At 44.9% G+C, this 57337-nt stretch carries 58 protein-coding genes, 1 tRNA gene, 1 other RNA gene, 1 pseudogene and 1 riboswitch (2 of these 62 only partly in view); of the genes and pseudogenes, 38 read left to right on the top strand and 23 right to left on the bottom strand.

Going from position 1 to position 57337, the window contains the following annotated elements:
* Positions 1-764, top strand: the final stretch of a protein-coding gene (msbA, locus tag ICN41_RS05010; RefSeq protein WP_216291709.1) for a lipid A export permease/ATP-binding protein MsbA. The gene continues 1000 nt to the left of window position 1, outside the view; 764 of the gene's 1764 nt are visible here — the last part of the coding sequence; the start codon falls outside the window, past its left edge; it ends in the stop codon at positions 762-764.
* Here the strand turns inward: msbA and rng are convergent.
* The 8 genes from rng to ICN41_RS04970 all read right to left on the bottom strand — a co-directional run bounded on the left by rng (position 761) and on the right by ICN41_RS04970 (position 7478).
* Entirely contained in the window at positions 761-2224 is a 1464-nt protein-coding gene (gene rng / locus ICN41_RS05005) for a ribonuclease G (protein ID WP_216291708.1), read from the bottom strand. The two genes, msbA and rng, sit on opposite strands and share 4 nt — an antisense overlap.
* The gene (locus ICN41_RS05000) at positions 2221-2847 is read right to left on the bottom strand and encodes a Maf family nucleotide pyrophosphatase (protein ID WP_216291707.1); all 627 of its coding nucleotides are present in this window, start codon (positions 2845-2847) and stop codon (positions 2221-2223) included. The genes rng and ICN41_RS05000 overlap by 4 nt, the downstream gene beginning before the upstream one ends.
* Positions 2840-3283: a 23S rRNA (pseudouridine(1915)-N(3))-methyltransferase RlmH gene (gene rlmH, locus ICN41_RS04995; protein ID WP_216291706.1), complete on the bottom strand. Its 444-nt coding sequence runs from the start codon at positions 3281-3283 to the stop codon at positions 2840-2842. Before rlmH ends, ICN41_RS05000 begins: the two co-directional genes overlap by 8 nt.
* A 26-nt stretch (positions 3284-3309) precedes the next feature.
* Positions 3310-3699, bottom strand: coding sequence for a ribosome silencing factor (gene rsfS, locus ICN41_RS04990; RefSeq protein WP_216291705.1), 390 nt, complete (start codon positions 3697-3699; stop codon positions 3310-3312).
* A gap of 45 nt (positions 3700-3744) precedes the next feature.
* On the bottom strand, positions 3745-4434 hold the full coding sequence (nadD, locus tag ICN41_RS04985; RefSeq protein WP_216291704.1) for a nicotinate (nicotinamide) nucleotide adenylyltransferase: 690 nt from the start codon (positions 4432-4434) through the stop codon (positions 3745-3747).
* Positions 4431-5342 (bottom strand): oxygen-dependent coproporphyrinogen oxidase, encoded by a 912-nt coding sequence (hemF, locus tag ICN41_RS04980; protein WP_216291756.1) that lies wholly within the window; start codon positions 5340-5342, stop codon positions 4431-4433. The genes nadD and hemF overlap by 4 nt, the downstream gene beginning before the upstream one ends.
* A gap of 66 nt (positions 5343-5408) precedes the next feature.
* Positions 5409-6686 (bottom strand): phosphoribosylamine--glycine ligase, encoded by a 1278-nt coding sequence (gene purD, locus ICN41_RS04975; RefSeq protein WP_216291703.1) that lies wholly within the window; start codon positions 6684-6686, stop codon positions 5409-5411.
* Between the two features lie 72 nt (positions 6687-6758).
* Positions 6759-7478 (bottom strand): YebC/PmpR family DNA-binding transcriptional regulator, encoded by a 720-nt coding sequence (locus ICN41_RS04970; protein ID WP_216291702.1) that lies wholly within the window; start codon positions 7476-7478, stop codon positions 6759-6761.
* 152 nt (positions 7479-7630) lie between these two features.
* Here ICN41_RS04970 and ICN41_RS04965 point away from each other — a divergent pair.
* The 4 genes from ICN41_RS04965 (at position 7631) to ICN41_RS04950 (ending at position 10686) form a co-directional block, all read left to right on the top strand.
* Positions 7631-7715 (top strand) — tRNA-Leu (locus tag ICN41_RS04965).
* A 60-nt stretch (positions 7716-7775) separates the two neighbouring features.
* Entirely contained in the window at positions 7776-8729 is a 954-nt protein-coding gene (gene ltnD, locus ICN41_RS04960) for an L-threonate dehydrogenase (RefSeq protein WP_255537900.1), read from the top strand.
* On the top strand, positions 8720-9988 hold the full coding sequence (gene otnK, locus ICN41_RS04955; protein ID WP_216291755.1) for a 3-oxo-tetronate kinase: 1269 nt from the start codon (positions 8720-8722) through the stop codon (positions 9986-9988). Before ltnD ends, otnK begins: the two co-directional genes overlap by 10 nt.
* Positions 9989-9996: 8 nt before the next feature.
* Positions 9997-10686 carry an aldolase gene (locus ICN41_RS04950; RefSeq protein ID WP_216291701.1) on the top strand — a complete coding sequence of 230 codons (690 nt, stop codon included), beginning with the start codon at positions 9997-9999 and terminating at the stop codon, positions 10684-10686.
* Between the two features lie 13 nt (positions 10687-10699).
* Here the strand turns inward: ICN41_RS04950 and ICN41_RS04945 are convergent, their stop codons facing one another.
* From ICN41_RS04945 to lptF, 4 genes are all read right to left on the bottom strand, one after another.
* Positions 10700-11677, bottom strand: coding sequence for a tripartite tricarboxylate transporter substrate binding protein (locus ICN41_RS04945; protein WP_216291700.1), 978 nt, complete (start codon positions 11675-11677; stop codon positions 10700-10702).
* A gap of 83 nt (positions 11678-11760) precedes the next feature.
* On the bottom strand, positions 11761-12702 hold the full coding sequence (locus tag ICN41_RS04940) for a CysB family HTH-type transcriptional regulator (RefSeq protein WP_216291699.1): 942 nt from the start codon (positions 12700-12702) through the stop codon (positions 11761-11763).
* A 62-nt stretch (positions 12703-12764) separates the two neighbouring features.
* On the bottom strand, positions 12765-13922 hold the full coding sequence (gene lptG, locus ICN41_RS04935) for an LPS export ABC transporter permease LptG (protein WP_216291698.1): 1158 nt from the start codon (positions 13920-13922) through the stop codon (positions 12765-12767).
* Positions 13919-15043 (bottom strand): LPS export ABC transporter permease LptF, encoded by a 1125-nt coding sequence (gene lptF, locus ICN41_RS04930; protein WP_216291697.1) that lies wholly within the window; start codon positions 15041-15043, stop codon positions 13919-13921. The genes lptG and lptF overlap by 4 nt, the downstream gene beginning before the upstream one ends.
* Positions 15044-15197: 154 nt before the next feature.
* On the opposite strand from lptF, the gene ICN41_RS04925 reads away from it, so the two are divergent.
* The 6 genes from ICN41_RS04925 (at position 15198) to ICN41_RS04900 (ending at position 22220) form a co-directional block, all read left to right on the top strand.
* Entirely contained in the window at positions 15198-16802 is a 1605-nt protein-coding gene (locus ICN41_RS04925) for a leucyl aminopeptidase (RefSeq protein ID WP_370629096.1), read from the top strand.
* A gap of 30 nt (positions 16803-16832) precedes the next feature.
* Positions 16833-17300, top strand: coding sequence for a DNA polymerase III subunit chi (locus ICN41_RS04920; RefSeq protein WP_216291695.1), 468 nt, complete (start codon positions 16833-16835; stop codon positions 17298-17300).
* A complete protein-coding gene (lgt, locus tag ICN41_RS04915; protein WP_216291694.1) occupies positions 17300-18088 on the top strand; it encodes a prolipoprotein diacylglyceryl transferase in 789 nt (262 codons plus the stop codon). Before ICN41_RS04920 ends, lgt begins: the two co-directional genes overlap by 1 nt.
* A 146-nt stretch (positions 18089-18234) precedes the next feature.
* Positions 18235-19539 (top strand): malonyl-CoA decarboxylase, encoded by a 1305-nt coding sequence (locus ICN41_RS04910; protein ID WP_216291693.1) that lies wholly within the window; start codon positions 18235-18237, stop codon positions 19537-19539.
* A 127-nt stretch (positions 19540-19666) separates the two neighbouring features.
* A complete protein-coding gene (locus ICN41_RS04905; RefSeq protein ID WP_216291692.1) occupies positions 19667-20650 on the top strand; it encodes a tripartite tricarboxylate transporter substrate binding protein in 984 nt (327 codons plus the stop codon).
* 46 nt (positions 20651-20696) lie between these two features.
* Positions 20697-22220 carry a malonyl-CoA synthase gene (locus ICN41_RS04900; RefSeq protein WP_216291691.1) on the top strand — a complete coding sequence of 508 codons (1524 nt, stop codon included), beginning with the start codon at positions 20697-20699 and terminating at the stop codon, positions 22218-22220.
* 6 nt (positions 22221-22226) lie between these two features.
* On the opposite strand, the gene ICN41_RS04895 is transcribed toward ICN41_RS04900, so the two are convergent.
* From ICN41_RS04895 to ICN41_RS04880, 4 genes and pseudogenes are all read right to left on the bottom strand, one after another.
* Positions 22227-23045, bottom strand: coding sequence for a sulfite exporter TauE/SafE family protein (locus tag ICN41_RS04895; RefSeq protein ID WP_216291690.1), 819 nt, complete (start codon positions 23043-23045; stop codon positions 22227-22229).
* A non-coding RNA gene (ssrS, locus tag ICN41_RS04890) (6S RNA) lies at positions 23046-23264 on the bottom strand.
* A gap of 99 nt (positions 23265-23363) precedes the next feature.
* Positions 23364-23639: pseudogene (locus tag ICN41_RS11455) on the bottom strand (cell division protein ZapA); the annotation flags it as partial.
* Positions 23560-23847 (bottom strand): hypothetical protein, encoded by a 288-nt coding sequence (locus ICN41_RS04880; RefSeq protein ID WP_216291689.1) that lies wholly within the window; start codon positions 23845-23847, stop codon positions 23560-23562. The pseudogene ICN41_RS11455 and the gene ICN41_RS04880, both read right to left, overlap by 80 nt.
* Positions 23848-23955: 108 nt before the next feature.
* Here ICN41_RS04880 and ICN41_RS11450 point away from each other — a divergent pair, with 108 nt between their 5' ends.
* The 21 genes from ICN41_RS11450 (at position 23956) to ICN41_RS04775 (ending at position 45260) form a co-directional block, all read left to right on the top strand.
* Complete coding sequence (locus ICN41_RS11450; protein ID WP_216291688.1) at positions 23956-24216, top strand: CDGSH iron-sulfur domain-containing protein; 261 nt, start codon at positions 23956-23958, stop codon at positions 24214-24216.
* 30 nt (positions 24217-24246) lie between these two features.
* Positions 24247-24458, top strand: a riboswitch (cobalamin riboswitch).
* A gap of 137 nt (positions 24459-24595) precedes the next feature.
* On the top strand, positions 24596-26503 hold the full coding sequence (locus tag ICN41_RS04870) for a TonB-dependent receptor domain-containing protein (protein ID WP_216291687.1): 1908 nt from the start codon (positions 24596-24598) through the stop codon (positions 26501-26503).
* 6 nt (positions 26504-26509) lie between these two features.
* Positions 26510-27841, top strand: coding sequence for a cobyrinate a,c-diamide synthase (locus ICN41_RS04865; RefSeq protein WP_216291686.1), 1332 nt, complete (start codon positions 26510-26512; stop codon positions 27839-27841).
* Positions 27838-28416, top strand: coding sequence for a bifunctional adenosylcobinamide kinase/adenosylcobinamide-phosphate guanylyltransferase (locus ICN41_RS04860; protein WP_216291685.1), 579 nt, complete (start codon positions 27838-27840; stop codon positions 28414-28416). Before ICN41_RS04865 ends, ICN41_RS04860 begins: the two co-directional genes overlap by 4 nt.
* Positions 28416-29288 (top strand): ABC transporter substrate-binding protein, encoded by an 873-nt coding sequence (locus tag ICN41_RS04855; protein WP_216291684.1) that lies wholly within the window; start codon positions 28416-28418, stop codon positions 29286-29288. The genes ICN41_RS04860 and ICN41_RS04855 overlap by 1 nt, the downstream gene beginning before the upstream one ends.
* A gap of 10 nt (positions 29289-29298) precedes the next feature.
* Positions 29299-30315 carry an iron ABC transporter permease gene (locus ICN41_RS04850; RefSeq protein ID WP_216291683.1) on the top strand — a complete coding sequence of 339 codons (1017 nt, stop codon included), beginning with the start codon at positions 29299-29301 and terminating at the stop codon, positions 30313-30315.
* Positions 30312-31091: an ABC transporter ATP-binding protein gene (locus ICN41_RS04845; RefSeq protein WP_216291682.1), complete on the top strand. Its 780-nt coding sequence runs from the start codon at positions 30312-30314 to the stop codon at positions 31089-31091. The genes ICN41_RS04850 and ICN41_RS04845 overlap by 4 nt, the downstream gene beginning before the upstream one ends.
* Positions 31092-31124: 33 nt before the next feature.
* Entirely contained in the window at positions 31125-31694 is a 570-nt protein-coding gene (gene cobO / locus ICN41_RS04840; RefSeq protein WP_216291681.1) for a cob(I)yrinic acid a,c-diamide adenosyltransferase, read from the top strand.
* A 33-nt stretch (positions 31695-31727) separates the two neighbouring features.
* Positions 31728-32687: an adenosylcobinamide-phosphate synthase CbiB gene (gene cbiB, locus ICN41_RS04835; protein WP_216291680.1), complete on the top strand. Its 960-nt coding sequence runs from the start codon at positions 31728-31730 to the stop codon at positions 32685-32687.
* Entirely contained in the window at positions 32680-33717 is a 1038-nt protein-coding gene (locus ICN41_RS04830) for an aminotransferase class I/II-fold pyridoxal phosphate-dependent enzyme (protein WP_216291679.1), read from the top strand. Before cbiB ends, ICN41_RS04830 begins: the two co-directional genes overlap by 8 nt.
* Positions 33714-35174, top strand: coding sequence for a cobyric acid synthase (locus tag ICN41_RS04825; RefSeq protein WP_216291678.1), 1461 nt, complete (start codon positions 33714-33716; stop codon positions 35172-35174). Before ICN41_RS04830 ends, ICN41_RS04825 begins: the two co-directional genes overlap by 4 nt.
* 6 nt (positions 35175-35180) lie before the next feature.
* Positions 35181-36218, top strand: a complete 1038-nt coding sequence (gene cobT, locus ICN41_RS04820; RefSeq protein WP_216291677.1) for a nicotinate-nucleotide--dimethylbenzimidazole phosphoribosyltransferase — start codon at positions 35181-35183, stop codon at positions 36216-36218.
* Positions 36187-37041, top strand: a complete 855-nt coding sequence (locus ICN41_RS04815) for an adenosylcobinamide-GDP ribazoletransferase (RefSeq protein ID WP_255537899.1) — start codon at positions 36187-36189, stop codon at positions 37039-37041. Before cobT ends, ICN41_RS04815 begins: the two co-directional genes overlap by 32 nt.
* On the top strand, positions 37038-37604 hold the full coding sequence (locus tag ICN41_RS04810) for a histidine phosphatase family protein (RefSeq protein WP_216291675.1): 567 nt from the start codon (positions 37038-37040) through the stop codon (positions 37602-37604). Before ICN41_RS04815 ends, ICN41_RS04810 begins: the two co-directional genes overlap by 4 nt.
* Positions 37605-37698: 94 nt before the next feature.
* The gene (locus ICN41_RS04805; protein ID WP_216291674.1) at positions 37699-38316 is read left to right on the top strand and encodes a Crp/Fnr family transcriptional regulator; all 618 of its coding nucleotides are present in this window, start codon (positions 37699-37701) and stop codon (positions 38314-38316) included.
* Positions 38317-38520: 204 nt separating this feature from the next.
* Entirely contained in the window at positions 38521-40230 is a 1710-nt protein-coding gene (gene oxc, locus ICN41_RS04800; protein WP_216291673.1) for an oxalyl-CoA decarboxylase, read from the top strand.
* Positions 40231-40306: 76 nt separating this feature from the next.
* The gene (gene frc / locus ICN41_RS04795) at positions 40307-41557 is read left to right on the top strand and encodes a formyl-CoA transferase (RefSeq protein WP_216291672.1); all 1251 of its coding nucleotides are present in this window, start codon (positions 40307-40309) and stop codon (positions 41555-41557) included.
* 84 nt (positions 41558-41641) lie between these two features.
* A complete protein-coding gene (locus ICN41_RS04790; protein ID WP_216291671.1) occupies positions 41642-42070 on the top strand; it encodes a PAS domain-containing protein in 429 nt (142 codons plus the stop codon).
* Between the two features lie 128 nt (positions 42071-42198).
* Positions 42199-43446: a formyl-CoA transferase gene (gene frc, locus ICN41_RS04785; protein WP_216291670.1), complete on the top strand. Its 1248-nt coding sequence runs from the start codon at positions 42199-42201 to the stop codon at positions 43444-43446.
* Between the two features lies 1 nt (position 43447).
* A complete protein-coding gene (locus ICN41_RS04780) occupies positions 43448-44380 on the top strand; it encodes a methionyl-tRNA formyltransferase (RefSeq protein ID WP_216291669.1) in 933 nt (310 codons plus the stop codon).
* Between the two features lie 76 nt (positions 44381-44456).
* Positions 44457-45260, top strand: coding sequence for a hypothetical protein (locus ICN41_RS04775; protein WP_216291668.1), 804 nt, complete (start codon positions 44457-44459; stop codon positions 45258-45260).
* Between the two features lie 32 nt (positions 45261-45292).
* Here ICN41_RS04775 and panC read toward each other — a convergent pair whose 3' ends face one another.
* The 4 genes from panC to metG all read right to left on the bottom strand — a co-directional run bounded on the left by panC (position 45293) and on the right by metG (position 48960).
* Positions 45293-46144, bottom strand: a complete 852-nt coding sequence (panC, locus tag ICN41_RS04770) for a pantoate--beta-alanine ligase (RefSeq protein ID WP_216291667.1) — start codon at positions 46142-46144, stop codon at positions 45293-45295.
* Positions 46141-47004: a ScpA family protein gene (locus ICN41_RS04765; RefSeq protein WP_216291666.1), complete on the bottom strand. Its 864-nt coding sequence runs from the start codon at positions 47002-47004 to the stop codon at positions 46141-46143. Before ICN41_RS04765 ends, panC begins: the two co-directional genes overlap by 4 nt.
* Positions 46997-47185 carry a DUF3460 family protein gene (locus ICN41_RS04760; protein WP_216291665.1) on the bottom strand — a complete coding sequence of 63 codons (189 nt, stop codon included), beginning with the start codon at positions 47183-47185 and terminating at the stop codon, positions 46997-46999. The genes ICN41_RS04765 and ICN41_RS04760 overlap by 8 nt, the downstream gene beginning before the upstream one ends.
* A 104-nt stretch (positions 47186-47289) precedes the next feature.
* On the bottom strand, positions 47290-48960 hold the full coding sequence (gene metG, locus ICN41_RS04755; RefSeq protein ID WP_216291664.1) for a methionine--tRNA ligase: 1671 nt from the start codon (positions 48958-48960) through the stop codon (positions 47290-47292).
* Between the two features lie 165 nt (positions 48961-49125).
* Here metG and ICN41_RS04750 point away from each other — a divergent pair, with 165 nt between their 5' ends.
* The 6 genes from ICN41_RS04750 (at position 49126) to ICN41_RS04725 (ending at position 54414) form a co-directional block, all read left to right on the top strand.
* On the top strand, positions 49126-49980 hold the full coding sequence (locus tag ICN41_RS04750; protein ID WP_216291663.1) for a formate dehydrogenase accessory sulfurtransferase FdhD: 855 nt from the start codon (positions 49126-49128) through the stop codon (positions 49978-49980).
* 48 nt (positions 49981-50028) lie between these two features.
* Positions 50029-50595: a dCTP deaminase gene (gene dcd, locus ICN41_RS04745; protein WP_068948880.1), complete on the top strand. Its 567-nt coding sequence runs from the start codon at positions 50029-50031 to the stop codon at positions 50593-50595.
* A gap of 12 nt (positions 50596-50607) precedes the next feature.
* Complete coding sequence (locus ICN41_RS04740; RefSeq protein WP_216291662.1) at positions 50608-51522, top strand: ion channel; 915 nt, start codon at positions 50608-50610, stop codon at positions 51520-51522.
* The gene (locus tag ICN41_RS04735) at positions 51519-53786 is read left to right on the top strand and encodes an arginine/lysine/ornithine decarboxylase (RefSeq protein ID WP_216291661.1); all 2268 of its coding nucleotides are present in this window, start codon (positions 51519-51521) and stop codon (positions 53784-53786) included. Before ICN41_RS04740 ends, ICN41_RS04735 begins: the two co-directional genes overlap by 4 nt.
* Before the next feature lie 117 nt (positions 53787-53903).
* The gene (locus ICN41_RS04730; RefSeq protein ID WP_216291660.1) at positions 53904-54161 is read left to right on the top strand and encodes a type II toxin-antitoxin system Phd/YefM family antitoxin; all 258 of its coding nucleotides are present in this window, start codon (positions 53904-53906) and stop codon (positions 54159-54161) included.
* On the top strand, positions 54151-54414 hold the full coding sequence (locus ICN41_RS04725; RefSeq protein ID WP_216291659.1) for a Txe/YoeB family addiction module toxin: 264 nt from the start codon (positions 54151-54153) through the stop codon (positions 54412-54414). The genes ICN41_RS04730 and ICN41_RS04725 overlap by 11 nt, the downstream gene beginning before the upstream one ends.
* Positions 54415-54427: 13 nt before the next feature.
* On the opposite strand, the gene ICN41_RS04720 is transcribed toward ICN41_RS04725, so the two are convergent.
* The 3 genes in view from ICN41_RS04720 to argH are tightly spaced (at most 5 nt apart) and all read right to left on the bottom strand, a layout consistent with a single transcriptional unit that may run on beyond the window.
* The gene (locus tag ICN41_RS04720; protein WP_216291658.1) at positions 54428-55960 is read right to left on the bottom strand and encodes a TRAP transporter large permease subunit; all 1533 of its coding nucleotides are present in this window, start codon (positions 55958-55960) and stop codon (positions 54428-54430) included.
* Positions 55957-56508, bottom strand: coding sequence for a TRAP transporter small permease subunit (locus ICN41_RS04715; protein ID WP_216291657.1), 552 nt, complete (start codon positions 56506-56508; stop codon positions 55957-55959). Before ICN41_RS04715 ends, ICN41_RS04720 begins: the two co-directional genes overlap by 4 nt.
* 5 nt (positions 56509-56513) lie before the next feature.
* On the bottom strand, positions 56514-57337 hold the 3' portion of the coding sequence (gene argH / locus ICN41_RS04710; protein WP_216291656.1) for an argininosuccinate lyase. The gene runs 595 nt beyond the window's last position; the window shows 824 of its 1419 coding nt (coding positions 596-1419); its start codon lies off the right edge, out of view; the stop codon is at positions 56514-56516.

The following is a 57337-nucleotide window of genomic DNA, read 5'->3' as shown; positions in this document are numbered from 1 at the left end:
CCCTAGATAAAGCGAAGGGTGGCATTCGGTTTGAAGATGTGGGATTTTCATATCAGCAAGAAGCGGGACGCCAAGATGCTTTACGTCATATCAATTTAAGTATTGCCCCAGGTGAAGTGGTCGCATTTGTTGGGCCATCAGGTGGGGGTAAATCGACCTTAGTCAATTTATTGCCCCGTTTCTTTAAGCCCAGCTCAGGCCATATTTATTTGGACGATATTCCCTTGGAAGATATTGTGCTGGCTGACGTGCGTAAACAAATCGCCTTTGTGAGCCAAGATGTCGTTTTATTTAATGACACGATTGCTGCCAACGTGGCTTATGGTGCATTTGATGAGGCTGGTATTGATCGGGCGCGGGTGTTGCAGGCATTAGAGGCAGCCAATCTGACTGCTCTCGTTAAAGAGTTGCCTGACGGCATTGATTCCTTGGTGGGTGATAACGGTAACCGCTTATCTGGGGGTCAACGTCAACGCTTAGCGATTGCGCGAGCTATTTATAAGAATGCCCCAATCTTGATTTTGGATGAGGCTACTTCTGCGCTCGATTCTGAGTCAGAGCGTCAGGTCCAAGATGCTTTAGACAGATTGATGGCAGGTAGAACCACTTTAGTGATTGCGCACCGCTTATCGACTATTGAGCATGCCAACCGAATCGTTGTTTTAGAGCATGGCCAAATTATTGAGAATGGCTCACACGAAGATCTGATTAAGCAAGATGGTATCTATGCCAGCTTGCACCGCATTCAGTTCTCTAATGGCTAACTCAGTACGATGTCGTACTGCTCCTGGCGGAAGCTGCCTTCTGCTTGGAGTGTGATGGGCTTGCCAATAAAGTCACCTAGCTGGGCTAAGAATTGATTTTCTTCTTCGAGGAAGAGGTCAATCACATCGGGTGCCGCTACGATACGGAACTCGCGAGGATTAAATTGGCGATGCTCACGAACGATCTCTCGCAAGATTTCATAGCAGACTGTTTGGGCTGTTTTCACTTCCCCTTTGCCCATGCAGATAGCACATGGCTCACAAGTAATGTGGGCTAAGGATTCGCGGGTACGCTTACGTGTCATTTCTACTAGACCTAAGGCCGAGAAATCGCTCACAGAAGTACGCGCATGATCACGCTCTAAATTGCGCTTGAGTTCATGTAATACTGATTCTTGATGGTCTTTGCCAATCATGTCGATGAAATCAATAATGATGATGCCGCCTAGATTACGTAGGCGCAATTGACGTGCAATGGCTTGCGCTGCTTCTAGATTGGTTTTAAAGACAGTGTCATCTAAATTACGGGCACCAACATAACTTCCCGTATTCACATCAATCGTTGTCATTGATTCAGTTTGGTCAATCATAAGATAACCACCAGACTTAAGGTCTACTCTACGACCTAAAGCTTTATTGATTTCTGCATCGACATCAAATAAATCAAAGAGCGCGCGCTCGCCGCGGTGCAGGGTGAGTTTGGAAAGTAAATTGGGCATATACAGATTGGCAAAGCCTTTGAGTTTCTCAAAGTTCTCTGCAGAATCTACCCGTATCTGGGTAGTTTCTTCGCCTGCCACATCTCTTAATACCCGCTCCGCTAAGCTGAGGTCTTGGTAAAGTAGGCTAGGGGCGGCATGGTGTTTCATGCCTTCACGAATATTTTCCCAGGTGGTTCTGAGGTAATGCATATCGTGTTGTAGTTCAGAGTCAGTTGCATCTTGAGCGCTGGTTCGGACGATGATGCCGCCTTTTTCATCGACTGCCATTAATCCTGCCAGACGGGTTTTGATTGCTTCACGTTCTTCTGGCTGATCAATGCGTTGGGATACGCCAATGTATTTCTCGGTTGCAACATCACTGCCGGCTGGAGGTAAATAAACCAAATTACGTCCAGCAATGCTGAGTTGAGTAGTTAAGCGTGCGCCCTTGGTTCCTAGGGGATCTTTTAGGACTTGCACTAAGACTGTCTGGCCTTCAAAGAGTAGTTTCTCAATTTGGGCATTCGGATTATTTTGGGTAATGTCGGCCACATGCATAAATGCCGTACGCTCAAGACCAATTTCAATAAAGGCGGATTGCATCCCGGGTAAGACACGAACTACTTTTGCTAAATAGATGTTGCCAACAATACCGCGTTGACGGGTACGTTCAATTTGCAGTTCTTGAACAGCGCCTTGCTGAATTAAGGCTACTCGCGTTTCTTGCGGTGTAATGTTGATGAGGATTTCTTCATTCATATACGGATGACTTGGGCGCGATCAAGAAGTTGGCTAGTTTCAAAAAGAGGTAATCCCATGATACCGCTATAACTGCCACGGATCGAGGGTATCAAGCTGCCTCCTAAGCCTTGAATGCCATAGGCGCCTGCTTTTCCAAAGGGTTCCTTACTGGCGATGTAGGCTGCAATCTGTTCTGAAGATAAAGAGGCAAATTCCACCTCAGACACTTGCACTAAGCAAATCGGCTCATCACTTGGTTTAATGGTGAGGGCGACCGCAGTGAGTACTTCATGGGTCTTGCCGCTCAGCATCGATAAAATGCGGGTGGCATCTGCTACATCCCTTGGCTTTCCCAAAATTTGACCATCTTGACTGTAGGGTAGGCTGACCGTAGTGTCAGCACACAAAATAGGAGCCCAAGGTAATCCCATTTTTTGCCAGCGAGCTAATGCAGCTTTGCACTTCGCAATCGTGACGCGCTCGACATAGGCACGTGCTTTTTCATGGGGAAAAGGAATCTCGATACTTTCGCTATCTTCGCTTGGATCTGGAGCTAACATTTCAAACCGAACACCAATCTGTTTTAAGAGTTCTTGGCGTCGCGGACTTTGAGAGGCTAAATAGATATAAGAATTACTCACGATGGTAGGGGTGACCTTGTAAGATAGTCCATGCACGATAGAGCTGCTCTACCAGCAATACTCTGGCCATAGCGTGAGGTAGAGTTAGGCTAGATAGCCTCCATAAGGCTTGCGCATTTTCTTTAAGACTGGCATCCAAGCCATCAGCCCCACCAATTAAAAAGGCAATATCAATGCCTTCCTGACGCCAGTTAGCTAATTGCGTAGCGAGTTGTTGGGTGGTTTGATCTTTGCCGCGCTCATCTAAGGCGATAACACGTGCACCTTTCGGAATGGCTGCTGCAATCTTGACGGCTTCTTTTGCAGGCGAGAGATCAGGTTTGATTTCTTTAATGTCGATGCTGCAATCAGCCGGCATGCGCTTGATGTAATCCTGAGTTGCCATAGCAACCCAATCAGGCATCTTATGACCAACTGAAATAATCGTTAAGCGCATGGCAACATGCAGTGATGTGACGGGACTTATTCGTCGTCGTCAGGTTCGCTAGCCTTAGCAAGGCCTTTATCACCAGCTAATTTCACGCGTACGGGTTTAGCACCCCACATGCCCTCGAGCTGATAGTAAGAGCGGAGCATCGGTTGCAGAATATGCACTACGATATCTCCACAGTCGACTAGTACCCATTCACCGGTTTCTAATCCCTCGATGGAAATCACTTCACCACCTTTAGCATTGACATCTTCTTTAACGGACATTGCTAATGAGCGGGTTTGGCGATTGCTCGAGCCAGTGGCAATAATGACGCGATCAAATAGTTCACTTAATTTGGAGGTGTCATAGACACGAATATCTTGCGCCTTCACATCCTCTAGAGCATCAATAATGACGCGTTGTAATTTTCGTAAGTCCATGGTTTCTCAGTAATCTAATTTGTATTTAGGGTGATCTTAGCTTGATTATTGATACAAGCCTAGCTTTGTAATAATTTGCAAGGTATGCGATGGGATCTGGTCTGACTCAATTAAATTCCGATCAGATGTCTTAAGGCGATTTCTGAGATCGGTTGATGATAAGTCGACTGATAGGCTCTCATCAATATATATGAGGCCATATGGTGTAATCTCAAGCGCGCGGAGATCTAGCGTTTGATGTTTTTCTAAGGTCTTGCTGATTTCAGGGCTCATTTCAGTCGCGAGATCATAATTTGGTCTGCTAGCAACCGCAAAGTTCATGTAACTAAATAAATTCTGCCAAGTATTCCATGAGGGTAGATGAATGAGGGAATCTACCCCAGTTAGCCAAATCAGATTGGTTTCAGGGCCATAGCGCTCACGTAAAGATTTTGCGGTGTCAATGCTATAGCTAGGTCCAGCACGTTCTATTTCAATACGATCAATACCAACTTGAGTTGGTATCTTGAGGTATTGAAGTGCTTTTGTTAAATCGATACCGGCAGCCTCAGTTAACTGAAAACGAATTTCTGCAGGAGTAATACCGGAACCCTTCTGCCATGGTTCGCCGCTTGGTATGAGAAGCAATTCATCCAAGTGCAATAGCCTCGCAAAATGAATGGCTAGCTTTAAGTGGCCATTATGAGGAGGATCAAAGGTTCCTCCTAGGATGCCAATTTTCTGAATGGTGCTCAAGCTAACCAATCACGCGGTTTAAGATAGTAGTCATACAGCTTAGCTTCTGGTGTGTCTGGAGTAGGCTGGTAGTTGTACCACCACTGCACGACTGGAGGCATAGACATCAAAATCGATTCAGTGCGACCCCCTGAGTGCAGGCCAAAGATAGTCCCCCGATCAAATAGGAGGTTGTATTCGACATAACGTCCCCTTCGATATTCCTGAAAGGCTTTTTGCTCAGGGGTAAAAGGGTCTTGATAGCGTCTTTGCACAATGGGTAGGTAGGCCTTGATAAAGGCATCTCCTACTGCTCTAGTCATAGCAAAGCTTTGCTCAAAGCCCAGTTCATTAAAGTCATCAAAAAAGACCCCGCCAATCCCCCTAGGCTCTTCTCGATGCTTTAAGTAAAAGTATTCATCACACCACTTTTTAAAGCGGGGATACAAGGTATCCCCAAAAGGATCTAGAGCATCCTTGGCACTTTGATGAAAGTGTCTGCAGTCTTCATCTACCCCATAGTAGGGAGTTAAATCAAAACCCCCTCCAAACCACCAGATGGGCTCTTTACCTTCTGCCTGAGCTATAAAGCAGCGTACATTCATATGGGTAGTAGGCACATTGGGATTGTTGGGATGAAAAACTAAAGAGACTCCCATGGCTTCAAAATGACGACCAGCCACTTCAGGGCGGTGATGGGATGCTGAAGGCGGCATTTGATCACCCCTCACATGCGAAAAGCCTACTCCACCTTTTTCTAGGATCTTGCCACCACCCACAATGCAGGTACGACCATAACCTTTGAGTTTGCTGTCTTCTGGTTTATGCCATTCATCAGCAACAAAGGCTTTGCCATCGAGTGCACTCATCGCGCTAGTAATCCGATCTTGAAGACCCCAAAAGTAATCTTTGAGGGCTGCGATATTGATGGGGGCTTGGGGGGTGTGGGGGGTGTGTTGTTCAGTCAAGTGATTTCACTTTTTAAAATACTTTGATTACTTAATGGCGCGATAGCCAATATCTTTGCGATATTGCATGCCATCAAACTGAATTTTGTTAATCGCTTCGTACGCTTTTTGTTGTGCGCCACGAACAGTGTCTGCTAAACCAACCACACACATCACGCGACCTCCGGAGGTGACTAACTTACCATCTTGAAGTTTGGTACCCGCGTGAAATGTGATTTGATCTTCAGTATCAGCAGGAATGCCAGTAATTTCATCGCCATTGCGAGGGGTGTCTGGGTAGTTGTGCGCTGCCAATACCACTCCCAATGCAGTGCGGCGATCCCAATCTAATTCAACTTCATTCAATGTGCCATCTACTGCATGATCTAGAGCGTTGACTAAGTCACTGCGCAGGCGTGCCATGATCGGTTGTGTCTCTGGGTCACCCATACGGCAATTAAATTCTAAAGTCTTGATTTTTCCATCGGGTGCAATCATCAATCCCGCATATAAAAAGCCTGTGTAGGGAATGCCATCAGATTCCATACCCTTAACAGTAGGCATGATGACTTCACGTAATGCACGTGCATGAATTTCTGGGGTGACGACAGGAGCGGGGGAGTAGGCACCCATACCGCCAGTGTTTGGTCCTTGATCTGCATCGAGTAAACGTTTGTGGTCTTGGCTGGTCGCTAAAGCAAGAACATGCTTTCCATCAACCAACACAATGAAACTAGCTTCTTCACCGCTTAGGAATTCTTCAATCACCACACGCGCGCCAGCGTTACCTAATTTATTGTCGGCAAGCATCATATCGACTGCGGCATGTGCCTCTTCTAGGCTCATTGCAACAACTACACCTTTACCTGCTGCTAAGCCATCAGCCTTAATCACAATCGGCGCACCTTTGGCATCAATATAGGCGTGTGCTTCTAGTGCATTTGAAAAGGTTTGGTAATCCGCTGTAGGGATGCCATGACGCTTCATGAAGGCTTTAGAAAAATCTTTTGAAGATTCCAGTTGCGCGGCCAATTGGGTTGGTCCAAAAATTCTGAGGCCATTATTGCGGAACACGTCAACGATACCGGCAGCAAGCGGGGCTTCTGGGCCAACAACAGTTAAATGAATTTTTTCACGCTTCGCAAAATCAGCGAGTTCTTGTAGGCCAGAAATGGGTAGGTTTTCAATGCCTGCAGCTGCTTGCTTGGCTGTAGCTGTACCACCATTACCTGGTGCTACATATACAGTTTGTACCTGAGGAGATTGGGCAAGCTTCCATGCCAGTGCGTGTTCACGTCCGCCAGATCCGATCAGTAGAATTTTCATAACAAGCTGTCTATATTAATTATGGGTAAGTGTTAAAAGGGCGCGTATTAAAAGTTTCGATATACAGAGGATTTACAGCGCTGCATTGGTGAAGACTTCTTGGACATCATCCAAGTTCTCTAGCGCATCCAATAGTTTTTGCATACTCTCCGCTTGATCACCTTCTAAGGCAATTTCAGTTTCGGGGCGCATCGCAACCGTAGCAAGCTCAGCCTTCAATCCTGCATTGGCAATGGCATCCTGTACTTTGGCAAAATCCGGCACAGGGGTTAAGACTTCAAGAGAGCCATCATCATGAGTAATGACGTCTTCAGCGCCTGCATCTAAAGCGACTTCCATTAATTGATCTTCATTCGCGCCAGGTGCAAATAACATTTGACCGCAATGTTTAAATAAAAATGCAACTGAACCTTCGGTTCCCATGTTGCCGCCATTTTTATTAAATGCATGACGCACTTCAGCAACAGTACGAGTGCGGTTATCGGTTAAACAATCCACAATTACTGCAGCGCCGTTAATGCCATAACCCTCATAACGAATCTCTTCGTAATTCACGCCTTCAAGCGAACCAGTTCCTCTTTGAATCGCTCTTTGCACATTGTCATTGGGCATATTGGCGTCTTTGGCTTTATCAATTGCCAGACGTAAACGGGGGTTGGTTGCGATATCGCCACCACCAAGTTTGGCTGCAACGGTAATTTCTTTAATGAGTTTGGTCCAAATCTTGCCGCGTTTCTCGTCTTGACGACCTTTGCGGTGCTGAATATTGGCCCATTTTGAGTGGCCGGCCATGCGGATAAGTCCTTTTAATAATTTGGCTAGAAGACCTCATTTTAAGGGGTTCTAGGGCAAAGGGAGGAGATAGGTACCCATTTTTTGTTACACTCTCATGTCTTAGTAGGATCTAAGCACTAAAGTACGCAGAATTTCCACTGCAAACACCTGCCTCGGTGATGGAATTGGTAGACGTGCCGGACTCAAAATCCGGTGCCGCAAGGCGTGGCGGTTCGAGTCCGCCCCGAGGCACCATATTTGGCTATCTTGATGAATCAGATGGCCTACCCCCAAAGCCTCCTTTTGCTATGATTGTTGCCACTCTGTGCTTCGCACAATAACAAGCAGCAATCTCCAAAAGATCACATCATGAAAAAAGTTGGTTTAATTGGTCTCGGTGCCATGGGTTCAGGAATGGCTGGATCTCTGCGACGAGCGAAATTTGATTTATATGTTCTTGATGTTCGACCTGAGGTATCTCAGCAATTTGTAAAAGATGGCGGTACAGCCTGTTCATCACTAAAGGAACTTGGTTCACTTTGTGATGTGGTTGTTTCGGTAGTGGTGAATGCTGCTCAAACAGAGGCAGTGCTCTTTGGATCTCCAGATGCACCTGGCCTGGTGGACAGTTTAAAACCCGGTAGTGTTTTCATCATGTGTTCTACCGTTGATCCCAATATTTCTATTGCGTTTGAGTCACGCTTGGCTGAAAAAGGGATTTTGTACGTAGATGCTCCTATTTCAGGTGGTGCAGCTAAGGCCGCTAGTGGTGAAATGACGATGATGACTTCAGCGAGCGCGCAAGCCTATGACAAGGTCAACGATATTCTTAATGCAATGTCTGGAACCGTATACCGCCTGGGGGATCGTGCTGGTATTGGTAGCAAGGTTAAGGTAATCAACCAATTGTTAGCAGGTGTTCATATTGCCGCTGCTGCTGAGGCAATGGCTTTAGGCTTGAGAGAGGGTGTAGATGCTAATGCCCTCTATGAAGTCATTACCCATAGCGCAGGCAATAGCTGGATGTTTGAAAATCGGATGGCGCATGTGCTTGCTGGCGACTACAAACCACTTTCAGCGGTAGATATTTTTGTGAAGGATTTGGGCATCGTATTGGATATGGCGCGAGCCAGTAAATTTCCACTGCCGCTCTCTTCGACTGCTCATCAAATGTTTATGCAAGCTTCCACTGCAGGCTTTGCAAAAGAAGACGACAGTGCAGTGATCAAAATTTTCCCTGGCATTGAGTTGCCGAAAGCATCGAAGTGAGTATTCTTCTGGGCTGCATTGCAGATGACTTTACGGGAGCAACTGATTTAGCCAATAACTTGGTTCGTAATGGTATGCGTGTTGTACAAACGATTGGTGTTCCACAGCGTGGCTTGGATCAAGATGTTGATGCAGTTGTAGTGGCTTTGAAATCGCGCAATCTTGAGCCAGAAGAGGCTATCACCCAATCCTTAGAGGCCCTTGATTGGTTACGCGCACAAGGTGCCCAACAGATTTATTTTAAGTATTGCTCCACCTTTGATAGCACCCCTAAGGGAAATATCGGTCCAGTGACCGAGGCCCTCATGGGTGCCCTAAATACCGACTTCACAATTGCTACTCCAGCCTTTCCAGATAATGGACGCAGCGTTTTTAAGGGCCACCTATTCGTAGGTGATGTTCTATTGAGTGAGTCGGGAATGCGCGATCATCCCTTAACCCCGATGACGGATTCCAATTTGGTACGGGTACTTCAAGCTCAGTGCAAAAAGAAGGTTGGTTTAATTTCATACCAATCCGTTTTAGCAGGCGCACAAGCAGTTACCGATCGGATCGCTGAATTGCGCGCTCAAAATATCAGCATCGCGATTGTTGATGCAGTTTCAAATGAAGATTTGTATCGCATTGCTCCCGCTTTCAAGAATTTGCCTTTGCTTACGGCTGGTTCAGGAGTGGCTATTGGTCTACCGGGAAACTTTGGCTTGCTCGCCCGCCCAGAAACTAGTGTTCTACCACCGGCATCCGGTTACAAAGCGATTATTTCTGGAAGCTGCTCTGAGGCAACGAATCGTCAAGTGGCGCACTTTAAGCAACAAGGTGGGGCTGCATATGCCATCAATCCATTGGAGCTGTTATCTCAATCAGCAAGTGAAATTCAGTCCAAAATCTTGGCCTGGGCAAAACCACTCTTGCCTAATGGCTCCGTATTAATTTATTCAACGGCTAAGCCTGATGAGATAAGAGCAATTCAAGCTCAGCTGGGAACCCAAGAGGCGGGCAGTGCAATTGAGAATATGCTCGCCAGTATTGCTCACGGTCTAGTGAGTTTAGGGGTGGGGCAGCTTCTCGTAGCGGGTGGTGAAACCTCAGGCGCCTGTGTGCGTGAGTTAGGAGTAGATCAGATGCAGATTGGCCCACAAATTGATCCTGGTGTGCCTTGGTGTTATGCGCATGGAAAGGGTCAATCACTTCATCTCGCCTTAAAGTCGGGTAACTTTGGCACGGACGATTTTTTTACAAAAGCATTTTCTAAGCTGTGAAACAGAATATGACAGAAGAACAATTTGCACGAGCAGAAATTTGTCGAGTCGGAAAAAGTTTATTTGAAAGATCTTATGTGCATGCAACTGCTGGCAATATCAGCGTGCGTCTCAAAGATGGATTTCTGATCACGCCAACAGATGCTTGTCTAGGTTTCTTGGAGCCTACTCAATTGGCCAAGATTGATTTACAAGGACAGCAGGTAAGCGGAGATAAGGCGAGTAAAACGATGGCCTTACATGCGGCCATCTATCAGGCGGCCGAGGCGTTTGATGCCGATACCTCATGCATTATTCATACACATAGCACGCATTGCGTTGCTTTAACTTTGGGCCAGCAGTCTGTAGTTCAAGGTACTGATAAGTACCCAGAGCTCTTGCCGCCAATAACACCGTATTTTGTAATGAAGGTAGGGCACGTGCCCGTGATGCCTTATATGCGGCCTGGGGATGTGGCTGTTCTAGAACCAGTCAAAGATGCGATTGCGCATTACGGAGCAATGAGAGCGCCTATCAGGGCACTCATGCTCTCGCGTTTAGGTCCTTATGTTTGGAATAGTTCGCCTACGGCGGCGATGGCTACTCTTGAAGAGTTGGAAGAGACTGCCAAACTGTGGCAAATGAAACAGGGTTCTGTGGAACCTCTCACAGAAGAGCAGCTCTCCCAATTGCGCACTGTCTTTGCAGCGCGCTGGTAGTTTTCTTACTGCCTCAATCTAATTCAATTTTGGCGTAGTCAACTACTTTTTGCCATCTCTGCGAATCCGCTTTAATAAATTCTGCTGACTTAGTGGCGTTCATAAAATCTACGGTAGCTCCTAGCTTCACAAGAGAGTCAGTCACTTCTTTTTGGGCAACTGCTTTCTGAATACTATTTTGTAGTTTAGAAACAATGTCTTGAGGCAGTCCCTTAGGAGCTGCAATTCCGAAATAGGCTGCAACTTGGAAGTTTGGAAAGCCTGCTTCTTGCATTGTGGGAACTTGGGGAAGTGCTGGATTGCGTGTGCTGGTAGTGACAGCCAAAGCTTTTAACTTGTTGCCTTTAATCAAACCAAGGGCAGGCGGGAGATTGTCAAACATGAAATCCACGTCCTTAGAGACTAAAGCCACGTTTGCTAAGGCCGAGCCACGATAGGGAATATGCACTACATAAATGCCAGCCTGACTCTTCAGCATTTCTGCACTTAAGTTCAATGAAGTGCCGTTGCCATTAGAGGCGTAGTTCATTTTTCCAGGATTTGCCTTGGCGCGCTTCACTAGCTCAGCAACAGAATTAATCCCAGAGTCTGGATTAACAAGCAACACATTAGGCAGTTGACCAAAGATGGCGATCGGTTCAATGCTGCTTGGGTTGTATGGCAAATTCTTATAGAGTGCAGGGCTAATCGATAGAGGTGGTGAAGCCATCAACAAGGTATAGCCATCCGGTGTTGCTTTGGCTACTTCGGCGGCGCCTAAATTGCCACCAGCACCAGGTTTGTTTTCTACAACAATGGTTTGTCCTAATTCAGCTGAAAGTGCTGGGGTGATCAGACGGGCAACGTTATCAATCAAGCCACCTGGAGGAAAAGGCACGACCAGTTTGATGGGTTTGTTGGGATAGCTTGTTTGGGCTTGACCATGAATAGAAGTCAAAGTGATGAAGCAAGCAATGCCGACTTTAAGGATGGAGAGAAAATGATTTTTCATATGTAATATTTGTTGGGGTTTAAAAGCGTTTTATTGGCGAATATTTTTCAGATTACCATGAAGTAGGCTGATGAGCTGCCGAGTTAAATTTCGTAAGTCTCCGACTCATTATTCATAGCCTGCTCCACAATTTTCTTAGTGAGCGTTGGGGAGAAGAGTTCAATGAAGGTATAGACAAAGGAGCGCAGATAAGCGCCTTGCTTTACTCCAAGATGGGTCACATTGTTGCCAAATAAGTGACCCACTGGAATCACTTTGAGATTGCGATCTTTGTCTGCATCGTAGGCAATTCCGGCGACGATACCAACACCCATGCCAACTTCAACATAGGTTTTAATTACATCCGCATCAATTGCTTCGAGGATGATGTCGGGACTCAAACTGCGTTGTGCAAAAGCGGCATCAATCTTGCTACGCCCAGCAAATGCTTTGTCATAAGTGATGACTGGATACTTGGCGATTTCTTCTAAGGTAATGGTGGCTTGATTCAATAGGGGATGACTCAAAGGCACCATCAGTACGTGCTGCCATTGGAAGCCCGGCAATGCCAAGACACCTGGAGTATTTGCAATACCTTCGGTTGCAATTGCAATGTCAGCACGATCATGAATGAGTAGCTCAGCAATTTGACCAGGGCTACCTTGCTGAATACTGACGCGCACTTTCGGAAAGCGCTTGGTAAATTCAGTGAGTACTTTAGGCAGGGCATAGCGCGCTTGGGTGTGGGTTGTAGCAATGACAAAGTTACCTTGATCTTGACTGGCGAAATCTTTGCCGACTCGCTTGAGGGTCTCGACTTCATCCAAAATACGCTCAATGGAGCTCAATATACGTTTACCTGGCTCAGTTAGGGAGCGGATGCGCTTACCGTGACGACGGAAGATCTCAACCCCTAATTCGTCTTCAAGCTCAATAATGGCTTTAGACACGCCTGGTTGAGAGGTAAACAAGGCCTTTGCAGCCGTCGTGAGATTAAAGTTCTGTCGAACTGCTTCGCGCACAAAGCGGAATTGGTGAATATTCATGAGAATTCCTGTCTATATATCAATAGCGATATAGGAACTAAATTCTAAATGATTTTTGGGTATTAAGCCTTAGAAACCCAGCGCAATCCGACTAAAGCCAGGAAGAAGTAGAGAAGCGGGGGCGTTAGTGCGGTCAGGAGGGCTGGCCACGATCCCAAAAGTCCCACATTTGAAAACAGGGAATTAAATAGCTGAAAACTCATGCCAAGCATGATGCCGCCAAATACTTTTATGCCAACCCCACCAGCACGTACCTTGAGATAAGCAAAAGGCAGTGCCAATGTCAGCATCACAAAAATAATGAATGGGTAAATCACTTTTTTCCAGAAGGCGATCGAGTGGCGCTGTGTATCTTGTTTATTTTCACGGAGGTGATTGATAAAGCGCCCTAGACTAACGATGGACATTTTTTCTGGGCTGATGAGCAAGACATTCAGAATCTGAGGAGTGACATCTGATAACAGTGTCACTGTTGGGCGCTTAATCGTTTCGGAGCTGAAGGCTGGATTCAAAGGATCCGATTGCTTGATTTCCTTAAAGCGCGTTTCCGTAACATCATTGAGCACCCAATGTCCTGTTTCATCAAACAGTCCCGAGGCAGCCATGCGGATGCTGAGTAAGTGGAAAACATTATCAAACTCATACATTCGAATGTTGCGAATTTCATTGTCTTTGTCGATCTTGCCAACGTTGACATAGCGCACCCCGGGTCTCACGTCACCGGCACCATTCTCATCACGTAAGCGGTCTTTGACCCATACACCGGTTCTAAATTGCGAAGAAAAGGATGAGCCTAGGGCTTTCATCCGAATTTGATCTGATTTCGCTTCAGAGTAAGGGCCCACCCATTCACTCATGACTAAAGTAAGCGCAATTAATGGGATTGCTATTTTGACAAGCGTAATCAAACCCCGCTTTACGTCTAATCCGGCGATTCGCAAAATCGTAAATTCGGATTGGCTTGCCAACATGGCAAATACATAAATACTGCCGATTAAGCTAGCAATCGGAATAATTTCGGAGATACGGCTAGGCGCCTTGAGAAGAACGTGAAGCAGTGCTAAGGGTAGGGTGTATTGGCCTTGTACTGAACCAAGCTCACTTAAGATATCAAAGAATAAAAATAGCGCCACCAGAGCAAACAAAATAAAACCAAACGCAGCGTAAATTTGCTTGGCTAAATACCGCTCAAAGACGTAAGGAAAAAACAGTTTTATCATGACGCTTGATTTTTTCCAAATGCCGCAGGTAATTGCCGGCGCCACCACTTAAGGGATGGATTAATACGATTGCGTATCAAGGCGGTAGCAATCAGTAGGGCGAGTAAGTGGATTGGCCACACACCTAGCATTACATTGATCTTGCCCTGCGATACATAGTTCTGCATCAGGTTGAGAAGGTTGCTATAAATGAGATAGATTAATACCGCATAGAACATGGCTGTATAGCTGCCAAGTCTTGGATTGACATAAGCCAAGGGAATGGCAATTAAAACCAAGCCTAGAGCCATGAGTGGGAGGCCAATGCGCCACAATAACTCACCAAGATTTTGGTTTTCTGCTTTGGGGTTTGGGTCATTCAGTAGCTCAGTGATAGTTTTTTCTCGATCTCGAGGAGCGGGTGCCATCGCATCCTTGCTGCGGATCTTGGTGGTGTACTCGTTAAATTCCAAAATTCTAAAGTTGGGTTCAGTAGGGTTGCCTTCATAGCGACGCCCATTATTTAGAACGATCGATTTCTCCCCACCTTCGCTATTTTGAATATAGCCTGTAGAGGCTACTGCAATACTAAGACGCCCATTTTTATTGTCAGCTACAAAGATATTTTTAACTTCGCTTTTATCAATATCTAACTCTTCGATAAAAAAGACGCGCTCAGCTTTGGCGGATTCTTTAAATTGTCCGGCAGTCACCATAGATACATCATCGCGCTGTTGAAAGCGTTGACTAATGAGAGTGGATTCGCGATTAGCCCATGGCCATACGAAGAGTGCTAAGAGCGCAATGATGATGATGAGGGGAATGGCAAACTGCAGTATGGGTCTAATGAGACTAGTCACACTCAGGCCGCTTGCAAACCACACAATCATTTCTGAGTCTTTGTACCAACGTACCAAGACGATTAGGGTTGCGACAAAAAGTGACACCGTGAGCAAAACGGCTAAATACCCCAGCGTTGCAAGGGCGATTAAAACAATGGCATCTTCAGGGTTGACTGCGCCATTGGCCGCAAATCCCAAGATACGAATCACCAAAGAGGTAATCATGATTGTCACTAGCACCAAGAAGACGCCACCAGTAGTAAAACTGAGTTCGCGGCGAAGGGCTCGTTTAAAAATCATGGACTGTGATCGGCTTGGTGTTTGGCAGGATTCTAGGCTAGTAAATGGCTTATATTGAGGCTGTTAGCGATGTTCATCTTCATGTCGGAGGATAATGGATAAATATCCTTTTTCCTCTTGAATTTACTTATTAATAACGCGTTAAATTATGACAATTCAATTCAGTACCAAGATTTTCCCTCAAGCTGACCTTGAGAGCCAAAAATCGCTTAAACCTAGCCTCAAAAGCCTCTTAGCCCATAACACCGATTGTTTGGTGCTGGCATATTCAAAGGCTGATCTAGATGGTTTTGGGGGAGCTAAAGCAGCTAAAGCCAAGTCTAGCTATTTGACTGAGCTCGATCAACTATTGGGCGGTTCGGTCACCCATGCCAATGTACTTGGCGATCTGGATGCCAAACCTGCTTCAATTTGTGTACTCAGAGCTGAAAAATCTTGGGCTGCTAGTGGAGTGAAGGCAAAACGGGTCTTGTTGGTTGGTTTGGGAGATGCGCATCATGTGAGCGACCGTACTTTGCTCTCCTATTCAAAGATTGCGCGCGCTGCCTTAAAAGTACTCAGCGGAAATTCAATTGAGAATGCACTGTGGTTTGTACCGAGCTTTTCTTTAATGCATCAAGTAAATCTCATTGCTGATGAAGTACGACTGACCATTCAATATGCAGGTGATCAGGCTTATCGCTTCGGTGTTCGTCAACCGGCCATGAAATTTAAAGCTAAAGACCATCCAGATACTTTTAAGCATTTGGTATTTGCGGGTAATGATGCTTGCAGTAAAGAGATCAAGGATGCAGTAGCACAAGGCATTGCCATGGTTGAAGGGATGAATCTGGCGAAAGATTTAGGAAACCTGCCGCCGAATATTTGCACGCCAACGTATTTAGGAAAAGCGGCTCAAGGTCTTGCGAAGAAGGCAAGCCTAAAAGTAGAAGTCTTGGGTCTTAAGCAAATTGAAGCTTTAGGCATGGGCTCATTCTTATCAGTGGCTAAAGGTTCTGACACGCCACCACAATTTATTGTGATGCGTCATCAAGGCGGTAAGGCAAATGAGGCCCCCATTGTTTTGGTTGGCAAAGGGATTACTTTTGATACAGGCGGTATCTCACTGAAGCCTGGTGAAGCCATGGATGAAATGAAGTACGACATGTGCGGTGCCGCATCTGTAATTGGAACAATGTATGCCGCCGCTTTGATGAAGTTGAAAAAAAATGTGATTGGTGTTGTGCCTACTTGCGAGAATATGCCGTCCGGTAGGGCAACTCGTCCTGGCGATATTGTGAAAAGCATGTCTGGCCAGACTATTGAGGTGCTCAATACTGACGCTGAAGGCCGTCTGATTTTGTGTGATGCCTTAACCTATGTTGAGCGCTTTAAACCAAAGGCAGTAATTGATGTTGCTACCTTAACAGGTGCTTGCATTATTGCTTTGGGACATGTGCATAGCGGCTTATTTTCAGATGATGAAGGCCTTGTAAACGCTTTAACTAAAGCTGGTAATGCTTCTTTAGATACTGTGTGGCGTCTCCCTCTGGATGCGGCATACCACGAGCAGCTCAAATCCAATTTTGCTGACGTCGCCAATATTGGTGGTCGTCCAGCTGGAAGCGTGACTGCAGCCTGCTTCTTATCTCGTTTTACTGAGAAATATAAATGGGCTCATTTAGATATCGCAGGCACGGCATGGAAGAGTGGTGCGGCAAAAGGATCTACAGGCCGGCCAGTTCCATTGCTACTGAATTACTTGCTTGAGCAAAGTTAAGATTAGGATAGGTCACTTAGTTCACTCATCATGGCCCGTATCGATTTTCATAGTAATGTTGCTGACAAACTCCAATATGCCTGTCGATTAACTCGTCGCATTTGGAGCGGTACAGCTAATGGGCAGCCAGTCCGTCAAATTGTGATGGTGGGCGAGATAGTGGATCTCAAAAAATTAGATGAATTGCTGTGGACTTTTAGTGGTCCTGATTTTTTACCCCATTGTTTTATTGATGATGAGGCTGCCGCAGAAACCCCGATTGTTTTGACTGATGATTTTGCTTCGCCTGCCTTGCTACAGATTCCGCATGCAGACGTCATGATTCATTTAGGTATGCGTATGCCCAAGGATGTTGCAGCTTTAGTAGAGCGCTTTCCCAGAATCGTTGAGGTCGTCACTGTGAATGAAGCAGAGCGTCTAGCTGGCCGTGAGCGATACAAGGCCTATCGAGATCTTGGGCATGAGTTACATAACTTCGATCAATCTAAGAGCGCCTAATGCTGATTCACCCTCAGATTGATCCCGCAGCTATCCGCATTGGATCCTTTGCGATTCATTGGTATGGATTGATGTATCTACTCGCCTTTGCACAGTTCTTATTGTTGGGTAGATTGCGTATTCGGGCGCCACGCTATCAAGCATTAGGGTGGACTTATAAAGATCTTGAAGATTTATTATTTGCTGGCGTGTTGGGCGTGGTCTTAGGAGGTCGAATTGGTTACGCCTTGTTTTATATGCCGGGGCACTATCTTTCACATCCTCTAGATATTCTCAAAATCTGGGAAGGCGGGATGTCTTTTCATGGTGGATTATTGGGTGTCTTGCTTGCACTCTATTGGTTTGCCCGTAAGCGACACACTACTTTTTTTGTAGTCGGTGATCTAGTGGCGCCCTTGGTCCCCTTTGGTTTGGCATTTGGACGTCTCGGAAATTTCATTAATGGCGAGCTTTGGGGAAGACCTACCGATTTGCCTTGGGCGATGGTATTTCCCTTGGTTGATACGATTCCGCGCCATCCTTCACAGATTTATCAATTCCTCGGTGAGGGCATATTGCTGGGCTTGGTATTGTGGGTCTATTCGAGTAAGCCGCGTCGCGTTGGGCAAGTTTCAGGCCTATTCCTGCTCGGCTATGGCGTCTGCCGCTTTTTAGCCGAATATGCGCGTGAACCTGATGCCTTTCTGGGGCTTTTAGGTCTTGGCCTATCCATGGGTCAGTGGCTATGTGTCCCTATGATCATCTTTGGGGTGTATTTAATGACGGCTTTTAAATCTAAATCAGTCTAATTTCTTAGTAATCCAAGTTAGTCATCTGAATCTGAGCCTGCAACTGCCTAGGTTCTAGCTCGATCGCTTCATGCAAGTTTTTTGAACTATCGCTATCATTGATCGATCAATGATTCACCACGCCTCCCTTTCTTTGAAAGAAAACCATGCTTGAAAAGCTCGCAAAAGCCCGCTATTTTTCGCGTCTCACGGGGGCGGTAAATCGCCTCATTTCTGAACGCGGAGAATCTAATGCGGTCAGCATGGCAGATGATGTGATCAATAACTATCGGAAGTTATCCAAAGATCAGCACGCTAAATTCTTTACTTTTTTATTTGGGAAGCTCAATCCTGATCCAGCAGCAGTGATGACAGCGGCTCAACATTTCTCTGCAGAAGCAAATGCTCGCAATTACATTAAATTGCAGCGCGTTACTGAGCCACCAAGACAAGAATTATTTCGTCGCCTGAACCGAGCCAGTAATGGCACTGCTGCTTTAGTGGAGATGCGTCGAGATCTTTTACAGTTATTAGAAAAGCAACCCGAGTTAACGGCCGTGGATTTTGATTTGCGCCACTTGCTGTCTTCCTGGTTTAATCCGGGGTTTTTGAAGATGCATCGGGTGGATTGGAAATCCCCTGCAGAGGTGCTTGAAAAATTAATTCAACACGAGGCAGTTCATGCCATTGATGGATGGGATGACTTGCGCCGCCGTCTGCAGCCTGATCGTCGTTGCTTTGCATTTTTTCATCCGCAATTGCCTCATGAGCCGCTGATATTTGTTGAAGTTGCTCTCCTGCCAGATATCCCGGCGGTAATTACACCGTTGGTAGATAAAAAAGCAGAGACGATGCATCAAGCGTCTCAATATAAGGTAGCCGCTTTTTATTCCATTAGCAATTGCGAGCCTGGACTGCGTGGCGTATCCATGGGTAATTTCTTAATCAAGCGTGTGGCGGAGCAGTTGCATGCGGAATTTCCTAGTCTGAAGACTTTTGTCACGCTATCACCGATTCCAGGTTTTGTGGACTGGATTGCAGCAGGTGCTGATATTGGAGATCAAAAATCAGGAGCGCAATTAAAGCCAGCTATTCGGACGGCGCGTGATCAAGCACTCCAAATCTTAGAATTCAATAATCGCTCCTGGACAGAGCGTTTGGGTGCTGGTTGGCATCCTGACAATGCAAGCGCAAAAGAAAAATCTGCCTTAATGTGCTTGGCGAGTATTTATTTGGGCTTGGGATCTGCTGGAAGAAATGGTAACCCTGTAGCGAAGTTTCACTTAGGTAATGGTGCTCGTTTACATCAAATTAATTGGGCCGGTGATTTGTCTCGCAAAGGCTTGCGTCAGTCTGCTTCACTCATGGTGAACTATCTCTACGATCTCTCTGCTGTGGAGGAGAACCACGAGCGCTTTACGCGTGGTGAAATTGATTATTCACGTGGGGTAGGGCGCCTAATGACGTTTTAAATGCAGTTTAGATATGTTTGGCAGCAGTTGTTCTGATACGCCGTAAAATGCTTTAAATTGATACAGGCCTTAAAAGACCGATAGTAGATAAACAAGCCAAGAAAAATGGCAAATGGAGGAGACAGTGATGACTAAGCAAGCAAGCTTGAATGGATTACTTAAAAAAGCACTATTAATTTTATGTGCTAGCCCATTAATGGCAATCGCTCAAGAATGGCCAACTAAACCAATTACATTTGTGGTGCCGTTCCCAGCAGGCGGTGGAACAGATGCTTTTGCCCGTCCTTTGGCGGCTCAATTAACAAAGCAGATGGGTAAGCAGATCATTATTGATAACCGTGGTGGCGCAGGTGGCACTCTCGGTGCTTCGATAGCAGCTAAGGCAGCTCCTGATGGATACACCTTTTTTGTCGGTGCAGCCCATCATGCGATTGCGCCCGCAATGTACCCCAATTTAGATTACGACATTGAAAAGAGTTTTGTTCCTATTGCCATGATTGCAAATCCACCACAAGTCATTGTGGTGAATCCTAAAAATGTCCAAGTTAAAGATTTAAAAGAGTTTATTGCGCTCCTGAAAAAGTACCCAGGCAAGTTTAATTACGCCTCTGCCGGAAATGGGTCTTCCCATCACTTGGCTGGTGAGCAATTTAAGATGCTGACTAAAACCTTTATTACCCACATTCCTTACCGTGGAGCAGGTCCTGCGATGCAAGACTTGATCGCTGGCCAGGTGGATATTGAGTTTGATGGCTTGGGATCATCTGCGCCACAAATTAAAAATGGGGCCATCGTTGCTTTAGCAGTGGCTTCACAGAAGCGTGCGCCAGGCTTTCCAAATGTTCCAACCGCTGCTGAGGCAGGTTTAGTTGGATATGAAGTATCAACTTGGTATGGTTTATTTGCTCCTAAAGGTACTCCACAGCCCATCATCGACAAGATGACTGCTGAAGTGCTCAAGGCAATTAATAATCCTGAGCTCAAAAGTATTTGGACTAATAACGGTTCTGATACACCCAATCTAAGTGGCGATGCATTTGCTAAATTTATCAATGCAGATATCAAACGTTGGGCTGTAGTAGCTAAGGCTTCTGGCGCCAAGTTAGATTAACAATTCAGTAATTTTTAAATACGATTAAGTTTGGTTTGAGGCTCTAATGAATTTATATTCCTTATTGGAAAAAGGTTTTCCAAAAGACAAGAAAGCATGTGCTCTAGAAACGCACGACGGTTTGTATTACTCGTGGGAGGATCTAGAGCGGGCCACTGCAAAGTTGGCCAACCTGCTTAAAAGCCTCAAACTTCCTAAAGGTTCAAGGGTAGCGGTTCAGGTTGAGAAGTCACCCGAAGCCCTTTTTCTTTACCTGGCTACGATTCGTGCGGGTTATGTGTACCTCCCTCTCAATACGGCGTATCAAGCCGCTGAGATCCAGTACTTTCTTGAGAATGCTGAACCTGCAGTCGTGGTTTGCAGTAGCAAGAACTTCTCTTGGGTATCTAAAGTGGCATTCAAAGCTGGTACTAAGCATGTATTTACCCTGGACGAAAACCGCACGGGAAGTTTATTAGAGCGCGCTGGTCATTTGAGCGATCAATTTAAAACTGTACCTGCAAAAGATGATGATCTTGCAGCAATTTTGTATACCTCTGGTACTACCGGCCGCAGCAAGGGTGCTATGCTAACGCATCAAAATCTCGGAAGTAATGCTCAGGTTTTACAGAAGTTCTGGGCTTGGAAAAAAGGTGATGTGCTCTTGCATGCCTTGCCAATTTTCCACGTGCATGGCTTGTTCGTAGCGGCTCATGGTGCCTTGATTAATGGTAGCAAGATGATTTGGCTGCCACGCTTAGATACGGCGCAACTCTTAAAGCATATGCCTCAATCTACGGTGATGATGGGTGTGCCAACTTTCTATGTTCGCCTCTTGGCTGACAAAGGTTTCACTAAGCAGGTGGCCCGCAATATGCGCTTGTTTATTTCTGGCTCTGCACCTCTGTTAACAGAAACATTTAACACGTTTAAAGAAGTCATTGGCCAGCCCATCCTTGAGCGTTACGGTATGAGTGAAACTGTGATGCTGGTTTCGAATCCTTACAAAGGAAGTCGCGTTGGTGGCTCAGTTGGATTGCCTCTGCCAGGTGTAAAAGTCCGTGTTGTTGGTGAAGATGGCAAGCCCTGTAAGGTTAACGAAATCGGCAGCATTGAAGTTAAGGGCCCAAATGTCTTTAAGGGTTACTGGCGTATGCCGGAAAAGACGGCAGAAGAATTTACCAAAGATGGTTGGTTTAAAACGGGCGACGTTGGTCGCTGGGGTGGCGATGCCAACGGCGGCAAAGCACCAAAAGACTATCTCTGTATTGTTGGGCGTAGCAAGGATCTGATTATTTCTGGTGGATACAACGTTTATCCAAAAGAAATTGAAGGCTTTATTGATGATATGGATGGTGTTGATGAGAGTGCCGTGATTGGTATCCCACATCCAGATTTTGGTGAAGCAGTGATGGCTTTAGTCGTTCCGAAGGCGGGAGCTAAGCTCAATGCTGAGGCGATGATTGCAAGCTTGAAATCACAGATTGCCAATTTCAAGATTCCGAAGCGTTTAGAAATCGTTTCTGACTTACCTCGCAATGCGATGGGTAAAGTGCAAAAGAATATTTTGCGTCAGCAATATACGAAGTAATCGTATTTAGAAACCAAATGCCTTGCGGCTTTCATTAAACATGAAGGCTGCAAGGAAAAACAGCATCACACCAAAGATGCGTTTTAGTTGACCTACATTGAGTTTACGTGCCATTTTTGCGCCTAAGGGTGCTGTAAAAACGCTCACAGCAACAATGCACGCTACTGCTGGTACATAGACAAATCCTAATGAGCCCGGCGGAAGATTGGGATGACCCCAACTGCCATACATATAGCCAATGGTCGCAGCAGCAGCAATTGGGAGGCCTAAGCCAGATGAGCTAGCCATGGCAACGTGCGGTTTTACATTGCACCAAAGCATGAAGGGTACGGTAATAAATGCACCACCAGCACCCAGTAGGCTAGACAAAGTGCCCGCGAACACCCCAAAAGAAACTAAGCCAACTGAGTCAGGAAGTTCCCTGCCGGGTTGAGGTTTCTTATTAAGAATCATTTGGATTGAGGTGTACACGATAAAGACGGCAAAGAAGAGTGAGAGCCAGGAGGTATTCAGCGCTTCAAAAAGTTCACTGCCACCAAATAAGCTGCCAATGACTAAGCCAGGGCTGAGCATCTTCACCAAATTCCAATCGATCGAGCCATGTTTGTGATGAGCCCAAATTGCTGAGGTGGTTGTAAAAAGAATCGTGGCCATGCCTGAGGCAATCGCCATGTGGACGATCACACTTTGATCAAAGTGGAGATGATTAAAAACTAAAATCATGAAGGGCACCAAAATCATGCCGCCCCCAATGCCTAGTAGTCCTGCTAAAAATCCAGAGATACTGCCACACAGCAATAGCATGGCAATATCACTTAGTAACATGAATTCCCCGCCTTAGCCGCTAGGCCGTCATCCTGAACCCTAAGGTTCAAGGTGGAACGGCTACTCTGCTTTGGGTGCATTAAGTGGCTCAGGGAGTGACCAGCTCGAGGCTGGCACTGTGAACCTCCAAAACGCTCACGCCCGCAAGGTAAAGATCGTTCCGGATGCTTGCGCATCGGTTCAAGGAACTATTGGCCTTGGCGAACCAGGCAGGGAAAGGGTTTGCATCAAGCTATCGACTTGGTCTTCTAATGTGCGGATTTCTGCTTGAAGACGAGCAAGCTCATCCGGGCTGACATTTGAAGTAGTGCTTGATTGCGTTGAATTATTTTGTAATTTAATCAGGTCACCCGCAATTTTTAGTGCTGCCATCATGCTCGCACGTTCAATACTGCGATTGCCACCACTAATAGCCAATTTAATTTGCTCATCGACTAATACGCATGCGGCACGCAATAGGGGTTCGTGTTCAGTGCTGGTGGCTAAAGTGATTTTTTGGCCGGCGAGTGTTACTTCAATGCGTTGTTGGCTCACTGTCGTCCTCAGGGTTGTTAGGTGGAATTGCTTCACCAAGTAAATTGAGTTGGCGTCCATCGCTTTGTTCAGGCAGGCGACTCAAGATATGTTGAATGCGTTTTTGCGCATCATCAATCTTGCCCTCGAGATGGGTGCGATTTTGATGAAGTTGGTTAACAGCTTCAGTAATTAACTGAACTTTTTCTGCCAACCGCTTTATGGATGCATTCACTGCATCGAGGTCGGTGCTGTTGTTGCCTAGGGGAAATGGGTTTAGCTCACTCATATTGGCATTGTAGCCGTGTAAAACGTGAGAGTGAATCCTGTGTCCAAGTTACAGGGTTCACTAAAATGAATGGATAATAATCTAGATTAATTAAGCACAAAGGGTACAGTGAAGGCAAAAATCGCACAATTAGGTCCATTTTTTAGTGAAATTGATGCTCGTAATGTTTATGCATGGTGCGGTTGCGGCAAAAGTCAAACTCAACCATATTGTGATAATTCTCATCTTGATACAGGCTTCCAGCCAGTCAAATTCTCCGCTTTCGAGTGCAAAAAAGTCTATTTTTGTGGCTGCAAACAAACTTCTAAACAGCCTTTTTGCGATGCTACCTGTGTACGCCTCCAAAAAGGCCTGGAAGATTCAGCATAATTTTTAAGCGGAATTTAATAGCATTTAAGTTACACTCAAGGTGTTGATAGTGCTCATCTTTCGATTTAGAAAGATAGTTAAACGGGAAATTGGAGCTCTTAGGAGCCACCATGCTGTCCCCGCAACGGTAAGTGAGTGCACTTTTGGTGCAGGAATTTCAGTACCACTGAACAGTCATGTTTGGGAAGGTTAAATTCTGATACTCATTAGCCCGGATACCGGCTTCAACAGGTTGGAAATACGAACGAGGATTTTCGTGTGCCAGTGTAATGTTCGAGATCGTATTTAGGGCATGAATTGACGCATCTAGGTTTAGTTCTGTTTTCCTTTTAAGCGATCCAACGGGGAGAGTTGGGTGGCGGCTTTACCTGGATTTTTCATGAAAACTTACTTAAAAGTACTTGCTTTTTTATCAAGCGTTGGCCTAGTCATTTCTGAGTCATTATTTGCACAATCAGTCTCGGTTGATAGTATTGCTGATGCAGTTAAGCCAATTATTGTGACTGCTACAAGATATGGCGTTCCTTCAAACGATGTGCTTGCTGACTATGACTATATTGGTCCTGAAGAGATAGCACGCGCTGTGCAATCAAGTTTGCCAGAGTTGCTTCAGCAACAAAGAGGCGTACAAATTCAAACCTACGGCGGAAGTGGCGGATTGGCGAGCGTCTATTTACGAGGCTCGGCTAATAATCAGGCACTTGTGCTGATTGATGGAGTGCGCACCGAATCATCAACATTAGGTGGTGCAGTTTGGAGCACTATTCCAGTTGCTCTTATAGATCATATTGAGATTATTTTTGGCCCACAAAGCACTTTCTATGGTGCCGATGCATTGGGTGGCGTGATTCAAATTTTTACTAAAAAAGGTGAAGGACCAACTCAATTCTCAGCGTCATCTGGATATGGTAGTTACGGAACAACAATTAATAATGCAAGTATTTCGGGCTCAACGGATGACGTTAATAAAATAAGATATTCGTTGGGGGTAAGCCAAGAAAATTCGGCTGGATTTAATACGGTTGCAAGTAACAATCCCTCCTATAAGCGTTACCCAAATAGCTCTTCTGCGTATACGCGTGAGGGATTAATGAGTCAGCTCTCACAAGATTGGGCGCCTGGACAAGAATTTGGACTTAAGGTTTTAGCAACACGTGATACTTACCAGTATCCGGGATACAGCGGGGTATACAGAGTCCCTGAAATGAACCAGCAGGTAGGCAATTTATTTGTTGGATCTATATACTCAAAAAATAAGATTACGCAAAATTGGCAAAGTCTTTTACAGATTTCAAACTCAACAAATAATGCGCAAAGCATTACAAGCGCTGCAAATGACCCAATCAATACACCACAAAATGATTTTTTATGGCAAAACGATATCCGACTAGGGGATGACATTCTTCAAGTCTTGGGTGAGCGTCGAATACAGTATGTCAATGCGAATTATTCAAAAAGCGTCACTGGCTTATCAAATAATACGAGTTTAAATACAAGTAGAACTACCGATTCAGTGGCGGCCTCATATCAACTAAAGCGCGGCTCCAACTTGGTAACAGCTGCTCTGAGAAATGATGCCATCTCTAATTATGGTTCACAGAGCACCGGTAGCATTGCTTACGGCTATTTTTTCACCAAGGAGCTTAGGGCAAATATCAATTACGGAACGGGATTTCGTGCCCCAACTTTTAATGATTTGTACTATCCTGGGTATGGGAACCCAAATCTTCAGCCTGAAACCAATAAAAACGTTGAGGGAGGCATTCATTACGAGGGTAAGGCGTATGATCTTCATGTTGTTGGCTATCAAAATCAAATTCAAAATTTGATCATTCCTTTGCCATGTAATTTTCAATCAAGCGGGTACTGCCCAACTAATTTTGCAAAAACTCGTATTACAGGGGGCTCATTTGGAGGAAATGCTCGTCTGGAGGCTATCACCCTGCGAGCTTCCTATGACTTAATGAATGCAATTAATACGGGGACAGGACTTCAACTGCCATATAGGGCAAAAAATACTGCAAATATCGGCGCAGACTATCGTCTTGTCAAAACTGATTTAGGAGTGAATTTAACTCTAGCAGGAGTTCGTTATGCAAATGCATCCAATACTCAAGCCTTGGGGGGGTATGGATTGATGAACTTATATGCCAGTCATGAGCTTACTCCTGAATGGTCTGTATTCGCCAAATGGAATAACGTATTTAATGCCCAATATCAATTGTCATATGGATACCTTACTCCAGGATCTAACGTGTTTGTTGGCCTGAAGTATTCCGGAAAATAAATTCAGATGTATTCCACTCAAGTATGTCCTGCCATTCTGATTTCTGCGCCAGCCTCTGGTCAGGGAAAAACGACTATTACTTGTGGAATTGCACGCTTACTTGCCCGTAGAGGTATGAAAATTCGGGTCTTTAAGTATGGTCCTGATTTTATTGATCCATATTGGCTAAGCATAGCTAGTAGTCAACCTGTTTATCAGTTGGATATGTGGATGACTGGCGAGGATTATTGTAGAAATAGTCTATATACAGCCGCAAAGGAATCTGACTTAATTTTGATTGAAGGTGCAATGGGTTTATATGATGGGGAGCCCAGTGCTGCTCAGCTCGCTATCCATTTTCAAATACCAGTCCTGACCGTTATAGACGCAAGTTCGATGGCGGGTACCTTTGGGGCGCTAGCCCATGGGCTAAAAACATATCAAGAAGAGTTGCCGTGGGCAGGTGTTTTAGCAAATCGTGTAGCTTCAGATGGTCATGCGCAAATGCTCAAGTCTGCTATCCGAGACATTGAGGATTGGAATGGCGCGGTATTTCATAAATCTGATCTAGAGATTCCCGAGAGGCATTTGGGATTAGTTATAACAAATGAGCTCGAGGATGGTTTGCAAAGAGTTGATGCCTTCGCTGATGCTTTGGAAAAAACGACCCTAGCTAGCATGTCTATTGAAGATTTTAAAAAATGGAATGTTAAATTTGAAAAGCCAGATAACGATAAATTAATTAAGCCTTTGTTGTCGGGGAAAACCATTGCCATTGCTAGAGATGAGGCTTTCTGCTTTATTTACGAAGCCAATCTTGAAGCATTAAAAAAATTAGGAGCAGACCTCACCTTTTTTTCCCTGTTAAATGATGAACGGGCCCCTAAGTGCGATGCTCTTTGGCTTCCGGGCGGATATCCCGAGCTTCATCTAGATCGCCTTTATACCAATATTTCTATGCGCAATAGTCTGGGGGAGCTAATTGAACAAGATACTCCAATATGGGCTGAATGCGGTGGAATGATGTGCTTATTTGAACAATTAATATCGCCAGATGGAGTTAGTCATCCAATGTGGGGATTTCTAAAGGGATCCATCCTCATGCAGAGAAAATTAGGTGGATTGGGCGCTCAATTTATGGAGTTTGAGCATGGCATTTTGCGTGGGCACACTTTCCATTACTCGGTTTGTGACACGGATATGCCGGTGAGTCAATATGCCTCAAAAAAAATGAATAGTGATACTCCTGGTGAGGCGCTCTATCAAAGTGGATCGATCAGGGCAAGCTATTTCCATGCTTGGTTCTCATCAAATTACGAAGCAACAGCATCACTTTTCCTTCCGAAAAATAAGTTATGAGCGCTAACTTATTAATGGGATCTCATCTCATCGTGGGAGGTCAGAAGAGTGGAAAGTCAGCTCGTGCAGAAGTTTTGACCAAAGAGTGGTTGGTCGGGTCTTCCGCTAGAACTGCTGTACTAGTTGCTACTGCTCAAGCCCTTGATGATGAAATGTGCTCAAAAATCAAAAGACATCAATACGATCGCGCTCAAAAAATTCCTACCATGCAATTAATAGAGGAGCCAATTCATCTTGGTAGGGTGATTGGGGAACAGTCAACCGTTAACCACTTAATTGTGATCGACTGCTTAACCATTTGGCTAACTAACTTACTAATGCCCCATCCAAAATTGGCTGCCATTGGATCTGAAAATGTCACAGCAGCTATAAGCGACCTCCTTGATTCTGTAAAAAGCGCTCCAGGCCCCGTAATATTTGTTAGTAACGAAATTAGTATGGGCGTTACCCCAATGGGTCGTGAGACACGGCAATTCGTAGATGAGCTCGGAATCTTAAATCAAAGAATCGCGAAAATTTGTGATCAAGTTACTTTGATGGTTGCGGGAGTGCCTCTCATGATTAAGGGGGGATAATGAAATTCATATACTCATGTCTCGCATTACTTTTTGTGAGCTCATCTTTTGCCTATGAGGTGATTGATGATCATGGTCAAATACTGCAGTTCAAAGAGCCGCCAAAAAGGATTGTGAGTATGCTTCCCTCTATTACAGAGAGTGTATGTATTTTAGGGAGATGCGCTCAGCTAATTGGAGTTGATCGCTATTCAAATTGGCCTAAAAGTATTACAAATCTGCCAAAATTGGGTGGTGGTCTGGATCCAAATATTGAAGCAATTATTTCTTTAAATCCAGACTTAGTTTTGGTGGGATCATCCCCTAGGGCTAGCGAGCGTATGAAAAGTTTGGGGATCCCAGTATTTTCTCTTGATTCCAAGAGCTACGCAGATGTGAGGAGAACTATTGAAAAGTTAGCCTTAATACTGGGAGTACCAAAAAGAGATGCGCAAAAAATTTGGGATGATATTGATTTGGGCGTTGAAAAAGCATCTAAATTATTGCCGCCTGGTGTTGCTAAAGCGAAGGTTTACTTTGAGGTTAATCGCGCACCGTACGCTGCTGGCCCCAACTCTTTCATCGGTGAAACATTGGGACGCCTAGGGTTAGTAAATATTATGCCGGCCTCGTTAGGCCCTTTTCCAAAAATTAGCCCTGAATTTGTTGTGAGCTTAAATCCCGATGTGATTATGGTGGGCGATCGAAATTATATTGGCATGAATGATCGTCCAGGATGGGCTCAATTAGACGCAATAAAAAACGGGAATGTATGTGTTTTTAAGGAGAGCGATGCAGATGTCATCATTCGTCCTGGTCCAAGAATGGCTGAGGGTGCTATGGCAATAGTCGATTGCTTGTCTAGCAAAAAATTTCTACGACAAACTCATTGATATTGATCTCATGATCTTAGATAAAAAATCAACATCTAGAGCCTTTGTGGTTTGTCTCCTGTTATTGCTCGGCTTGGGCTTAGCGCTCATTTTGTGTGGGGTTGCTGTAGGTAGTACAGGACTAAAAACAATAATTAACTCTTTTACCGATCCAGTAGCAGCCAAAATAATTTGGGAAATTCGCTTGCCTAGGTCGATTGGGGCTTTTTTAGCAGGAGCGTTACTCGGTTTGACAGGCGCAATAGCGCAAGGATTATTTAGAAATCCTTTAGCTGATCCTTATTTATTGGGTAGCGCTTCTGGTGCCTCTTTTGCAGTGGCTATCAGTCTGATGCTCTTTGGCGGTAGTCCTTTCGCAACATATTGGCTAGTGCGCCTCGGTTTGACGGGCGCTGCTTTTATTGGCGCTGTAGTTGCTGTACTCTTAACTTTAATACTTGCAAGGGGGGTACAAAATTCCTTGCGCTTACTCTTATCGGGGGTCATTGTAGGCGTCATATTTGGTGCAATGAGTTCTATTGTGACCTTAATGTCGCCGGAAATTTTGCAGGCAATGCAGGCATTCCTTCTTGGCTCCACAGGATTTGTGGGCTGGAATGCATGTTTCGTGATGTTCGGTGCATTGCTTATTTCTCTGATTACTGGAGTTTTATTGAGTAAAGTATTAGATGGTCTTGTTTTAGGCGAGACAACAGCAGTAAGTTTAGGCTTGAAATTGGACCTTACGCGAATTGCTTTAATTGGAGTGATTTCTTTGGCCACGGGAGCTGCGGTTGCACAGGTTGGCCTAGTGGCATTTGTGGGTTTAGTTTCCCCTCATCTCGTGCGTTCACTCATCCGTGTTAATCATTCAAGATTGTTATTGCTTTCTGCAATGATGGGCGGATTGGTCTTGCTTGCGGCGGATGTATTGTCCCGATATTTAATAGCCCCTCAAGAATTGCCCGTTGGTGTTTTAACTGCGGTGTTAGGCGGGGGATATTTACTCTGGCTGATGTATAGCGCAAAAGTTAGGGGGTTTCAATGAGTCCCACGCCCAATCAATGTAGCGCCATACGAGTTGAGAATGCTTCAGTAAATCTAGGCACAATTACTGCGGTTGATCAAGTTAGTCTAGAGATCTCGCGAGGCAAATGGACATCTATTGTTGGGCCTAATGGTGCCGGAAAGTCCACTTTATTGCGCGTCCTTGCTGGACTCATTCAAGGGCCCTATAAGACGGCGGTATTTGAGCATGATATTCAGGACCTATCTACAAAATCAAGAGCAAGGCTAATCTCTTGGCTAGGTCAGAGTGAGGTGATTAATGGAGATATGTCTGTTTATGATTTAGTGATGCTTGGCAGACTCCCTTATCAGTCATGGATTGGTAGCCCATCTAAAGAAGATCATTTTGCTGTATTGAATGCGCTAAAGCAAGTGCAAGCAGAGGCTTGGGTAGAAAGGTCCGTAGAGGAGCTTTCTGGAGGTGAGCGTCAGCGAGTTTTGATAGCACGAGCCCTAGCTGTTGATGCTCAGATTTTGATGATGGATGAGCCGCTGAATAATCTTGATCCTCCCCACCAGGCGGATTGCCTGAATTTAATCAGGGAATTAGTTAACAGCAATAAAACTGTTATCACAGTCTTACATGAAATTTCCTTTGCACTTCATTCTGATGACATCGTCATTATGGATAAAGGTAAGGTAATCAATCGAAGTTCAAGTCAAGATTTAGATTTACATCGAGACATTGAAAAAGTCTTTGATCATAGGATAAAGATTTATCCGCTGATGAATGATTTTGTTGTTTTATTTGAATAATGCTAAATAAATAGCCAAGGGAAAGCATAATTTATGGAAATTGAAATTCCACCTACAGAGAAGCCGTATGACAAAGCTGAAGGAGAGCGACGAGGATTAATCATTGTCAATACCGGTGATGGAAAAGGAAAAAGTACCGCAGCCTTAGGCTTGGCTATTCGCGCTCATGGTCGCGGCAAAAAGGTAAAGGTTTATCAGTTTATGAAGGTTCCTACAGCAAGATTTGGCGAGCATCGAGCCTTCGAAGCCATTGGAATTACGATCGAAGGATTGGGGGATGGTTTTAGTTGGAAGAGCAAGGATCTTGATAACTCAGGCAAATTAGCTAGAGATGGTTGGGATAAAGCTAAACAAGCGATTCTTTCGGGCGATTATTTTTTAGTAGTCCTGGATGAAATTACCTACCCATTGATTTATGGCTGGTTAGACTTGAATGAGGTATTGAAAACTCTTCGGGATCGTCCAAAAGAAGTTCATGTCTGTCTTACTGGAAGAAGGTGTCCGCAAGAGATTGTTGAAATCGCTGATACGGTAACTGAAATGACAAAAATTAAGCATGCATTTAATGCGGGTATACCTGCACAGCGAGGCATTGAAGATTAGGGGCGGCCAAGTCTTGCTTTCTTGATTAACGATATGGATCAATCTGCCATCCAATTTATTGCTCTTTCCATAGTGATTGCACTAGCTGTTGATTGGTTTTATGGCGAACCTCCAAATTATCTTCATCCCGTAATTGCCATGGGAGTTTTCTTAAACTGGGCTGCAGTTAATTTCGCCCCCACTTATGCTGAAAAATGCTTCAAAAGATCGTCCTTGTATTTTTTAAAAGGGACTTTGCTTTGGACATTGGGCGCAATAATCACTATCGCTACTGTAGGCTGCTTTGTTTGGATATTTAATTCCTTTAATTTCTATCTTGACAGCTTTCTAACGGGCATCATTTTGAGTTCTCTTCTTTCCTGGCGCATGTTAAGGAATGAAGTATTGGCAGTCTCCTTTGCATTAGATGATTCCTTGGATTGTGGAAGAGAGCAGGTAAGTCGATTGGTGAGTCGTAATGTTGAATTATTGACTGTTATACAGGTTCGTGAAAGTGCTATTGAAACTCTTTCTGAAAATTTAAATGACTCTGTGATTGCGCCATTATTTTGGTTTATTATTGGCGGCCTACCTGCGGCTGCGCTGTATCGGTTTACAAATACTGCTGATGCTATGTGGGGATATAGATCCACTAGAAATGGATTCTACTGGGAGTGGTTTGGAAAGTTTGCTGCAAAAGTAGATGATGTTTTGTCATGGATTCCTGCGGTCTTAACAGCCCTGCTAATCTTTTTCATTGGCAGGATATTTCGTTTTAGGGCTTTGCTGAACGAATCAAGAAAGACTCCATCACCAAATGGTGGATGGCCTATGGGTGCCATGGCATTGGTATTGGGGCTCAAGTTAAGTAAGTCTGGAGTTTACGAATTAAATCCTTCGGGTAGGGTGCCAAATGCTGGTGATATCAAAGCTGCTTGTCATATTGGCAATAAGATCATTCTGCTTATTTCTTTGATCTGCTGCCTATTATTGATAGAGGTTCTTTTTGAATAATACGGGCCGTATAGCTCTTTCTAAACGTATTCATGGAGGGCCTGACAGTGAAGGGGTGCCTTCTTATGATTTTTCTAGCAATGCAAATAGCGTGGGTACTCCAGATTTCATACTAAGCGCAATTCATCAATCAAATTTTCAATGTTACCCCGACCCAGAATATGTTGAATTACGCCAACTTTTAGCAACTAGGCATCAAGTTGATCCAGAGCGAGTATTGATTGCAGGGAGTGCAAGTGAATTTATTTTTCGAGTATCTGCATATGTAGCAAGGCAGTCTTTTGAGGGCAAAATGCATTCCCCAGCAAAGGTTTGGCAACCTGAATATTGCTATGGAGATTATCAAAATGCAGCAATTGTTTGGAATCTTGAAGGCACAAAAAATATTATGGAGGCTAAATTAATCTGGCTTTGTGACCCATCGAGCCCTCTTGGTCGACCCCTTGCTGATATACAAACGCTTATTACCTCATTAGGGTCTGAGCAAATTACGGTCTTAGATCTTGCTTATGAGCCCTTAAGGCTAGAAGGTCATTTAGCATTAAATCAGTCACAATTAGATTCTGTGTGGCAGATGTGGTCGCCCAATAAGTCCTTGGGTATGACTGGAATCAGAGGCGCATACATTATTGCCCCTATAAATTCACAAAAAATAATTCACGAATTGAATGCCATGACAAGTTCATGGGTTTTGGGTGCGCATGGAGTGGCTATGTTGTCTATATGGGCAGACACTCGATCTGAAGTTTGGCTAAATGCGTCTCTGGATACGTTGCGAGACTGGAAAGTTAGGCAGATTGATGTGTGTAAAAAGATGGGTTGGTTACCTTTGCATAGTGTTGGCAATTTCTTTTGCGTCAATCCACAGAAGAAAAATGTATCTAAATTCCAATCACAATTAAGAGGTCATGGCGTTAAATTACGTGATACAAACTCCTTTGGTTTGGCTGATCACTTTCGAATGGCTGTTATGCCACCTGTGATACAAGATAAATTATTAGATGCCGTCATATCGATTGGGGAGAAATGACAGCTAAGTGCATCATGGTGTTGGGGACTTCAAGTGGGGCCGGAAAAAGCTGGATTACTACAGCTTTGTGTCGTATGTATGCTCAGCTTGGATATAAAGTAGCACCTTTTAAGGCCCAAAATATGAGTAACAATGCTCGTGTAGTTGGTATTGGGAATCAACAGGGAGAAATTGGATCTGCTCAATATTTTCAGGCGTTAGCTGCAAATGCAGAACCTATTGTTCAAATGAATCCAGTACTACTTAAACCAGAAGCTGATAATAAAAGTCAGGTCATTCTATTAGGCAAAGTAAATCAAGAGCTGTCACAGGTTCCATGGAGAGAGAGATCGGAACAGGTCTGGCCCTCTATAAAATCCTCATTAGATTGGTTAATCGAAAGAAACGATATTGTCGTCATTGAGGGCGCTGGATCACCTGCTGAAATTAATTTGATGCCTAGCGATATCGTGAATATGAGAGTCGCACGTTATGTGGGTGCACGCTGTGTGATAGTCTCAGATATTGACCGCGGAGGAGCATTTGCTCATCTCTATGGTACTTGGATGCTGCTTGGAGAAGAAAATCAATCTCTGATTTCAGGTTTTCTGTTAAATAAATTTAGGGGTGACACCAATTTACTATCGCCAGGACCTGAGAAGTTAAGAGAGCTATGTGGAGTTCCAGTTGTTGCAGTAGTACCCATGTTACCTAATCATGGCTTACCTGAGGAGGATGGAGTATTTGATGCGCATTTCATTGACCGGATCCATGCTACTTTCAGTATTGCAATAGTTGTTTATCCCCACATCAGTAACTTAGATGAATTTCAGGCCCTAAAAAATATCTCTAATATTAATTTAATCTGGGTCCGGGGCTCCTCTGATATAAGGGATGTGGATTTAATTATCTTGCCTGGTTCAAAGCATACTAGTTCAGATTTAGATTGGCTAAAAAAACAAAATCTTGATAGGTATATTTTTGCTCACTCCAGTGCAGGTAAATCTATTTTAGGAATTTGCGGTGGGCTACAAATGTTAGGCTACTTATTAGAGGACCCTTACTGTATTGATGGGGCAGGCGAGGGGATTCAACTACTGCCAATAAAAACATGCTTTGAGAAAGATAAGCTTGTCAAAAAATCCGAAATAAGATTCACATCTGTGCCCGGTCTTTGGAAGCCTTTATCTTTTCTTAATGTTTCTGGCTATGAAATTCATCATGGCAAAACAGAAATAATGGAAATTGATAAAGTTTCCAATGCTGTAATTGAGTTGCTCCCAAACTGCGCTTGGATTAATGCACGGGGAAATGTTCTGGGGATTTATTTGCATGGCTTATTTGAAAATGAGAATGTCATTCAAGCCCTATTTGGAAGTAATTTTACTCATTTGCATTCTATTTTTGATGGTCTAGCACTACATCTCCAGCAAAGTATTACGGTTGATCCTGATTACTTTGAAACCCTTATTAAATAGGATCTGATGAACATAACCTTACCTAAAATTGGGTCTATTAAAGATTCCGAATTGTTAGTTGAACTACAAAAAAAGATAAACAATAAGACCAAGCCTGTTGGCTCTCTGGGGCGTCTTGAGGATTTGGCCATTAGGATTGGCCAGATTCAACAAACTTCAGAGCCAAAGTTAATTAAACCTCAACTTGTTGTTTATGCGGGTGACCATGGCATTGTAGCTAGGGGGGTATCTGCATTTCCGAGTGATGTGACGTGGGAAATGGTTGAGAATTTCTTAGCTGATGGTGCGGCTGTAAGTGTTTTGGCCCGCCAACATCAAATCAATATGACAGTGATTGATTGTGGGGTTAATCACGATTTTGAGCCTAGAGACAGGCTATTGATCAAAAAGGTGGGCAAAGGAACTGCAGATTCATCTGCGGGATCAGCAATGTCATGTTCTCAGGTGATTCAATGTATTGCAATTGGCATGCAAATTGTTGCGGAGCTACCAGGTAATGTGCTGATACTTGGTGAAATGGGGATAGGCAATACCTCTGCAGCTTCTTTGTTATTTTCAAAACTGGAGAATATTGACATTACCTTGTGTGCTGGTGCTGGAACTGGTTTGGACACTGAAGCAATTAAGCGAAAAGTACAAGTGCTCTCTGAGGCCCTGGATCGTCATCATCACGTAAATGATCCCTTTGAGGTCTTGGCTGCATTAGGTGGTTTCGAAATTGCCACCATGGTGGGCTCTATTTTCAAAGCGGCAGCTGAGAAAAGAGTAATCCTAGTGGACGGTTTTATTGTGAGCTCTGCCGTATTGGTAGCTTCTAAGATTGATAGTGCCGTATTGGACTATTGCATCTTTACTCACCAATCCGGGGAAAAAGGTCATGTATTGATGCTTGATAGACTGAAAGCTAAGCCGCTAATTGATTTGGGACTTAGGTTGGGGGAAGGGTCTGGCGCAATGCTTGCTTGGCCGCTAATTCAATCTGCTTGCTTAATCCTGAATGAGATGGCCAGTTTTGAATCTGCTGGCGTTTCTCGCAAGTCATAATCTCTTTATCGTGAACTCAATACGCCACTTCCTATTAGCACTTCAGTTCTTCACCAGAATCCCAATTACTGGGAATTTGGCTCATTGGGTGGGATTTAGCGATGCACATTTGGCTCGAAGCTCTGCTTACTTGCCTTTGATTGGAGCTCTAGTAGGATTATTTTCCGCAACAATATTCTTTATATTTATAGAGCTCTTGCCAAATTATGCAGGCAACTATTGGATTGCCATCTTCATGACTATTGTTGTGTCAATACTGATAACTGGGGCTTTGCATGAGGATGGGTTGGCAGATTTAGTCGACGGCTTGGGCGGCGCCTTTACTCGAGAAAAGGCTCTCGAAATTATGAAAGATTCTAGAGTTGGTACCTATGGTTCGGTGGCGCTAACTCTTACTATCTTAGGTAAATTTATTTTCTTATCCGTCCTTGCACAAGTCAGTTTATCACTCACATTTTTTGCTATTGTTGCAGCAAGTATTCTTTCCAGATTTTTAGTATTAGTTGCCATGACATGGCTACCTTACTCTGGTGATAAAGTTTTTTCTAAATCGGTGGCGATGTTTACTGGCCCACGTCTTACTATCTTCATGATTGGCACTCTGTGGTCTGCAATTTTATTTTTAATAATTTATTTTTGTTATACAAGTTGGGTATGGGTTGGAGGTATTGTTGCGAGCACAGTTGTTTTATTGCTAATAATAAGGATAGTTCATATCAAGTTGGGTGGCGTTAATGGCGATGTTTTGGGCGCCATTCAGCAAGCCACAGAAATAGGTTTTTATTTGGGCCTATTACTTATTCCTCCGTCGCTAGCCTTATGAAAATTTGGGCCGTTCGCCACCCCAAACCTCTTGTAGCTAACGGTGTTTGCTACGGACAACTTGACCTTGAGATTGATAGATCACAATTGGATGTCTTGGCCCAAGCTATTTCTAGTCAGCTGCCAAAGGGCTTGCCAATTTATTGCTCAAGCCTGATTCGATCTCTGGATTTGGCAAAAGCCATACATAGATTTAGGCCTGAAGCCACTATTCATAGCGATAGTAGATTGAATGAATTCAATTTTGGTATTTGGGAGGGGCTGTTTTGGAGTGATATTCCCAAGACTGAAATTGATATATGGGTCCAAGAATTTCCAAATTATTTTTTTGGTGGCAAGGAGTCTGTATGCGGATTTATTGATAGAGTTAAATCAATACTGTACGAACTTAGAGATGCTGATCAATTGATTTTGATTACTCATGCGGGTGTTATAAAGGCACTCCATTTTTTGTCACAAAGCAACTCTGGGGTCTTGAGTGATATGGATGACTGGCCTAAGCAAGTTATCGGCTTCGGTGAGTTTGAGCTCATTAACTATCTCAACTTGAATCAAGGTGTATGAAAATCTGAGGCGTTAGCACTATTTTGTTGCGATGCAATATTTTATCTAGGGATTCTTAAAAAGCCTACAATAGAAGCTATAGGATTAAGGATTCATGACAGTATTAGATAAGCACCCCGAAAAAAATCTGATTCGTTTACAGCTAAGCCAAAACTCAGTGCTTAAAAGCTTGGATCCGGTAGCCATGGCTGATTTAGAGCGCCATCTAGAGATATCAGACCTTAAGAAATCAGAGATTCTCCTGCACCAGGGTGATCATCAGATGGAGCAGTACTTTGTCCTTGACGGTATTTTGAAGCGCATTGTTTCTAGCCCCGATGCCAAAGAGATGATTTTGCGCTTTGCTATTGAAAAAGATATTGAAACGAGTTATGCGGCGTGGCGCCTGAAAACGGCAGCCCCCTACAGTATTGCTTGTGTTACCAAGACCCGTGTAGCCAGGATGCCCCTCAAAAAATGGGCGGAGTTTCTTGAAGAGCATAAGCTGCTCAAGGAAAGCTTCGAGTTTGAGGTCATGCGCCTCATGAGCGAGATCATGGCTCATACCATTACCCTGCATATGTTGGATGCCCCCGGCCGGGTAGAGCGTTTCTTGCGTAAATACGAGAACCTATTTGAGCTCCTCCCAAAAAAGGAGCTGGCAGCCTATCTAAATCTCTCCCCCGAGACTTTGAGTCGCCTCAAAACGAAGCATAAAGAGCTTTTTATCTAAGCTTTTTCCCTTTATGGGGCTGGATTTGGGGGAAATTGACCGAAGTCAATGATCAAGCCACCCCTCGAGCCTAATATTCACTCCTGCCTAAGCTGGGTTGAAACCCGGTACGCGTTAAATAACTTAATTGGAGACAAATAGCGAAAGCAAAGTTACAGGGATGCAGTCCTTGCTACAGCCTTTGTAATTTATAAAAAAATTTCTATGACTACAGATACTCAAAACACACAATTAACCGATGGCTTTCATCTTGTAATTGATGCCCTCAAAGCAAACGATCTCGATACTATTTTTGGTTTAGTTGGTATTCCAATTACCGACTTATGTCGTTTGGCTCAAGCTGAAGGTTTGCGCTTTATTGGTTTTCGTCATGAGCAGCACGCAGGTAATGCTGCAGCCATTGCCGGTTACATGACACAAAAACCTGGTATCTGCATGACTGTTTCTGCTCCAGGATTTTTGAATGGCTTAACAGCGCTTGCGAATGCCACAGTGAACTGTTTCCCAATGATTTTGATCTCGGGCTCAAGTGAGCGTGAAATCGTTGACTTGCAGCAGGGGGACTACGAAGAGATGGATCAGCTCAATGCAGCCAAGCCTTATTGCAAAGCAGCCTATCGTATCAATCATATTGAAGATATCGGTATTGGTTTTGCTCGTGCTATTCGCGCTGCAGTTTCTGGTCGTCCAGGCGGCGTGTACTTAGACCTGCCTGCGCAGTTGTTGGCTCAAACCATGCCAGTTGAAGAAGCGAAGAAATCTATCTTCAAGGTAATCGACCCAGTTCCACGTCAGATTCCAGCAGCAGATGCTGTAGAGCGCGCACTCAATGTATTGAAGAACGCTAAGCGTCCGTTGATTCTGTTGGGTAAGGGCGCTGCCTATGCTCAAGCTGATGCTGATATTCGTGCTTTGATTGAAAAATCTGGCATTCCTTATTTACCAATGTCGATGGCTAAAGGCTTGTTGCCTGATAACCACCCACAGTCTGCTTCTGCAGCGCGTTCATTTGTATTGGCCGAGGCCGATGCAGTCATGTTGGTTGGTGCGCGTTTGAATTGGTTGCTCGCTCACGGTAAAGGTAAGACATGGGGCAAAGATCCTAAGAAATTTATCCAGATTGATATTCAGGCAAATGAAGTCGATAGCAACGTGCAAATTGATGCGCCATTGATTGGTGATATCGGTTCATGCGTTGGTGAATTGCTGAAGGGTATCGCTGCTGTTCCTAAGCCAAGCGCTGAATGGATTGCAGCAATCACTGAGAAGAAAGACAAGAACACGGCCAAGATGGCGGAAACATTGGCTAAAGAAGCAAATCCAATGAACTTCCATGGCGCATTGCGTGTGATTCGTGATGTGATCAAGAAGAACCCAGACATCAACTTGGTAAACGAAGGCGCAAATACGCTGGACTATTGCCGTGCCATCGTAGATATGTACAAGCCACGTAAGCGTTTTGACTCAGGTACCTGGGGCATTATGGGTATCGGTATGGGTTACGCGATCGGCGCTGCTGTTACTAGCGGCTTGCCCACCGTAGCAGTCGAAGGCGATAGCGCGTTCGGATTCAGTGGCATGGAGCTTGAAACGATTTGCCGTTACAACCTACCAATTACCACGGTCGTATTTAACAACAATGGCGTCTATCGTGGTACTGACAAGAACCCAACTGGCGGTGCTGATGTTGCACCAACTGTGTTTGTGAAAGATGCCCGTTACGACAAGATGATTGAAGCGTTTGGTGGAGTGGGTTACTACGTGACTACCCCAGCAGAATTAGAAGCAGCCTTAACAGAAGCAATTGCTGCCGGTAAACCAGCCCTCATCAATGCTGTTATTGATGAAACCGCAGGTACTGAGAGTGGACGTTTAACCAATCTAAATCCATCCACTGCAGCTGCTAAGAAATAAATTACGAAGTAATAAAAAGTTAATATTTTTAGACTAAATTAAGAAGCAAATAAGAAACACTTAAGGAGAAACAAACATGACTAAACCATTAGATGGTATCCGTATTATTGACTTCACACACGTACAAGCAGGTCCTGCATGTACTCAGTTGTTGGGCTTTTATGGTGCAGACGTTATCAAGGTCGAGCGCCCAGGTTCTGGCGACGTCACTCGTAGCCAATTGCGCGATGTTCCAGGCGCAGACGCTTTGTATTTCACAATGTTGAACGGCAACAAGCGTTCTTTAACTTTGGATACAAAGACTCCAGAAGGTAAAGAAGTTTTAGAGAAGATGATCAAGGTTTCTGATGTGATGGTTGAGAACTTTGGTCCAGGCGCATTGGATCGCATGGGTTTCTCTTGGAAGCGTATTCAAGAACTCAATCCAAAAATGATTTTGGCTTCCGTTAAAGGTTTCAGCGATGGTCACTCATACGAAGACTTAAAAGTGTATGAGAACGTTGCCCAGTGTGCTGGCGGTGCAGCATCTACAACTGGTTTCTGGGATGGTCCTCCAACTGTCTCTGCTGCAGCTTTGGGCGACTCTAATACCGGTATGCACTTGGCAATTGGTATTTTGACAGCCTTGATGCAGCGTCAAAAGACTGGCAAAGGCCAAAAAGTATCTTGCTCAATGCAAGATGCGGTGTTGAACTTGTGCCGCGTGAAGTTGCGCGATCAACAACGTTTGGACAAAGTTGGTTACTTGGAAGAGTACCCACAATATCCACACGGAACATTCTCTGACGTAGTGCCACGTGGCGGTAATGCAGGTGGTGGTGGTCAGCCAGGTTGGGTATTGAAGTGTAAGGGCTGGGAAACTGATCCCAATGCTTACATCTACTTCACTATTCAAGGACATGCATGGGAGCCAATTACCAAAGCTTTGGGCAAACCAGAGTGGGCAACTGATCCTGCATATATGACTGCTGAAGCTCGTCAAGACAAGATTTTTGATATCTTCGCAACGATTGAAGATTGGCTCAAAGACAAGACTAAGTACGAAGCTGTGGACATCCTCCGTAAGTTCGATATTCCATGTGCTCCAGTTCTCTCAATGAAAGAATTGGCTGCTTCTCCTGATTTGCGTAAGAGCGGTTCGATCGTTGAAGTTGATCACAAAGTACGTGGTAAGTATTTGACAATCGGTAGCCCAATCAAGTTCTCAGACCTGGAAATTGAAGTGAAGCCTTCTCCAGTATTGGGTGAGCATACTGACGAAGTGTTGTCTGATCTTGGTTACAGCGCTGATGACATTGCTAAGTTGCATACAGCTAAAGCGGTTTAATAACAATAATACGTAGCACTAAGTTAAGGCGCTCCTAGTGAGCGCCTTTTTTAATTGATGCAAAAGCATGCATAAACGAGTCATATGAGTAACAAGTTGAATTTAGATCATCTATCTCAATACATCGGCGATGCTGTCGTGGTCTCTGATGTGAACGAAAAGATTGTTTTATGGAATCCTGCGGCGACACGCATCTTTGGTTTTACTGAAGCAGAAGCATTGGGAAATACTTTAGACATCATCGTGCCTGAGCGCCAGCTGCATCGACATAATGAAGGTTATATGCAATCGATGAAAACGGGCACTACGCGTTATGGGGCGTCGGTCTTGAAGGTGCCAGCAAAACACAAAGATGGTCATATGCTTTCCATTGCGTTCACTGTAGGTATGTTGTTTGATGAGAATCACAAGGCTAGCGGAGTGGTTGCTGTTATCCGGGATGAGACCGAACGTTTTGCCGAGGAGCGGGCTTTAAAAAAGCGCTTGGCTGAGCTTGAAAATCCCCAAACCTAAGCCTATATAGTCAAAATAAGGGTTTATTGGAGTCTGTGCCCAATATTTGGGCACACTTTTTTTGCCGCAATCCCCCGCTGGTAAAATTGCCCCAATTCAAAATTTTCATTCTTATTAGGACTTATATCATGGCAAAAGCACTAGAAGGGGTCAAAATCCTCGACTTTACGCACGTTCAGTCAGGGCCTACGTGTACTCAGTTACTCGCTTGGTTCGGGGCAGATGTAATTAAGGTAGAAAAATCAGGAGAAGGTGACGCGACGCGTGGTCAGTTGCGGGATATTCCGGATGCTGACAGCTTGTATTTCACAATGCTGAATCACAATAAGCGTTCGATTACCGTCAATACCAAAACCCAAAAAGGGAAAGAAATCTTAGAGCGCCTCATTAAGGAGTGCGATGTTCTCGTTGAGAACTTTGCGCCTGGTGCTTTAGACCGCATGGGTTTTTCTTGGGAGCGTATTCAAGAATTGAATCCGATGATGATCATGGCCTCTGTAAAAGGTTTTGGTCCTGGCCCCTACGAAGATTGCAAGGTATATGAAAACGTAGCGCAATGCGCTGGTGGTTCTGCATCCACAACGGGTTTTGATGATGGCCCTCCTATGGTTACAGGTGCACAAATTGGTGACAGTGGCACTGGTCTGCATTTGGCATTGGGAATCGTGACTGCGCTCTATCAACGTACCCACTCAGGACGTGGCCAAAAAGTGTTGGCTGCGATGCAAGATGCGGTATTGAACTTGTGCCGTGTGAAATTACGCGATCAACAGCGTTTAGAGCGTGTAGGCGTAATGCAAGAGTATCCACAGTACCCTAATGGTGAGTTTGGTGATGCTGTACCCCGCGCTGGTAATGCTTCTGGTGGTGGTCAGCCTGGTTGGATTGTGAAATGTAAGGGCTGGGAAACTGACCCGAATGCCTATATGTACGTCATTGTTCAGGCGCCAGTTTGGGAGGCTATCTGTAAGGTGATTGGTCGTGAAGATTGGATTACAGATGTGCGTTTCGCATCCCCAATGGCACGCTTGCCGCACCTCATGGAAATCTTTGGTGAGATTGAAAAATGGACTATGACCAAGACTAAGTTTGAAGTCATGGACATATTGAATAAATATGACATTCCATGCGGTCCGATTTTGTCAATGAAAGAGATCGCTGAAGAGCCTGCACTGCGTGCTACTGGCACAGTGGTTGAAGTCGATCATCCTATTCGTGGTAAGTACCTGACAGTGGGTAACCCAATCAAAATGTCTGATAGCCCAACGGATGTGACGCGCTCCCCATTACTTGGTGAGCATACCGATGAGATTCTCAGTGAGCTAGGCTACTCAACTGATGATTTAATTGCACTTCGTCACGATAAGGTGATCTAAGATGCGGGTTGCTTTGATTGGAAGTGCGGATTTCGGTAAGGCTGCATTAGAGGCTTTTTTGGATCGTGGCGATGAGCTCGTAGCCGTATTTTGTCCGCCCGATAATCCGAAATCAAGCAAGCCCGAAGCTCTGAAAGAGGCCGCCATTGCAAGGGGCTTAACGCCCTTGCAATTCTCGACACTCAAAGGCCCTGAGGCCGCACAGGCCATGATCGATAGCAATGCGGATATCTGTGTCATGGCATACGTGCTGCAGTTTGTTCCTCAAGAGTTAGTCAAGATCCCTAAGCACGGCACTATTCAGTATCACCCATCACTCCTTCCAAAATATCGTGGTCCTAGCGCGATTAATTGGGCGATTGCATTGGGAGAAGAAAAGACTGGCCTCACGATCTTCCGTCCTTCTGATGGTTTAGACGAAGGCGAAGTCATTTTGCAAAAAGAAGTGGCGATCGGGCCTGACGACACATTAGGAAAAATTTATTTTGATCATCTCTTCCCGATTGGCGTTCAAGCTTTACTAGAGGCTGCAGATTTGGTGGTGGCTGGTAAGCATCAAGAGATCCCTCAGGATGAATCTCTGGCAAATTATGAAGGTTGGTTTGATGTGAATGCTGCTCAAATTCATTGGGCGAGCCACATTGGGCAGATCTACAACTTAATTCGTGCATGTAATCCTGCACCAGGTGCCTGGACTAAATTTGGCGAAAAAAAAGTACAAATTTATGATTGCCATAAGCATGTTGTGGCTACCTTTGGTGCAGTTAAAGGCAAGCCAGGCGAGGTAACGCAAATTACCTTAGATTCTTTCTTTGTCGCCTGTCACGGCGGACAGATAGAGGTGCTGAAGGCCAAAGGTGCAGCAGGTAAAGTGAGTGGTGCCGAATTGGCTAAAGAGCTAAATCTACAAGTCGGGCAATTCTTTACTCTGTAATCTCAATCAGCAGACCCTGATTTAATATGGACTATCTAATTAGGTAATTAATCTAGCGAAGTTAGGCAGGGACATGATGGACATTATTACCCAATACAGTTATGGACCCATACTGCCTGTCACTATATTGATCATTTTGATTGGGGTGCTAGCCTATCAGATCATATTTTCATTTAGCATTTTTGCGCCGCTATCTAATCAGCCAATTTCTGGGCCCTTTGTTTCGCTTCCAGCTATTGCATTCTTCTTTATGGTTGGTTTTATCTCGCTACATCAATTTTCACGGCAAGAAGATGCAAAGCAAGCGCTCTCAATTGAGGTATCTTCAATCGAAAATATGCTCAACGCACCAGATGTTAATAATGCTAAGCAGCAAGAAATTAAAGTTTTATTAAAAGAGTACCTAAGGGCATCCCTCGACGAGGAATGGACTGGTAGCCGGAATCGAGTTGCCTCATCCCAAATTAATCCCATTATTCAGAAATTGATGGGGATTATTTACGCCCCTGATTTTGTCTGCACTCAAAATCATCGAGACAATCATTGTGTATCACCATTATTGGGAAAGAGCTATGTAGATAATTTATTAGCCCTTTCAAATGCCCACAATAAGCGTATTCAATTAGGGCAACTGGATAGCAGTCCTATTCGTTGGTACATATGCTTTGGCTTAGCTTTTGTTGCCGCATTAACAACAACAGCAATTCATCGTGCAAATAAAATTTCTGCAATCGTCAGCCTCACCCTCTTTATGATGGCTGCTTGGTTAACAGTCGCGATGATTACCTTGAATTACTCACCATATGGCGGGCCTAATTCAATTCAGCCCACTCCTCTATTGAATATAGAGAAGAGCATTATTGGTGTAACAGGTAAATAGCAAGTAGAGCAGATTACTATTTGACCAATAAATTAAATCTCTAAGTTATCAATCAAACGTGTTTTACCCAGCTTAGCCGCAGTGAGAATTACCAAGGGCTCTCCAGCCTGTAAGCTTTCATTAGTGGGTGGCGCTAAGTCAGTTTGTTGACGAATGGCAATGTAGTCAGGCTGCCAGCCACGTTTGGTTAACGTGCTTTCAGCTAACTTTTGAATTTCACTTAGTGCTTGGGTATTTCGTACGCCTAAATCAAGTACCTGATGACGCACTTGTTGCAGTATTTTCTGCAGCTCAGGTGCTTCGGCACGTTCTTGCGTTGACAAGTAGCCATTGCGTGAGGAGAGTGCAAGACCATCTTCAGCGCGAATCGTTTCGCCAGGAACAATATCGACCGGCAGGGCAAATTGTTTAGCCATTTGACGAATAATCATCAATTGCTGGTAATCCTTTTTCCCAAACACAGCCACCTTTGGTTGCACGCACGAAAAGAGTTTCAAGACAACAGTACAAACACCCTTGAAGAATCCAGGACGGAACTCACCCTCTAAGATATCGCCTAATTGATGTGGTGGATCTACACGATATTCTTGTGGCTGAGGGTAGAGGTCACGTTCAGTTGGTGCAAAAAGGATATAGACACCTTCTCTCTCAAGCTTTTCAATGTCATCTTGCATCGTGCGAGGGTAGCTATCAAAATCTTCATTGGGGCCAAACTGAAGACGATTAACAAAAATACTAGCCACCACCGGGTCACCATGTTGGCGCGCAAGACGCATGAGGGATAAGTGACCTTCATGCAAGTTGCCCATCGTTGGTACAAAAGAGGCGCGGTTTTGACCACGTAAGTGATCGCGTAATTCTTGTATATCGCTAATGATTTTCATGCAACTGGTGTGTAGGCAAGCCGAACGTAGATAGGGGCATAGGGCTCTGCCTGGGTAATCTCTACCAAGGCTTCACGAGAGAGCTCTAGCATTGCAATGAAGTTCACGATCACAACAGGAATGCCTTTCCCGGACTTGATAGCCTCTTCAAACAGTTCACCAAACTCAACAAAACGCGTGCTTTGTAGGCGACGCAAAATACGCGTCATAAAGTCACGTACGGATAGCTCTTCGCGAGTAATGGTGTGGTGTTGATTGAGTTTGGCGCGGTGAAGTACGTCACGCCAAGCCATCTGTAAATCATCTAAATTGACTTCAGGCCAAGTGATGGCAACGGTGGTATCGACATAGCCATGGGCGATTTGGAAGTCGCGGCCATGCTGTGGAATTTGATCTAATTCTTGTGCAGCTAATTTCATGCGCTCGTACTCGAGTAGGCGACGCACTAATTCTGCGCGTGGATCTTCCACTTCTTCTTCGCTATCTGCCTTTTTCATTGGCAGCAACATGCGAGATTTAATTTCAATCAACATGGCAGCCATGAGCAAATACTCAGCAGCAAGCTCAAGATTGTGATGACGAATTTGATCGATGTAGCTCAGGTATTGCTGGGTTACCTGTGCCATCGGAATATCCAGTACATTGAAGTTCTGTTTACGAATGAGATAAAGCAATAGATCTAATGGTCCTTCAAAGGCCTCTAGAAAAACTTCTAGCGCATCTGGTGGAATATAAAGATCAGTCGGGAGCTTAAAGAGTGGCTCGCCATAGAGTTTGGCGAAAGCCGAAGACATCCCATCGGTTACTGCAGGGGTGCTATCAATTAAATCGGGTAAGGGCTGAGAATTAGGGTCAGTCATTCGAATAGACATAAGCGCGTTGTTTTAATTTAGCGGCTTTTGCGCGACGCTGGTCTTCAACGCTTAATGGCTCTTTGTCCCATAGTAGGGCGCGACCAGCTTGCTGGTCAGCTTCGAGGCTTGGCTTCTCAGTTTTCAGTTCATTTAAGAACTGGGTAAATTCAGATTGATATCTTGCCATGGCATTTCCTAAAATACTCAATAAATTCAATGACTTAGTAAATTTAATTCCAAAAGTCACTTGAGGACCACAACCATCATTATAGGTGGTTTTTGGAGGCCTTTTTACAAGTTTGCCGCCAGCAAAGCCTCAATTTGTGGGGCTTCCACTCGGGTCATGAGGTGCTTATATGCCTGGATTGGGTTTTTGCTCGAAAGCGGCGTATTGATATCGCTCCAGGATTGCGGTGGCACCGAGAGGAATTCTTCAACGCCATTCGCAACTTGCGGAATCACTGGCTTGAGATAAAGGCTGAGCATTCTGAAGGCTTCTAATGTGATGCTACAGACACGTTGAAGTTCAGCTTCACGTTCGGGGTCCTTAGCAATTTCCCAGGGCTTGTTTTCATCAACAAAGCCATTGACCTTGTCCGCTAATTCCATGATCGTGCGGAGCGCTTTTGCATACTCGCGACCCTCATACAGCTCGGCAATTTTTTCATTTGAGCTGGCAATTTCTTTGAGCAAGGCATGATCCATCGCTTCATCAGAGACTACGCCGCCAAATCGTTTAACAAGAAAGCCAGCACTACGACTTGCAATATTGATGTACTTACCTAAGAGATCACTATTGACGCGCGCAACAAAGTCTTGCAAATTCAGATCCAAATCTTCCATGCTGTCGTTTAACTTCGTAGCAAAGTAGTAGCGGAACCACTCAGGATTAAAGCCACATTCGATGACGCTATTGGCTGAGATAAGAGTGCCTCGCGACTTACTCATCTTTTCGCCATCCACTGTTAAGAAGCCATGAGCAAAAACATTGCTAGGGGTTCTGTAGCCTGCGAAATGAAGAGTAGCTGGCCAGAAGAGTGTGTGGAAATACAAAATATCTTTACCGATGAAGTGATATTGCTCGGTAGTGGTATCCGGCTTAACCCACTCATCAAAATTCAGACCTTTTGATTGGCAGTAATTCAGGAAGCTGGCATAGTAGCCAATCGGGGCGTCAAGCCATACGTAGAAGTACTTGCCAGGCGCATCGGGGATCTCAAAGCCAAAGTAGGGGGCATCGCGAGAGATGTCCCAGTCACCCAGTTTGCTATCCCCTGGTTGACCAACCCACTCCTTCATTTTGTTACGGGCTTCTGGCTGCAATGGTGTTTTAACTTGCGTCCACTCACGTAAGAATTCTTCGCAACGCGGATCAGATAGCTTAAAGAAGTAGTGATCAGAAATCTTTTTGATTGGTGTTGCGCCGCTAACGACTGAGAATGGATTCTTTAGGTCGGTGGGTGAGTAAGTGGCGCCACATTTTTCACAGTTGTCACCATATTGATCCTTTGCGCCACACTTAGGGCACTCGCCTTTAATAAAGCGATCAGGAAGAAACATTTCCTTCACGGGATCATATGCTTGTTCAATTGCACGCTTTTCAATCAGGCCAGCATCACGTAATTTCAAATAAATACTTTGTGAAAGCTTTTCATTTTCTGGGCTATCAGTGGTGTAGTAGTTATCGAAGGAGATAAGGAAGTTATCAAAGTCGCGCTTATGCTCTTTCCAAACATTAGCAATGAGCTCTTTAGGTGTCAGACCCTCTTTTTCAGCGCGCAACATGATGGGTGTGCCATGGGTATCGTCGGCGCCGACGTAATGCACCTCGTGTCCGCGCATGCGCTGAAAACGTACCCAAATGTCAGTTTGAACATATTCCACCAGATGGCCGATATGAATCTGGCCATTGGCATATGGCAAAGCGGATGTGACAAGAAGGCGACGCTGGGAGTTACTCATGTAATGCGGACTCAAATAAGGGAATTAAATAGGGGCAATGTTCGATTATGCTAGTTGTAATGTATTGATTCAGCACTAATTTTAGTCTGCAGTTAAAGTTATACCCCGTTGCCGATCAATAAAGGCCGATAAACTTCGGTCTGTACCATTTATAGAAAGCGTTTTATGGCAGTTGAGCCCATAATTCAGATGTCAAATGCCTCCGTGCCCGTGGTGCACGAGGTTGAGATATTGGATGAGATGGGGCGCCGTAAGTTAACCCATATCCCTGGGGAGCGTCCGCTGACCATTTACTTGGATAAGCGTGAGATTGTGACCTTGATGACTTTGGGTAGCGCCCCAGAAGCTTTAGTCCTGGGTTATCTGCGAAATCAACGCATGGTTGAGTCTCCTGATGACATTGAGAGCATTCAGGTGGACTGGGAGACGGATTCAGCGGCGGTAAAAACACGGCGCAGTACGGTTGACATTGACGTTCTTACCAGTAAGAGGGTGGTCACCACGGGCTGTGGTCAAGGGACCATGTTTGGCGGTTTGATGGACGAGATGTCGGAGATTCGCTTACCCGATGGCCCGACATTATCCCAAGAGGCAATCATTAGCTTGGTAGATGCTATGCGTACCCATGACACGATCTATAAGAAATCCGGTTCAGTTCACGCTTGCGCTGTCTTTGAGAGGCAAGGAGATGCCGGGGTTCAGCTCTTGCATTTTATTGAGGATGTAGGGCGCCATAATGCGGTTGACTCCATCTCAGGCTTGTTGTGGTTGGCTAATAAGTCTGGAAAGGATTTGATTTTCTTTACAACTGGACGTCTCACCTCCGAAATGATCATCAAGGGTGCTCAAATGGGAATTCCCTTTCTCTTGACCCGCTCTGGCGTGACACTCATGGGTCTGGATTTGGCTCGCAAAACCAACCTCACCATCCTGTCCCGCTGTTCTGGTAAACACTTCGAGATCTACAACGCACCCGAGCGCGTAATTTTTAGTCAAAATACCTCGTTTTTGGCTTCCTAGGCCCTACAAAGTTTGGGCAGTAAGCGGCGAAGGTTTTACAATTCGGCCATGACTATTAAATCTGACCACTGGATCCGCCGCATGGGCGAGCAAGGCATGATCAGCCCATTTGAACCTGGGCAAATCCGCCAAGACGCTGCAGGCAACAAAATCGTAAGTTATGGCACTTCAAGCTATGGCTATGACATTCGTTGCGCTGACGAATTTAAGATCTTCACCAATATCAATAGCACCATCGTTGATCCAAAAAATTTCGATGAACAATCCTTCGTCGACTTCAAGGGTGATGTTTGCATCATTCCACCGAACTCATTTGCTTTAGCAAGAACGGTAGAGTATTTCAAGATTCCTCGCAGCGTACTAACTGTCTGCGTTGGTAAGAGCACCTATGCTCGTTGCGGCATTATTGTGAACGTCACGCCATTCGAACCCGAGTGGGAAGGTTATGTGACCTTGGAGTTTTCTAATACCACGCCATTGCCTGCCAAAATTTATGCAGGTGAAGGCTGTGCGCAAGTACTCTTCTTTGAGAGTGATGAAGTATGCGGAACATCGTATAAGGACCGCGGTGGTAAGTATCAAGGTCAGCGGGGCGTTACCCTGCCGAAGACCTAAGCCATTACGGCAGTGCGTAAATTCCCGTTTAATCGACGTCCAGCCAGGATTAATCTAGAGGAATATCGCGCCTCACTCTCGCGCTCTGAATTAGCGCGTCCTGAAAATAACTTCTATCACTGGCTACTAGGTACCAGCTGGACTAGCTTTTTATTGCTAGTCGTTTTCGTGTACTTGGGGACCAACCTTCTGTTTGCCTTTGGGTATTTAGCTTGTGGAGAAGGTGCTATCACCAACGCCGAGCCAGGCTCATTACTTGACGCCTTTTTCTTTAGTGTTCAGACCATGGCTACCATTGGTTATGGTCGTATGACGCCTGTGGGAAGTTGGCCCAATGCGATTGTGACCTTTGAAGCCTTCTTTGGCATTGTGTACTCGGCGCTAACAACGGGTTTGGCCTTTGCGCGCTTTACGAGGCCTACTGCAGGTGTACGCTTTTCTGAAGTAGCTGTAGTAGGAAGTCATGATGGTGTACAGACCCTGAAGTTCCGTGTGGCCAATGATCGCAGTTCGCATATTGTGGAGGCGCAACTGCGCCTGTGGTTAATTGCCGAGAGCATGACCAGTGAGGGTGAGCGCTATCGCCGCTCAGTTGAACTTCAGCTCCACCGGTCTGAGAGCCCAGTCTTCTCCTTAACGTGGACTGCGATGCATAGCGTGGATGAGAATAGTGCCCTCAAAGAGTATTTAGGTAACCCGGATGTTGAGCAGCAGTGGCATTTGCTCATTACCTTTACTGGTTACCATGAGAGCCTAGCAAACCAGGTTTATGCACGACATGTTTACTTACCAAGGAATGTGCAGGAAAATGCGACCTTCATTGATATAGTCTCAGTTTTGCCGGATGGTGGTCGGGTCATTGACCTCACCAATTTTGATAAGTGGATTCCGAGTACATCGGATAAGTTAGCAGGGGAGTTTTTATGAAATTTCGTTTCCCAATCATCATTATTGATGAGGACTTTCGTTCGGAAAATATTTCGGGTTCTGGCATTCGCGATTTAGCAGAAGCGATTGAAAACGAAGGTATGGAAGTGATTGGTTTAACCAGTTATGGTGACCTCACATCGTTTGCGCAGCAAGCCTCTCGTGCATCCACTTTCATTGTCTCGATCGATGATGAAGAATTTGATTCTGACTCAGAAGATCATGATCTTCCAGCTTTAAATAATTTGCGCGCCTTTATTACTGAAGTGCGTAAACGCAATGAAGATATTCCAATCTTTTTGTATGGCGAGACTCGGACATCTCGTCATATGCCAAATGATATCTTGCGTGAGTTACATGGTTTCATTCACATGAATGAGGACACCCCTGAATTCGTAGCGCGTCATATTATTCGTGAAGCAAAGGTTTATCTTGATTCCTTAGCGCCACCTTTCTTCCGTGCTCTGACAAATTACGCCTCTGAGGGATCGTACTCGTGGCATTGCCCAGGTCACTCTGGTGGCGTTGCTTTCTTAAAGAGTCCAGTGGGTCGTATGTTTCATCAATTCTTTGGTGAAAATATGTTGCGCGCAGACGTTTGTAACGCGGTAGAAGAGCTGGGTCAGCTACTTGACCATACTGGTCCAGTGCTGCAAAGCGAGCGTAATGCTGCCCGTATCTTTAATGCGGATCATTTGTTTTTTGTCACCAATGGAACATCGACCTCAAACAAGATTGTTTGGCACTCTACAGTTGCTCCGGGAGATGTGGTTTTAGTAGATCGCAATTGCCACAAATCAGTGATTCATTCCATCACTATGATGGGCGCGATCCCCATCTTCTTAATGCCAACCCGAAATCACTTAGGGATTATTGGCCCGATTCCGAAAGAAGAGTTCGAGTGGGAAAACATTAAGAAAAAGATTGATGCCAACCCTTTTATTAAGAACAAGAACGTGGTACCTCGTGTGATGACGCTCACGCAAAGTACTTATGACGGTATTGTCTACAACGTTGAGATGATTAAAGAGATGCTTGATGGCAAAGTAGATTCATTGCATTTTGACGAAGCTTGGTTGCCGCATGCTGCTTTCCATCCTTTCTATAAGGATATGCATGCGATTGGATCTGACCGTAAGCGTACCAAGAAGAGTTTGATGTTTGCTACACAGTCGACCCATAAGCTATTAGCTGGCCTATCTCAGGCTTCTCAAGTATTGGTACAGGATGCAGAAGATACTAAGTTAGACCGTGATTGCTTCAATGAAGCGTATTTGATGCATACCTCAACCAGTCCACAGTATGCGATTATTGCCTCTTGCGATGTCTCTGCAGCCATGATGGAGTCTCCTGGGGGTACTACTTTGGTTGAGGAATCGATTGCTGAGGCGATGGACTTCCGTCGCGCTATGCGTGAAGTAGACGAGAAGTTTGGTTCGGAGTGGTGGTTTAAGGTTTGGGGTCCCGATCACCTGGCTGAAGAGGGTATTGGTGAGCGTTCTGATTGGGTGCTGGAGCCATCGGCAGCATGGCATGATTTTGGCAAGCTTGCCAAAGATTTCAATATGCTTGATCCGATTAAGGCCACAGTAGTTACACCGGGCCTGGATATCGAAGGTAACTTCGGCTCAATGGGAATCCCGGCCAGTATTGTGACTAAGTATTTGGCTGAGCATGGTGTGATCGTAGAGAAGTGCGGCCTGTACTCCTTCTTCATTATGTTCACGATCGGCATTACTAAAGGTCGTTGGAATACTCTCGTAACAGAATTGCAGCAATTTAAAGATCACTTTGATAAGAACGCTCCATTGTGGAAGGTATTGCCAGAGTTTGTGGCCAAGCATCCGCGCTATGAGCGTGTGGGCTTGAAAGATATTTGCCAACAGATTCATGAGTTCTATAAGAGCCGCAATGTTGCACGCATGACTACGGAGATGTATACCTCCGATATGGTTCCAGCGATGATGCCCTCAGAGGCTTGGGCCAAGATGGCGCACAAGGAAGTTGATCGCGTGCCTTTAGATCAGCTGGAAGATCGCGTTACTGCCATGCTTGTGACGCCATATCCTCCAGGTATTCCACTCTTGATCCCAGGTGAACGCTTTAATAAGCGGATCGTGGACTATCTTTACTTTGCCCGTGACTTCAATGAGAAGTTTCCTGGCTTTGAAACAGATATTCATGGCTTAGTTAAAGGAGATCTTGATGGGCGCAGTGAGTACTATGTGGATTGCGTCCGGCAGGAGCCTGATATCACCTTATAGCCTGTGCGATCCAGCTTTTACAGAAAATACCCTGCTTTAGCAGGGTATTTTTTTATTTGATCTCACATGCCTCTTCCTATATACTTGTACAATATATTGAACAAGTAGGAGATTGAGATGCGGGTAATCAATTTTTCAGATGCTAGAAATCAATTCAAGCAGGTGATAGATCGGGTTGTTGAGGATTGTGATGTGGCCATTATTTCCCGAAGAGATGCCGAGGATGCAGTTGTCATGTCTCTGAATACCTATAACAGCATGATGGAAACACTCCATTTATTAAAATCTCCAGCTAACGTAAAACACTTGGAGAAATCATTGGCCCAATACCGAAAAGGACAAACAAAGACAAAGGCTCTGCTGGATGTTGAGTAGGTTAGTTTGGACAAATGCAGCTTGGTCTGATTATGTGTATTGGCAAGGGCAGGATAAAAAAACGCTAAAGCGTATTAATAGTCTGATAAAAGATGCACTCAGAAATCCTAAGGATGGAATCGGTAAGCCAGAAGAGCTAAGAGAAAGTCTCTCGGGATGTTGGTCTAGACGAATCGATGATGTTCATAGACTGGTATATGTAATCGAAAAAGACCAGCTTGTGATTGTTAACTGCCGTTATCACTATGGATAACGGCTCATTTCCTTTATCTGCCTGGCTTATCCAGCTGAAAATTCACTGGAGCATCCTCATCTACTTTGCTTGATGGGGATTCCGATTTACTCTCATCGGTCGTGATGAAATTAAATTCCTGGCTTTGGATTACGGCTGCCGGCTTATCTAGGAAGGTGGTCACCAATGCAGGGAAGGCTATTACGAGCACCACCATGATGAGTTGCAGGCCTACCCAAGGTAAGGCTCCCCAATAGATATCACTGCTCTTGACTTCTTTAGGAGCTACACCCCTTAGGTAAAACAAGGCAAATCCAAACGGGGGATGCATGAATGAGGTTTGCATATTGACGCATAACATCACGCCAAACCAAACTAGTGCAGCGCTGGCTGCAGCTTGAGGGTTGCCATTCATGGAATCTAGCAATACCGGGGAGAGAAGCTTCACCGCAACCGGGGCGAGCATCGGCACAACGATGAAGGCAATCTCAAAAAAATCTAAGAAGAAGGCCAAGAAAAAGATAAAGAGGTTTACAACAATGAGAAAGCCAACCCATCCACCTGGTAGATTTGCAAAGAGTTCCTCAACCCAAAGTCCGCCATCCACTCCCTGGAAAACTACCGAGAAGCAGGTAGATCCAATCAGAATAAATACCACCATCGCGGTAATGCGCATGGTGTTTTGGTAGGCTTGTTGTATTAAGCTTTTGAGATTGGGGATGCCAGCTCTTCGCAACCAAGCCAAGAGTAATGCGCCCATCGCACCCATAGCGCCCGACTCTGTTGGGGTAGCAATGCCCGTCATGATCGTACCCAAGACCAAGAAGATCAGTACTGCCGAAGGAATGATGCCCAAGAGACATTTTTTCCAAAGCGCCCATCCTTTAAGCGTGAGTTCGCTCTCAGGAATTGCTGGCAAATAATCTGGACGAATGCGTGCCAAGAAAAAAGTGTAGAGGGCAAAAAGGCCAATTTGCAGGAGTGATGGACCCCAGGCCCCAAGATACATGCTGCCTACGTCAGCACTGCCACTTTGAGTTTTGAGTTGATCAGCTAAAACAATCAATACTAATGAAGGAGGAACTAATTGTGTAATGGTTCCAGAAGCCGCTAGAACCCCTGTGGCATAGCGCATGTTGTAACCGTAACGCATCATTACAGGTAATGAGATCATGGCCATAGCGATCACCTGAGCTGCTACTGTGCCGGTAATTGCGCCAAGAATAAAGCCGACGATGATGACGGAATAGCCGAGTCCTCCACGCACGCGACCAAAGAGTTGCCCCATCGAATCCAGCATTTCTTCTGCAAGGCCGCAGCGCTCAAGAATGGCGCCCATAAAGGTGAAAAAGGGAATCGCAAGGAGTAAATCGTTTGCAAGGACGCTGCCAAAGATACGCTGAGGAATTGCTTGCAAGAATGCCATTCCAAAAAAACCTTCGCTTATCGCAATGATGGAGAAGAAGAGGGCTGCGGCCATCAAAGAAAAAGCAACAGGAAAACCTATCAACATAAAGACGACAAGGCCACCAAACATCAATGGTGGCATCCACTCTAATGGAATCATTGCGTGGGTTTCTCGTAGCGAAGATCTTCGGCTGGCAAACTTACTACACCTTTGAGTGCGCCGATGCGTTTGATGATCTCAGATAGGCCTTGCAAGCTCAGCATAAAGAAGCCAAAGGGCACAACAAACTTAATGGGGTAGCGTGCCATACCGCCTGCATTGAGGGAGTGCTCCATCACTAGCCATGATGGATAAAACAAGGATGTCCAAGATAACCAGGTGAATAAGATGCAAGCTGGCATGAGAAAGAACGCCAGTCCAAATAAATCCACCCAGAGACGACCTCGATCAGAAAGGCGTGAGTAAATTAAATCTACTCGAACATGTTCATTACGTTTAAGGGTGTAGGAAGCGCCCAACATGACTGCTGCGCTAAAAAGATACCACTGCAATTCCAGCGGCCAGTTGTTGCTGATATCTAGGCCGTATCTGAGTAATGCATTGCCTGCAGACACGACACAAGACAATAAAATCATCAGGCTGGCAACGCTGCCCAGCAATTGATTAATGCGATCAATACTAGTGGAGAGCTTAGTCCAGAACCCCATGCACTTTAGAGATCTGCGCGACCTTTTTTGATCGCAGCAAGCACCTGGGCTGGTGCTGTGCCACCAGCATGTTGGCGAGATTGCACTGAGCCATCTACTGTGAGAAGCGTAAACACATCATCGCTAATCAGTTCAGGACGGTTATCTAAACCGCAAGCAAAACGTAACTCTGAAAGACTTAAATCGGTGAGCATGCAGTTTCTGCCAACGCAGGCTTTAACAGCATGAGCTACGGCCTCATGCGCATCACGGAAAGCCAAACCTTTTTTGACTAAGTAGTCAGCTAAATCGGTTGCAGTTGCAAAGCCCTCTTCAGCAGCCTTCTTCATGACATTGGCTTTCACCTCAATATGTGGAACCATGTCAGCAAAAATACGTAAGGTGTCTTGCACGGTATCTACTGCATCAAATAAAGGTTCTTTATCTTCTTGGTTGTCTTTGTTATAGGCAAGCGGTTGACCCTTCATGAGAGTCAATAAAGAAATTAAATCTCCATAGACGCGACCAGTCTTACCGCGCGCTAATTCTGGAACATCAGGGTTCTTCTTCTGCGGCATGATAGAGCTGCCAGTACAAAAGCGATCTGGCAAGTCAATAAAGCCAAAGCGGGGGCTAAGCCACAAAATGAGTTCTTCAGATAAGCGAGAGACATGCATCATGAGAATGGATGCGAAAGCGCAGAACTCAATTGCAAAGTCGCGATCCGACACTGCATCTAAAGAGTTATCACAAATGCCATCAAATCCCAGAATCTTGGCTACTTGTTCACGGTCTATCGGATAGGTGGTGCCTGCTAAAGCTGCGGCACCTAATGGCAGGCGATTAAAAC

Origin of the sequence: Polynucleobacter sp. 15G-AUS-farblos (assembly GCF_018882445.1) — a bacterium.
In the GTDB taxonomy this organism is placed as follows: Bacteria; Pseudomonadota; Gammaproteobacteria; order Burkholderiales; family Burkholderiaceae; genus Polynucleobacter.
The sequence above is the reverse complement of the archived record's forward strand: the minus strand, read 5'-3'. Positions and strand labels throughout refer to the sequence as shown.

What these genes read in the sequence shown, in the direction of transcription:
- rng (WP_216291708.1), bottom strand. Translation starts at nt 2,224, where the DNA reads ATGAATGAAGAAATCCTCATCAACATTACACCGCAAGAAACGCGAGTA.
- rlmH (WP_216291706.1), bottom strand. Translation starts at nt 3,283, where the DNA reads ATGCGCTTAACGATTATTTCAGTTGGTCATAAGATGCCTGATTGGGTT.
- rsfS (WP_216291705.1), bottom strand. Translation starts at nt 3,699, where the DNA reads ATGGACTTACGAAAATTACAACGCGTCATTATTGATGCTCTAGAGGAT.
- purD (WP_216291703.1), bottom strand. Translation starts at nt 6,686, where the DNA reads ATGAAAATTCTACTGATCGGATCTGGCGGACGTGAACACGCACTGGCA.
- ICN41_RS04970 (WP_216291702.1), bottom strand. Translation starts at nt 7,478, where the DNA reads ATGGCCGGCCACTCAAAATGGGCCAATATTCAGCACCGCAAAGGTCGT.
- ICN41_RS04950 (WP_216291701.1), top strand. Translation starts at nt 9,997, where the DNA reads ATGACAGAAGAACAATTTGCACGAGCAGAAATTTGTCGAGTCGGAAAA.
- ICN41_RS04945 (WP_216291700.1), bottom strand. Translation starts at nt 11,677, where the DNA reads ATGAAAAATCATTTTCTCTCCATCCTTAAAGTCGGCATTGCTTGCTTC.
- ICN41_RS04940 (WP_216291699.1), bottom strand. Translation starts at nt 12,702, where the DNA reads ATGAATATTCACCAATTCCGCTTTGTGCGCGAAGCAGTTCGACAGAAC.
- lptG (WP_216291698.1), bottom strand. Translation starts at nt 13,922, where the DNA reads ATGATAAAACTGTTTTTTCCTTACGTCTTTGAGCGGTATTTAGCCAAG.
- lptF (WP_216291697.1), bottom strand. Translation starts at nt 15,043, where the DNA reads ATGATTTTTAAACGAGCCCTTCGCCGCGAACTCAGTTTTACTACTGGT.
- ICN41_RS04920 (WP_216291695.1), top strand. Translation starts at nt 16,833, where the DNA reads ATGGCCCGTATCGATTTTCATAGTAATGTTGCTGACAAACTCCAATAT.
- lgt (WP_216291694.1), top strand. Translation starts at nt 17,300, where the DNA reads ATGCTGATTCACCCTCAGATTGATCCCGCAGCTATCCGCATTGGATCC.
- ICN41_RS04910 (WP_216291693.1), top strand. Translation starts at nt 18,235, where the DNA reads ATGCTTGAAAAGCTCGCAAAAGCCCGCTATTTTTCGCGTCTCACGGGG.
- ICN41_RS04905 (WP_216291692.1), top strand. Translation starts at nt 19,667, where the DNA reads ATGACTAAGCAAGCAAGCTTGAATGGATTACTTAAAAAAGCACTATTA.
- ICN41_RS04900 (WP_216291691.1), top strand. Translation starts at nt 20,697, where the DNA reads ATGAATTTATATTCCTTATTGGAAAAAGGTTTTCCAAAAGACAAGAAA.
- ICN41_RS04895 (WP_216291690.1), bottom strand. Translation starts at nt 23,045, where the DNA reads ATGTTACTAAGTGATATTGCCATGCTATTGCTGTGTGGCAGTATCTCT.
- ICN41_RS04880 (WP_216291689.1), bottom strand. Translation starts at nt 23,847, where the DNA reads ATGAGTGAGCTAAACCCATTTCCCCTAGGCAACAACAGCACCGACCTC.
- ICN41_RS04870 (WP_216291687.1), top strand. Translation starts at nt 24,596, where the DNA reads ATGAAAACTTACTTAAAAGTACTTGCTTTTTTATCAAGCGTTGGCCTA.
- ICN41_RS04865 (WP_216291686.1), top strand. Translation starts at nt 26,510, where the DNA reads ATGTATTCCACTCAAGTATGTCCTGCCATTCTGATTTCTGCGCCAGCC.
- ICN41_RS04860 (WP_216291685.1), top strand. Translation starts at nt 27,838, where the DNA reads ATGAGCGCTAACTTATTAATGGGATCTCATCTCATCGTGGGAGGTCAG.
- ICN41_RS04855 (WP_216291684.1), top strand. Translation starts at nt 28,416, where the DNA reads ATGAAATTCATATACTCATGTCTCGCATTACTTTTTGTGAGCTCATCT.
- ICN41_RS04850 (WP_216291683.1), top strand. Translation starts at nt 29,299, where the DNA reads ATGATCTTAGATAAAAAATCAACATCTAGAGCCTTTGTGGTTTGTCTC.
- ICN41_RS04845 (WP_216291682.1), top strand. Translation starts at nt 30,312, where the DNA reads ATGAGTCCCACGCCCAATCAATGTAGCGCCATACGAGTTGAGAATGCT.
- cobO (WP_216291681.1), top strand. Translation starts at nt 31,125, where the DNA reads ATGGAAATTGAAATTCCACCTACAGAGAAGCCGTATGACAAAGCTGAA.
- cbiB (WP_216291680.1), top strand. Translation starts at nt 31,728, where the DNA reads ATGGATCAATCTGCCATCCAATTTATTGCTCTTTCCATAGTGATTGCA.
- ICN41_RS04825 (WP_216291678.1), top strand. Translation starts at nt 33,714, where the DNA reads ATGACAGCTAAGTGCATCATGGTGTTGGGGACTTCAAGTGGGGCCGGA.
- cobT (WP_216291677.1), top strand. Translation starts at nt 35,181, where the DNA reads ATGAACATAACCTTACCTAAAATTGGGTCTATTAAAGATTCCGAATTG.
- ICN41_RS04810 (WP_216291675.1), top strand. Translation starts at nt 37,038, where the DNA reads ATGAAAATTTGGGCCGTTCGCCACCCCAAACCTCTTGTAGCTAACGGT.
- ICN41_RS04805 (WP_216291674.1), top strand. Translation starts at nt 37,699, where the DNA reads ATGACAGTATTAGATAAGCACCCCGAAAAAAATCTGATTCGTTTACAG.
- oxc (WP_216291673.1), top strand. Translation starts at nt 38,521, where the DNA reads ATGACTACAGATACTCAAAACACACAATTAACCGATGGCTTTCATCTT.
- frc (WP_216291672.1), top strand. Translation starts at nt 40,307, where the DNA reads ATGACTAAACCATTAGATGGTATCCGTATTATTGACTTCACACACGTA.
- ICN41_RS04790 (WP_216291671.1), top strand. Translation starts at nt 41,642, where the DNA reads ATGAGTAACAAGTTGAATTTAGATCATCTATCTCAATACATCGGCGAT.
- frc (WP_216291670.1), top strand. Translation starts at nt 42,199, where the DNA reads ATGGCAAAAGCACTAGAAGGGGTCAAAATCCTCGACTTTACGCACGTT.
- ICN41_RS04780 (WP_216291669.1), top strand. Translation starts at nt 43,448, where the DNA reads ATGCGGGTTGCTTTGATTGGAAGTGCGGATTTCGGTAAGGCTGCATTA.
- ICN41_RS04775 (WP_216291668.1), top strand. Translation starts at nt 44,457, where the DNA reads ATGGACATTATTACCCAATACAGTTATGGACCCATACTGCCTGTCACT.
- panC (WP_216291667.1), bottom strand. Translation starts at nt 46,144, where the DNA reads ATGAAAATCATTAGCGATATACAAGAATTACGCGATCACTTACGTGGT.
- ICN41_RS04765 (WP_216291666.1), bottom strand. Translation starts at nt 47,004, where the DNA reads ATGACTGACCCTAATTCTCAGCCCTTACCCGATTTAATTGATAGCACC.
- ICN41_RS04760 (WP_216291665.1), bottom strand. Translation starts at nt 47,185, where the DNA reads ATGGCAAGATATCAATCTGAATTTACCCAGTTCTTAAATGAACTGAAA.
- metG (WP_216291664.1), bottom strand. Translation starts at nt 48,960, where the DNA reads ATGAGTAACTCCCAGCGTCGCCTTCTTGTCACATCCGCTTTGCCATAT.
- ICN41_RS04750 (WP_216291663.1), top strand. Translation starts at nt 49,126, where the DNA reads ATGGCAGTTGAGCCCATAATTCAGATGTCAAATGCCTCCGTGCCCGTG.
- dcd (WP_068948880.1), top strand. Translation starts at nt 50,029, where the DNA reads ATGACTATTAAATCTGACCACTGGATCCGCCGCATGGGCGAGCAAGGC.
- ICN41_RS04735 (WP_216291661.1), top strand. Translation starts at nt 51,519, where the DNA reads ATGAAATTTCGTTTCCCAATCATCATTATTGATGAGGACTTTCGTTCG.
- ICN41_RS04730 (WP_216291660.1), top strand. Translation starts at nt 53,904, where the DNA reads ATGCGGGTAATCAATTTTTCAGATGCTAGAAATCAATTCAAGCAGGTG.
- ICN41_RS04725 (WP_216291659.1), top strand. Translation starts at nt 54,151, where the DNA reads ATGTTGAGTAGGTTAGTTTGGACAAATGCAGCTTGGTCTGATTATGTG.
- ICN41_RS04720 (WP_216291658.1), bottom strand. Translation starts at nt 55,960, where the DNA reads ATGATTCCATTAGAGTGGATGCCACCATTGATGTTTGGTGGCCTTGTC.
- ICN41_RS04715 (WP_216291657.1), bottom strand. Translation starts at nt 56,508, where the DNA reads ATGGGGTTCTGGACTAAGCTCTCCACTAGTATTGATCGCATTAATCAA.